The sequence below is a fragment of the Rufibacter radiotolerans genome, assembly GCF_001078055.1.
Classification (GTDB): domain Bacteria; phylum Bacteroidota; class Bacteroidia; order Cytophagales; family Hymenobacteraceae; genus Nibribacter; species Nibribacter radiotolerans.
On record NZ_CP010777.1, the window covers coordinates 2,592,918 to 2,650,588 of the forward strand.

The window sequence follows — 57,671 nt, forward strand, 5'->3', positions numbered from 1 at the left end:
CCCGTTCGTTAGCAGCCGCTTTTTAAGGAAGGATTAGGCACGAAAGAAAGGCCCTTTAAAAGGTCCCTTGGTTTCCTTCTCTCTTGCTATAAATAAAAGAAAGCCTTCCTGTTTTGGGGCCATTTTTCTAAAAACGGCCCCAAAACAGGAAGGCTTTCTTTTTCTATTCTCTAAAAGCGCACAAATGGCTTCCAGCTTTTAGTCAGATTACTTCTTTTTTGTCAATTATGGCAGGGTGTTGTTTTAAGCGTGTTTTCGCTAAAACTGCCTTTAAACTGCAAACCCCAACCCATTGAAGAGCTAGGCTCCTCAATGGGTTGGGGTTTGCAGTTTAAAGGCTTTTCTTACCATGAGGCAGCCAAAAGGCAGATGATGTTGCGACCTAAGTCTATACCTAATTCGTTTTCAACCTCTAGCCAGGTGCTTTTTTTTAGAATAGCTCGTTTACCACAGGCCGTTCAAATTGCTGGGGAGAAGTCTCTGGCTTGGGCAGCCCGAAGTAGAAGTACAAGGTGCGTTTAATGGGGCCTGTTACTTTGTTCATCTCTCCGGCTGGTCCAAGATTTCGAGTGTTGGCACTGATGTTCAGGGCCAGTTTGGTGCCCAACGGCGGGATGTTGTCCAGGAAGGACAGGTTACCGATGGGAAGCTCTGGGTGCGGTTTGATACCAGACAGACCGTAGAAGTCAAAGCGGCGCACAAACAAGCCTTCCTGCGGCGTGGCCACAATGAATTTACCTTCCACGGTGTTAAACTCCATCCAGGTAACGTCTGCAAAATACCCTTTGAACTCTGGGTACTGCCAGGGGGCGCTGCCGGTCTGAACGTCATTGTAGTAATTCTCCCACACGTTGTATTCCACCCCTTGCGGACGGTTTTTCCAGACCCGGTAGGGGCCTTTGCCCAACCACTTGGCGCCAATGATAAAGTTCTCTGGGTAGGTAAAGGTGATGCCCGTAAACGGATAATCTCCAGCCAGGCTGTACTCATAATCCAGACTAACCCAACCGCTGCCGTGCATCTTCCATTTGGCGTATTTCATATCACCACTGTAGTTCACTTCCACCACGTGCCCGTCGCCGTCTGCGTAGTGCTTCACGCTGGCTACTTTCGCGTTACCGGCCACCATGAAGGGCCCATCGCCAAAATTCAGGTTCTTAGAGGTGCTGTTCAATACCTCAGTCAAGGTGCCTTTTTTCTTGTTCAGCTTCACTGAAACCTCCCCACCTTTTAGCATGATGGTAGAATCCGTTTCGGTTACCTCCACTTTCCAGTCAGACTGGTTGTTTCTCTTTTGGCTGGTGGTGTCTGCTTTGCTCTTGGCCTGCGCCTGCTCTTTGGTTAACAGCACCAGGCCGTCCAGCATTTGACCGTGGGTTTTGATGTTCCAGGTCCAGGTGTAGAGCTGGTCTTTGTTTGGGTCATAGGCCGTGAGCGAGAGCACGTCATAGTTTTTCCAGTCAGCGGGGAGGTTCAGCTTCAGGTTCCCTTTGGCGGTAGGAGCGATAGATGGGCCGGCCCCGGTTCCTTTTTTGCGGACCATGGAGCCGGTGAAGCTGTCGCCGGGCTTGCGGTAATCGGCTAGTTCCCACTGGAAGGTGCATTGGTTGAGATTGGTAAAATGGAACCGGTTCTCTACCGGAATGGTACCCTCAAAGGAGGCCGGCAGTTTATCCATTTTGATGTGCACCGGCGAGTAAATTTCCTTGATGGCAAAGAAGCTTCCCTCCTTCTCGCGGTGCGGGCCCATTAAGCCGTCTGGGGCGTTCACCCGGTTCACGTCAATGGTGTTGTTGAGGTCGGTGCGCACAATGCCTTCATCGGTTAGGTCCCAGAGGAAGCCGCCGGCCCCAAGTTTACTGTTCCAGTGAAGTTCCCAAAAGTCCGCCAGAGAGGTTCCGCCGCCGCCGTCATCCTGGGCGTGCAGAAACTCGGTGGGCATATAGATGTTGGGGCCCTCTAATATCTTTTTGGTGCTGTAGTAATCTTCATAGTGGTTACAGTCTATGCCGTTAAACGCGTTGCCCGGACGGTGATGCGCATGGATTACGGGCCGTTTAGACAGGTCATATTGGCCATAGTCATCGTCCAGTTCCTTGTTGTGGCCACCTTCGTTGCCGTTGCTCCAGATGATGATAGACGGGTGGTTGGCATCTCTGATAACCATTTCTTTGACCAACTTTGAGCCGGCCTTAGTGCTGTAGGCTTTCTGCCAGCCAGCCAGTTCATCCAGCACGTAAAGACCCAATGAGTCACAGAGTTGCAGGAAGCTTTTGTCTGGCGGATAATGCGAGCACCGTACCGCGTTCATGTTCATCTCCTTCATCAGTTTCACGTCCATGAGGTCAATGTCGCGATTCACCGTACGGCCGGTCTCGGGCCAGAACACGTGGCGGTTTACGCCTTTCATCTTGATCTTGGTGCCGTTCAGGTAAATACCGTCGCCTTCGCGCACCTCAATGGTCCTAAACCCGAATTTCTCAGAAGTCTGGTACAGGTTTTTCCTGCCAGATCTAATGTAGGTGTTCACAGTGTAGAGCGCGGGGGTCTCGGCGGTCCACTGCCGCGGGCTGGCCACGTTGGTTTTGATGCTCACCATCGTATCTTTAGCGATAGTCGCCTTGCCGGTGCCTACCACTTTGCCTGCGGCGTCTACAATTTCTGCCACTACCTCATTTCCCGCCTGGGGGTTCACCAAATGCACGTTCATGGAGAAAGCGCCGTCGGCCTTGGCGTCAATGGCGGTGTAGGCCACGTGCTGGGTTGGGAACGCCTCTAAGTAGACCGGCCGGAAAATACCCCCGAAAATCCAGTAATCGGCTAACCGCTCCGCATTGTTCACAGACGCATCTGCCGACATTTTGCTAACCGTTACCTCCAGCAGGTTTTCCTTCCCGTACTCTACCTTGTCCTTGACATTGTACTTAAACTGATAGAAGGCGCCCTGGTGCACAGGTCCGGCAGACTTACCGTTGATCTTAACCTCGGTATCGGTCATGGCCCCTTCAAAAACGATGTAAATGTCTTTGCCTTTCCAGCCTTTGGGCACCTGGAACTTGTGCTTGTAGAGGCCTTTCTCATCCGCGAAGCGGAAGTTCTTGCCGTAGGTCACATAGTCGCGGCCGTAGTTGTAGGTTCCAAAGCCCTGTTGCTCCCAGTGCGAAGGCACCTGAATGGTGGTCCATTTCCCGCTTTGCCGTCCGCCGGTCACCATAAAGTCCCAGGCCACGGTGTTTTTATTATCAGTACCAGACAGGTATTTCACCTCCCGCTTGGCCGGCGACTTGGAGAAGGCTTCTGCTGCCAGAAGCAGCAACACAAAGAGGAACGATAGCTTTTTTGTGAACATGCGTTTGTAACTTGGGGTAAGCATTTGGTGTCAGCCTAAAAGTAATTTACAACTCTGGCAAAGGTATCCTGTTCTATCCGGCTCCCTGGTTTAAATTTTGGGACATTTATTTTAGAAATACTGCGAAACTTCTAATGCATAGAAAAGGGGAAACCGGATATTGCTCCGGTTTCCCCTTCTTCATACCGTCACGTTAATCTTTATAATCCAGATTTAGTGTGATGGACGTTCGTCTGAATCCAATTTCCTGCTTTTACCATTCAGGCTCCAATAGAAGACGTTTATTCTTTGATCACCAGTTTATCCAGGGAGACAAAATAGCCCGTGCTACCATAGTTGGATTTCCGTTTATCTGACCAATTGCCGCGTTCGCCCATCACCGTTACGGTTAAGGTATAAGTTTCCTTAGGGAGCACCGGGCTTTGGAACCTGAGCCCGGGGGAAGGATATTTACTGTACATATCCACGATGGAAGCCAGGATGGTTTTCCCTTTGCGGTCACGCACCATTACCCGGGCATAGCCGCCGTCTGGGCGCGAAAGGCCGTAAAAGCTTATCTGGGAGCCTTTAAAGGTTGCGGTAAAAGAGGCGTCTTTTACATCAGAGCTACTCTCGGTTAAGGTTTCAGAAGTCGATTGCTGCCATTTTCCGGTGTAGGTAATTCTTTGCTCGTCTGTGTTCTCTATGGTCTTTACTTTGTTCACCAAAGGTGAAGCGACGCCCGTTGAAAGATTGATTTGCCAGGCTTCTTGGTACTTAGGAATGGACAGGGAAAAGCCCGAAACAGTGAACGGTTGCCACACATAGGTAGCCGCCGAGGCCTGCTTGGGGAAAGACCACCGGTCACCCATGAACAGGAAGGTGGTCTCTTTGGAACCTGTGGTAGGCAGCACAAAAGAGGTTTGGGAGTTCCAGGTAAGGGTACCCTCTGGGGCAAAAAGCCCACGTTTGGTCCAGGGCCCTTTCAACGAAGTAGAGGTGTAGTAATCGTTGTCGTTGCGTTCCCAGCTGGTGAGATGCGAGCCCAGGAAGTAATAGATGCTGTCCTTCCTAAACAGGGCCGGCGACTCAAACCCAGACCCGAAGGCATTGTTCACGAGTTCGCTGATACTTTTGAAATCATCGCTTAGCTTATAGATAAACCCGCCGTGACTCAGGACATACCCAGAACCGTCCTGGTCCTGGAAAGTACCCATATCCCATCGTTTAATCGGTTTCCCGTTAAACAGCAAGGGGCCCTTAAAGGTGTAAGGTCCGGCAACGGTCTTGGCCGTGGCATAGCCAATGAATTGGTCTTTGTACCCGAGCGTATCTACGTGCATGAACATGACATATTCCCCGGTTTTGGGGCTTTTCATCACCTTGGGCCGTTCCCCTACTCGGTTGGGTCCTAGTTTGCCGCTTTTCTGGACCGGCAGCGCCACGCTTTCAAACTTCCAGTTATAGAGGTCTGCAGAAGAATAGCAGTTGAAACCCGCGAACGCGTTGCTGGTGTCAGTATGCGCTTCGCCAAACAGGTAAAACCGGCCTTTGTCTTTGATAATATTGGCACCGTGCGCACTAACCACCTTTCCCCGGTCATCAAACCAGGGGACTCCTGAATAGACAGCGCTATAGGTTCCAAGTTTTTGCCCCATTGCTGCCCGTTGGAAAATGACCAATAGAATTAGTACCAACAGTACCGGAGAGATTTTTCTAATCATCTTAATTAGTTGCTTTGGGCCGGCAAAGCCACAGTGGATTTTACAGAAGCACTATAAGGTGTAATGGTTACAGGCCCTAACAAACCAGACGGCATGGGTTTCCAAACAGAAGCATCAAAAGGCTTGTAGTTGATATTCACGAAGTTAATCTCGTGGTAATTGCGCCACTGAATCTTATTCTGGTCCATGTACCTTATGCGGTTGGCCATCAGGTTGGCCACCTCTATTTTCATCGTGTTTTTGCCTGGCTTCAGGTATTGGCCCACGCGCGCCTGGAAAGGGATGCTGTTAAGGTAACCTACCTCCTGGCCGTTGATCCATACCTTTGCGGTTTCGCTCACTTTTCCCAAATCCAGCACATATTCCTCGGCCTTTTTGGAGGGCATGGTAAAGGTGATGGTGTATTCCCCGGTGCCCGAGAAGGCTTCTGCTTTCTTGTCGGCCAGTTCGGTCCAGGATTTCAGTTGGGTCAGTTTCTGGGCAGGAGGCAATTCAGGGCCGCCTTGGGTAAAGCGTAAATCCCAGGTCCCTTTTACTTCTTGGGGAGTGCCGGCATTATCCAGGTACTGCCAGGCCATTGCATCCTTAGGCTGGGCGGTGGTGGCCCGCAGGATCAATGCCTCCCCGGGTTTCATTTGTACCCGTACCTCTGTTTTCCCGTTGGCCACCGAGGAAGTCACCTGGCCGGCAGCACCACTTTGCGGGTCCAGCATGACCACGGACTGGGCATTCAGGTTCAAAGGAATGGTAGTATCTATGGCTTTGGCGGTATGGTTCACCAGGTAGTAGTACTTCCCATCTGGCAGGGCCCGGCGAATGAATTTCAAACCGGTATCGGTGAGGGCTTCCCGTTGAATGCTTTTGGAGGCCAGGGCCTTTTGGAGGTCTTTGGAAAGAAGGATCTCCCCTTTCTCGGTCTTCATTTGTTTGATTCCGTTGCCGGCATCTGTGAAGGAAAGCGACTGGATCAGTTGTTTTAGCTTTTGTCTTCTTCCTTCCAAATCCTGTAGGCCGGGCACGTCGGTGGGTAATTCCTCTATGATCACGGTGGCGCCTTTCTGGGCCAGTTGTAACGCCCTTTCAAAGGTTTCCAGTGCCATATACTTGCTCTGGGGCAGCACTAGCACTTTATGTGTGGGGGCAGCGGCAGCCGTCACAATCTGCTGGTCTTTCACGCTGGCTTCCCGCAGCATTTTATCAGAAACGAAGTCAAGCGAGTAGCCGGCCTCCATCAGTTGCTTAGATTGCTTGTAGAATTGTGTAGGGTGCAACCAATGATCCACTTCATGCACGCCAATCATCATTTCCATTTTCTCTGGTTTGCCCCATACCTCATGGATAGGCCAGTACACCAATATTTCATTGTCTGCTTTGCCAGACTGCAGCACAGATTGCACCCGGGTTATGTATTGGTTAAACCCGTTGAACTGGGGCCAAAGGCTATTGGCAGGCGTCATGTTCAAAGAGGCGTAAAAAAGCCATCCCGGCCATGCTACTTCTTCTGGTGAGTACGTGACCCCATGGTAAAACACGTGGTTTACCCCAGAAAGGAACACCTGCTCCACCTCTGGCTTCATCTGCGAAAAAGAGGTTTTAAAATGCTCTCCCAACCACGTAAAGGTCTCGCTGGACACCAGATTCTTACCGGCCACATGCGCCGCCGAAGACGCGAACTTCAACATGATTGGGTCTGGGTCCACGTTGCGTACGTCGGCACTGTCACGGCGCAAACCGGGAATAGGGAAATAGCTGGATCCAAAGGTCTCGCACTCAGGTATGTCCACGGCAGCGTAAAGGTCCAGCAGATTGCCCGGGGAGCCGTGCGACTGGTTTTTGGTGAGGCTTTTGTTTTTATGCGCCCAGTCATTCCAGGGGAGGTAGAAATTATCATAGAGCATCTCGCCCATGGTCTCGCGGTAATCAGATTTCAAGCGAGTGATGTGCTCAGATGTCTCCTTGCTCACCAGTTCTCGAAGGTACGGACGCAGGTCATAACCTCTCCGCCTCTGGAACTCCTCTAAAAAACCATCCGACCAATCTGCGTTGTAGACTTCATAGCTGTCATTGTAAAAGGCCCGCACGCCATGATTGCTGCCGTTAAAAGCCTGGCTGAACCGCTGCAGGTAGGCTTGGGTGGCGTCCTTGGAAAGGTGGTTTAAAGTATAGCCTACTCCGCCCGGGGCAGCCCTTTTCACCATCTGGCGGGTCCTTCCGTTGAAGGCGGCATAAATCTCCCAGGTACCGGCAGGCGCTTTCCAAATAAGTTTTCCCTCGGGGTTCACTTTATCGGTTAGGTTTAGGATTGCTCCTTTGTCACTGTAAGCCATCACCGCCTGCAGCACCACGCCCATGTCCCGTTGCTTGGGGTCAGTTACCTCCAGCGTTTCCTTTAGGGTCTGGCCCCCTTTTAGGGCATATTTTTGCAAAATCAGCCTGGAAGCAGCGTGCTCCGGAGTAACCTGCGGCCCCCCAAATGGCCACCCGGTTCCTTGGGTCATGTCTACGCCCATGTTCAGGCTGTTCGCTTTCTTTACCGTGAAATCCAGCATGCCCATCCATTGCGGAGACAGGAATTCAAGATACTTGCTCTCATGGCCTTTGGCCCCGTAAATGGGCGCAATCTCTACCCCGCCAATACCTGCTTGAGAATACTCAGTGAGCAACCGGTCAATGTTTTTTTCATCCACGGCATTTCCCATCCACCACCAGCGGGTCCAGGGGCGGTTTTCCTTTTTCACTTCCGGCCATAGGGCCTCTTGGGTTTGCTTGGCAGCAATAGCGGCGGCCCCCATAGTGGATACCTGAGGCTGCCGACAATGAAGTAAAAGGCTGCAGCAAAAGGCAAGGGAAGCGATGAGTTTATATTTATGGGTCATGCGTGGGAATGTAAGAGATAAAGCAACCGAAGGCCAATATCAGGCCTAAGCACTTTAGTTTGAACTTGCTCTAAAGCTATACAATCTGGGTTGTTCCATTATCCTGCTGTAACCTGCATTTTAAATACCGTCCATTTGTGTGCGGTTCATCCCTTTTCTCTTCCATCAAATGACCTAACAAGGTAATCCTTGCTTTTTGCAAGGACTGCTGTCTAACGGAGCCATTTACCATAAAAAAAGCGCACCCTACGGTGCGCTTTTTTTATGTATTTTATCCTTCTTTACAAAAGGTGTAATTCATTTATAGAGAGCTCCTCCTGATCAAAGTAAACGGGTTATGGATTTTCTCCCGGAGCTTATGCTTTACCATATAGCCCGCCGTTTCACCCATTAACTCATGGTCTGTGGACACCACAGTAATCCCGTCATCCAAAATCCGCTTTAATGGGGTATCATTGTAAGAGATCAGGCCAACGTCGGTACCCAGCACCAGGTTGCGGGCGCGCGTTTCTGTGATAAGGTTTGCCAAGTCAGACTCCTCCAAGACCAGGTAGGCGGTACCTGGGGAAACCGGTTCGTCCTCAATGAAATCTTTTACTTCATGGGCCATAGATACCTCTCTGCAGAATTGCCGGAAACCTTTCACAATCTCCATAGGATAGGAAATTTCCCGGGGGTACACCAACACAAATTTGCGGTATTTACTTAACAGGTCCAGGCCAGAGTGTAAGGCCACGCGAATGTCCCGTTCAAAGTCCTGGTAAACGGCGGCGCAATTTCCTTTGTAGTCTTTGGTGTCTTTATCTAACAAAACTAAGCTTTCTTCCGGAATCTGCTTCATGGCCAGCGTGAATGCCTCCATGTTAGAAGAAATATGGGGCATGATCACAAAGTAATCATACTTGTCCAGATTTTCCTGGATCAGGCTAGCGCATATATTGCCGTCATAATGATGGATATGCAGGTCAACGATGGCGTCATCGCCAACGGCTTTCAGGAAGGAATAGTAAATGGCTTTTTTATAGGCGCTGAGCTTATTGAACAGTAACAGCACGCGGGTTTTATTGCCGGAGAAGCTTTTGCTTATGTAGCAGCCTTTCCCTTTCACGGAGCTGATCACCCCTTTTTGGCGAAGCACCTTGTACGCTTTCTCTATGGTGTCCCGGGAAAGGTAGTACATCTCACTGGTCTCGTTGATAGAAGGGACACGCTCTCCCAGCTTTAATTTTCCGGATTCTATGTCTTTGATCACTGCATTTACCACCTGTAAGTATTTAGGGGTGGCAGATGTGGCGTCAATTTTATCCAGCAGTTCCATGAGGTAAGTTAAATAAATAAGTAAAAGGCAGACTTTATAAAGACGACTTCCACAGCCTGGCAAGAGTTAGGTATGTAATGTTATCTTTTACCTATACTCTTGGCCCTTATGGCAAAACGGTCATCTATGCTACTAGTAAAGAGTGCTTAAGGATTATTCAATTAATTGGCTTTCAATTGAAATTTAAGAAATTCTTCCCCATTTAACCTCCTTTTTATAAAAGTTTTACAATTAAATTCTTTAAAATGGATGTGACTCCATCTTAAAAACAGGCTCTATTAGCTCAGATTCAATAATTATTGTCTGTTTTACATTAAAATTTTTTTTCCCAGGAGGAATCACTAAAAAAGCCTCCTTCAACTGATTTCCGGACAGGGAACCCTCGTGCAGCCACCGCTTCCCATTCTGACCCCGGCCTTTTGCAGGATTATTCTTTGTCCTATTTTTATATGCCAGGTAGTTACCGAAAAGTCTACCTACAATTTCCCTCTCTATTTAGAAGGCGATATTTTTTGTGTCTAGGCAAGACAACTATAATGTCTTGGTTTAAAGGTGACTTTTCGTTTTGAGCCTGTTTTAGCCAAAACGGCTCCAAAACGTACCGGCGTCACTTGTAACGGCCGTAGCCCTTACGTAGAGGACTCCTTTCTGATTTACATACCCCCTAAAAACAAAGGCCTGTTTGGTGTACATCACCACACAGGCCTTTGTAAAATGTATCTTCTTTTTTTACCTCACCTCCGCCAGCAACTGGCAGCATTGGTTGGCAATTTCCAGTTCCTCATTGGTAGGGATCACCAGCACTTTGGCAGGAGATTCTGGCGTATTGATCTCCCGGAGGCTTCCGTTTCTTACGGCATTTCTGGTTTGGTCCAGGTGAACCCCCAGGTACTCCATGTTCTGGCATACCAGCTCGCGGGTAAGGGCGTCATTCTCACCCACGCCAGCGGTAAAGACCAGGGCGTCTACCCCGTTTAAGGCTGCGGCATAGGAGCCAATGTATTTCTGGATGCGGTAGGCATACATCTCGTAGGCCAGGATAGCATCCGGGTCACCCGCCGCGCGGGCTTTTTGCACCTCGCGCATGTCGCTGGAACCGGTTAGGCCCAGCATGCCGCTTTTCTTGTTCAGTAGGTTATCTATCTGCTCCATAGGCATACCCAATTTAGAAGCCAGGTAAAATACCACTGAGGCGTCAATGGCCCCGGACCGGGTACCCATGATCAAGCCATCTAACGGGGTAAAGCCCATGCTGGTGTCAATGCACTTCCCTGCTTTGACCGCGGCCATGCTGCAGCCGTTGCCCAGGTGAATGGTAATGACTTTGGCCTCGGGGTTGTCCAGGTATTCACCGACTTTGGCTGCCACGTACTTGTGGCTGGTTCCGTGAAATCCGTACACCCTCACCCCGTCCTGGGTATAGAAACTGGCCGGAATTGCGTACCGGTACGCTTTCTCGGGCATGGTCTGGTGGAAGGCAGTGTCAAACACCGCTACCTGGGTAGCTTTATGGAAGAGGTTCTCAGCTACCTCAATGCCCTGGAAGTTGCCGGGGTTATGCAAAGGCGCCAGGTGGAACAGCATCTTGATCTGCTCCTTCACGGCTGGGGTAATGACTGTGGTATCTGAGAAGCGCTCGCCGCCGTGCACCACCCGGTGGCCCACGACGTCAATCTCGCCAGGGTCCTGGATCACGCCGGTGCCGGCTTCTGTGAGCAGTTTCACCACTTCCTGCAGCGCCGCCTGGTGGTCTGGCAAGTCCAGTTCTTCGCGCACGGTTTTCTCCTGGCCTCCGGTGAACACCTTGTGGTTGATGATAGAGCCTGATAAGCCAATCCGTTCAATCAAGCCCACGCAAATAGGCTGCTCGGCAGGCATTTTAAACAGCTGGTACTTTAAAGAACTGCTTCCGGCGTTGATAACAAATATATTCATGGGTGGTATGCTTAATTGGTCTGGCCACCTTCCTGGCTCTGGATGGCCGTGATGATGACCGTATTGAAAATATCATCTACCGTACAGCCGCGGCTCAGGTCATTGACTGGTTTGTTCAGGCCTTGCAGCATGGGCCCGATGGCCAGGGCGCCGGTTTCGCGCTGGACGGCTTTATAGGTGTTGTTCCCGGTGTTCAGGTCTGGGAAAATCAGCACGCTGGCCCTTCCGGCTACTTCTGAATTTGGCATTTTCTGTTTCCCTACTTCCGGATCAACGGCTGCATCATACTGGATAGGTCCCTCCACTTTCAGGTCGGGCCGAAGCTCTTTGACCAGTTGGGTGGCCTGCCGCACTTTCTCCACCTCTTCCCCTACCCCAGACGTACCGGAGGAATAGGAAAGCATGGCCACTCGTGGTTCTATGCCGAACTTCATGCTGGTATCTGCCGAAGAGATGGCAATCTCAGCGAGTTGGGTAGCCGTTGGGTTCGGGTTCACCGCACAGTCTCCAAACACAGATACCCTATCTTCCAGGCACATGAAGAAAACCGAGGAAACCGTGGAAATACCCGGCTTGGTTTTTATGATCTGCAGAGCGGGCCGTATGGTGTGCTGCGTGGTGTGGATGGCCCCGGACACCATGCCATCGGCATCGCCTTTGTAGACCATCATGGTGCCAAAGTAAGACACGTCGGTCATCAGGTCGCGGGCCATTTCCAGGGTTACCTGCTTGGTCTTGCGCAGCTCATAGAGGGTCTCCACGTAGTTGTCAAACTGAGGTGCGTGGGCTGGGTCCAGAATAGTGATCTTGGTGAGATCTATGTCCAGGCCCAGTCGCTTGAAAGACGCAATGATCTCTGATGGGTTGCCTAGCAACGTAAGCTTGATAATGTCCTGGGCCACCAGGCGGGCCGTGGCCCGAAGTATGCGGTCGTCGTTGCCTTCGGGCAGCACAATGTGCTTGCGTTGCCGTCTGGCCCATTGCCCCAACTGGTACTGGAACATGTGCGGTGTAATGGTCTCTGAATGGTAAGCGGCCATACGGGCGTTCAAAGCCCCGGTGTTCACGTTCCGGTTGAAGGTGTCAATGGCCAGCTGTATTTTCTTGGTGTTGTCCTGGGTGATGCGGGCCTTGACGGCGGCAATCTGGGTAATGGTCTCAAAGGTGCCCGTTTTCACGCACATAATGGGCACCACGTTCTGCAGACCGTTGATGAGCCTGATGATAGGTTCCTCGGGCTCTGAGCCGGCGGTGAGCACAATACCGGCAATGCGCGGGTAGCTGGAGGAAAGGTTGGCTTGCAGCGAGCAGATAATAATATCGCCGCGGTCACCGGGCGTGACAATGAGCACGTTCTCCTTTAAGTAGTTCAGGAAGTTAGGCACCTGCATGGCCCCCGTCACAAAGTTGTCTACCTGGTTGGAGAGTTGGTCGGCCCCAAAAATCAGCTTGCCGCCCAAGCTTTGGAAAATATCCTTGACGGTGGGATTTTGCAGCCCTTTGTCCAGGGGAATCACCGATAGGATAATATCTGCAGGCAACTGCTTGCTGATGAGCAGGTGTACCTCCTCCAGGTCTGTGGGGTTAACCTTGTTGGCCACAATGCCCAGCACCTGAATGTCACGGGCCTCAAAATTATGTAGAAAACTCAAGGTGGCCTGCGCTACCTGGGCGGGCGTTTTGTTTTCACCGGACACTACCAGAATGGCCGGCGTGCCCAGGTTTTTGGCGATGAGTACGTTCAGGTCAAACTCAAAGGCGGTGCCTTCGCCCACAAAGTCACTGCCCTCCAGAACGGTGAAGTCACACTGGGCCTCCAGCTTCTTGAACTTGCTGATGATGGTGTCAATCATAAGGCCCTGGCTCTCGTTCTCAAAGTGGCGCATGACCTCGGCCCCGGTAAAGGCATAGGCGTCTTCATAGGCAATGGGCAGCCCAAAATGGTGAAGCAGCGTCTGGATGTGCACATCCTTGCTGTCTGACAGGTCTGTGTTGATCACCGGTTTAAAATAGCCAACCTTCTGCGCCCTGCCCAGCAACATATTCACCAGGCCCAGGGCAATGATAGATTTCCCGCTGTAGGGCTCAGCGGACGCTATAAATATGGTATTGGTCATGTTGGAATAAGGCGTTTTAAACCCGTAATAACAAGTATCTAATTTTATTTTAGTGAGTGCTGTATTCGTTTTTTCCTTCTTTAGAAAGCAAAAATACCTGGGTTCTTAAGGCTCCCAGATTCCACTTCACCAGGGCCAGTTCAGCGGCCAACGCTGCGTGGGTTTCCACCAGCGTAATGTCCAATTGCTGATCAGAATCTGTTATATACGTTTCTACCCGCTGGAGATACAATCCTATTTCCTTTTTCAGGCCCTCCTGCCTTTTAGCGGTTTTGAGGGCCAAAAGTTGGATATCAGAGACCCGGGCCAGAGTGTCACGCTGTACCAGCGGTAACAGGGCCGTGGTGAGCAGCTTTTTCAGGAACTCATATTCCCTTTCCAGAAACTCCAGTTCTGACACCCATACTTTGGCGGCCAGGTACAGCTCCTGCAATTCATTATTCAATTCGGCGTAGGCGATTGTAGTTTTCATGGCGTTGGGTTTTTGTTGTCACAAAGCTAGGCCCGGCCGCTTTCTCAGGCAGCAACGGCGGTCAAGCCCGGAAGTGATTCTCATCATTATTTTACCATGCCCTTGACGCGCGCTCACAGGTGGCCACTGCCGAAAAAACGCAGCCCCGTTTCAGGGCCGTTTTTGAAAAAACGGCCCTGAAACGGGGCTGCAGTAAAACCCTCCATTAGCGTAGTTGCCGCTACTTGTTCAGGTACTGTTCAAACCAGGAGGTGGCAATGCGGGCGGCTTCTTCCAGGGTGCCTTTCTCCTCAAACAGGTGGGTGGCCCCCGGAATGATGAATAGTTCCTTCTCGGCTTTTTTGAGGGCGCGGTAGGCCTGTTCGTTCATAACGATGACGGCCTCGTCTTTTTCGCCCACAATGAGTAAAGTAGGGGCCAGCACCTGCGGCAGCACCGGCAGCACCAGGTCTGGCCTTCCGCCCCTGGATACCACGGCCTTGATCTTGTCGCCTAGTTTAGCTGCCGCGCCCAGCGCCGAGGCCGCGCCCGTGCTGGCACCAAAATAGCCCACCGGCAACCCTCTTAACTGCGGAAGGCCCGCCAGCCATTCAGTCACGGTGACCAGTCGCTCAGTGAGCAGGGGAATGTCAAAGCGGTTCTGGTACGTCTGGTCTTCCTCCTCGGTGAGCAGGTCAAAGAGCAGCGTGCCAAAGTTGGCGTCTTCCAGCACCTTGGCCACGTAGCGGTTACGGGAACTGTGCCGGCTGCTGCCGCTGCCGTGGGAGAAAACCACCAACCCAGAGGCCGGTGACGGTAAATTCAAATTCCCGATCAGTTTCTTATCCCCCACCGGGATCTCAATTTCTGTGTGAATGAGGTATTGTTGTATCATAAGCAAAGGGTAATAAGTAGAACTAACGTCTCCAGAAACAGGTGTCACCGCGGGGCGATGGAGGGAAGGGGCATTTTGCGTTTTGAGGCCGTTTTCCTGAAAACAGGCCTAAAACGCCGTTTAAGCCTTTGCCAGGTAAGCCACAGACGGGGCATCTGCGGACCGGCGCCTGGCCCGGAACTTCTACTTTCCTGGGCGCAAAGGCTACGGGTTCTTTCTACTTACTATGTACGGTAAGCCACAAAAACGGCTCAACGGCGGGCCAACTTTAAGATTTAGGTGAATCTGGCAGAGGCAGGAAAAGTGGCCCTTTCACCATCCCGCCCAGGGAAAGGAATTTTGATATAGAAGAAAGTGGCCATGCTGGCTTAGAGAAGCCGTTACGTTAGGCAAACACAGATTGCTGCCAGAAAAGTAATTGGGCCAAAAAACAAAGGTTTTTCTATTTTGGGCCTGTTTTCCGGAAAACAGGCCCAAAACGGTTCCGGCGCTTTCCTGCCTATTTTATAGTGGCCACGATTTCAGTTTATTTTAGCCAGAACACGTATACCTTAAACACTACGAACTATATCCTACTGTTATGAAAATCAGAACGTTACTCTTTACCTTAGTGGCAGGCTTCTTCTGCTTTTTCGCGCTCCCGTCTTTTGCCCAGGTTACCCATAATGAAGTGGAGATGAAACTGGAAAAGGCATCTGTGGAGGAAAAAGAAAAAGCGGATAAACAACGCCTAGAAGCCGCCAAAGACCTGAAGAAATCTACCAGCGAAGAGGCCAAAGTAGCCAAGGAGAACGCCAAGGCCGCCGGCCGTATCCAGGACGATGCCGAGAACGCAGCAAAGCAAGCCAAAGAAGCCAGCCGGTTAGAGGCCAAAGCCCAACGGACCAGAAGCAACGCCGATAAACAAGCCAAGAAAGCAGCTAAGGCTAAATCTTCTAAGTAAACAATGCCTTTGCATTTGAAAGCCCCTCCCCTACAAGGAGGGGCTTTCTGTTTTAAAGGCGTTTTGGTGAAAACAGGCCCAAAACAGGAAAGCTTGCTACCAGCCAGTTTAAATTTTCTCCTCGGCCCTTGGCGCTAGGGTCCGTTGGGATTTAAAGGAATGATTGGTTCCTTCTTTTCCCTTGTCCCTCTCTCTTTGTCATCCTGGAAGGATCTTGGTAGCGAACGGTAATGTCATGGATGACACGCTACTGCCGTTCGCCCACAAGGTCCTTTCAGGATGACAAAAATATTATAAGGAGCAGGTAGAGAAATAATCAGCCATGCGTGCGGCCCCCAGCAGACACTTGCGACAAAGCACAGTTTATTAAAGACCTATCTGAAACTCTAAACAGGTTTTACCCAAGACCTTACCCCCACCCTTTACTCTTTTGATTTCCAGAACAGGAATAGCGGTATTAATATCGTTTACTTTCCTCCCGCCAGGGTTAACAGGAAAACAGATTCCTTTACGGCCAGAACGCTGTGCGGAATGCCGGCATGCAGCGTCAGTACCTGCCCTTGGGTGAGCCGGGAGGTTTGCTGCTCGGTAGCGAAGTCCAGTTCTCCTTCCAGCACGTGCACACTTATTATTCCCGGGGCAGTATGGGTTTTCATGAAGGCGCCTTCGTGCAAGGCAATGAGCACCAAACGCATGCCCTCGGTTTTAAAGATGGTGATGGCGTTGCGGTCGCTGTTGTGCCAGGGCTTCTCCTGCTTGATCTGCGCCAAAAGCGATGGCAGGTCCATGACTACCTGGGCGGCATCCAGCAAGCGGTCGCCTAGAGGGCGTTGGGGCGTGGCTTCGTTTGATTTTTCTTCCATGGGTGTGCTAGGTATAGGGCGTTTCAGGAGGTTTACGCAGGGGCGCCCGTTCCGGATAAATTCTGTATTTGTTTCCCTTAGGCCTAAGAGAAAAGTAAAGCCAAAGTGGTTTGGCCTCCGGGGCTTCTTCTTGGAAACTGGGAAAAAGAGGGCAAAATCATGGGTACTTGCAGATTAAGCGAGGTTAGTGATAAAGGAGTTGCCTTCTTTGAGTTCCAGGGCCAGCTGCCGGACGGTGGTGTTCTCAAAAACCTCTTTGAGGGTATCGCGGGCTACCTTGAAGCGGTCATGCATGGGGCAGGGGTGTACTTCTGAGCACTGCTTAAGCCCCAGGCCACACTCCCTGAAAATAGACATGCCGTCTATGGCCTCCACAATCTGGATGATAGGTTGCTCCAACTGGTATTCTTCCAGGTAAAAGCCTCCGTACGGACCTTTTAATGAAGTGATGATACGGTGCTTGTTCAGCATCTGCAGGATCTTGGCGGTAAAGGCCTCTGGCGCGTCTACTTCCCTGGAGATTTCCTTCACGTTTACTTTCTGCCCTTCTTCGGCTTTGGAAGCCACAAAGACCACGGCTCTAATCCCGTACTTACAAGCTTTTGAAATCATCCTGCTTTCCTATGTTTTCTTCTGGTTGGTTTTTCTAGCCTTAGACCAGGGTGACAGTGTCAGCTCCTTTCATGCCCTCAATGCGTCTTTCAAAGTTAGTGGCCATGATAAAGCCGCGCGCTTTGGCCTCTTCGGCCACAGGCCCTTCAAAATACGTATCAATGGTGGTGTTGAACAAGGAAAGCCAGCGCTTGAAATGCTCGCTGTCTACGGGCATAGTGGCGTGCTTGGCAAAAGGGTTGCCGGTGTAGCCCCTCTGGCCAAACAAGGCGGCATTCCAGAAGGTGTACATTTTCTCCAGGTGCGGCTCCCAGTACGTGTTCAAACGGTACAGGAAAATAGGGGCCAACAACTCATCCTGGCGCACCAGGCCGTAGAACTCATCTACCATTACTTTAATATCCTCTATTCCGGTAATGTCTTTTTTTGGTGCCATGCTACTATTGAATTGGGTGAACGGTACTAAAAGGTGCAGTGTAAAGAACTGGCCTTACGGGTGCAAAGGTACCAACAAATTTCAAAAAGGATAAGTTTATCTTAAATAGAAATGATTCCAACCGCTTTATCAGAAGGTAATAAATAAAGCATCAGATGTACGTTCTTTTACTCATGGCTTTCCCGTTAGGCTTCTGCTAACCCCACAGGGGTAAACCTTTACTAAAAAAGCCGGTTAAAAGTATTGGACCAACCCTTTCACCTACCTGGGCCTGAAGCTTTTCGCCCTGATGTTAGTAAACCCCTCACTCCTCTACCCATAAAACTATGCATGTACCAAAATTATCTTTCCTCTCCCTAGCCTTGCTGGCTTTCCTGGCCGCAGGCTGCAATAACAAGTCCATGAACCAGGATGATACCATTGCCCAGACACCCACTACCCAGAACAACTGTACCCCGCTGGAAACCCGCGAAGCCAACTCGCCTGACCAAAAACCGGCCTTTGCTGGCCAGACCCGGGGCTGCGGCATTAAATCTACTTCCGCCTATAAAGTAGAGGTGCTGGCTAAAGGCCTAGAGAAACCCTGGGCGGTAGAACCGCTGCCCGACGGCAACCTGCTGGTCACCGAAAAACCGGGCCGGCTCCGGATCATCTCGGCGGCAGGCCAAGTGGGCGAACCCATCACGGGTCTGCCTAAGGTAGACTCCCGCGGGCAAGGTGGCCTACTGGATGTAGCCCTTAGCCCCACTTATGTTTCTGACCGCACCCTTTTCTGGAGCTTTTCAGAACCCCGCCAAGGCGGAAATGCCACCAGCGTAGCCCGGGGCGTTCTCTCTGAAGACCGAAAGAGCCTGGAGCAGGTGCGGTTGATTTTCAGGGCCATGCCTACTTATGACGGCGACAAACACTTCGGGTCCAGGCTGGCCTTTGGGCCGGACGGCATGCTGTACATGACCCTGGGCGAGCGCTCAGACCTGGAGATTCGGCCGCAGGCCCAGCAGATGAACAGCCACATGGGTAAAATCCTGCGCCTTACCCCAGATGGTGCCGCCGCGCCGGGCAACCCATTTGCCGGACAGGCCGGCGCCCTCCCCGAGATCTGGACCGTGGGGCACCGCAACGTGCAGTCGGCGGCTTTTGACGCAGACGGCAAGCTATGGGTGGTGGAAATGGGCCCGCAGGGCGGTGATGAACTGAACCTGATTGAGAAAGGCAAAAATTACGGCTGGCCGCTGGTTACCTACGGCGAGGAATATTCTGGCCAACCCATCCCCAACGCCGTTACCGCCAAGGCCGGCTTTGAGCAGCCCGTTTATTACTGGGATCCTGTCATTGCCCCGTCTGGCGCGCAGTTCTACACCGGCACCGCTTTTCCAGAATGGAAAGGCAACCTGTTTGTGGGCGGCATGAAAGACAAACTGCTGGTACGCCTGAGAATTGAGAACGGAAAAGTAACCGGCGAAGAGCACCTGCTCAAAGACCGCGGCCAGCGCGTGCGGGACGTGCGCCAGGGACCAGACGGCGCCCTGTATCTGGTCACAGACCAAACCAACGGAGAGCTCTGGAAAATCTCACCGGGCCAGTAACAACCCTTGGTTTGCCTCTTAGCGCGTTGGCCTGCCTGAATTAATTCCAACAAAGCAAGGTGTTTCATCACTAAAAAAGGGGCCTCCGTTTTAAGCCTGTTTTCCGGAAAACAGGCTTAAAAGGGAGGCCGCACTATTAAGCACTACACTCACCTTCTCTTTGGTTATCAAAAGGGTTTCACCATTTCTTCTGTTCCTTTACCCCAAATACCCTGGAAATATTGAACCCGAAATAAATGTCCCCATTGCTCCAGGTACCCCCATTTTGCGGGATGAAAAACTTCTCAATCATGCCTTGGGCGTTGGTGGCCATCAGCTGGAAAACGTGCCCCCCGGTTTCAATATCAACGCCCAAGGACAAGGTATTCCTGAACGCATCGGCGGTTTCGCCGGGCAGCAGATAGAAATATTCGGCGTTAAAGGAAGTGCGCTTGGTTACCTTAAACCGCCCGCCGGCCCCTACCGCCAGCACATTGGTTTCGCCGGTGGGGGTCTCCACCAGGTTCCTGTGCACCATCGAGGGGGAAACCTGCAGAGAAAGCCGGTCAGAAAACTTGCGGGCAATCAATACCTGGTAGGTGTAGGTAAGGCGGTGGGCAAAGTCATAGTTGTTTTCAGCGTTCAGCCAATTCTGAGATTTAAGGGCGGTGCTGGCAAAGGCGGTCACGGAAACCGGCAGGCCGGCGGGTTTCTGGTAAGCCACCCGGTATTTCAGGAAACCATCATACGTTTTCTCCAGGGAACTTCGGCCCATGCCCAAGGTAAGCCGGTCGTTCAGCCCGTATTCCAGCCCTAGCCGGATGGTGGCCTGGTCCAAGCCCCAGAAGGTGTACGCGCCGCTGTTGAGGGCCCCAAACCTGTGGGAGATAAGGAACAGCAAAGCGCCTGCGCCGTTGGTTTCCACGGTATGCCCATTCACCAGCCGGGTGCCTTTGAAGGTGGCCTGCATGGGTCCTTCGCGCGTGCTGTCCTGGGCCTCGGCCAGTTTGAGCAGGTCCTCCTGGGCAGCGGCTGTATGGCTCGTGCAAAAGGCCACCATGGCCGCTAAGAAGGCATATTTGAACAGCTTCATAGGTTTTTGGTTACATAAGGAACATACAGCATGTCTACCGTGATATCAATCTGCCTGGCAATGTGCTCTTTCACTAAGGATGGTATCTGGATGTTAAATTCCTGGGGCGTCACCGAAAAGGTAGACTTGCCCTGCACCTGCCTGCCTTTTACCTGCAGGGTGGCATTGGTGCGAATAAGCTTGTCTACCCCATGAATGGTTAACACCCCTTCCACTACCACCTTGTACAGGTTATCCAGGGCCAGATTCACCTGCTGGATCTCCAAGACTTTTCCTTTAAAGGTAGCTTTGGGGTAGCGGTCAGACTCCACGTAGTTCTCATTGAAATGCTCTTGCATTAAGGATTTCTTAAAGGCAAAGGCTTTCATGGGCACGCTGAACACCAGGTCGCCGGTCTTGAAATCAAGAAAAGAAACCACCTGCCGGTTATGGGCCTCAATGTCTTCTAAGGGAGCTTTAGAGAAAAAAGAGATATACCCGGTTTTGGTGTAGAAACGGTCCTGGCCTTTGGCGGGAGGGCTCCCCCACCCCAGCGTCACTCCCAAAAAGAGCAGTAGAAGTACCTGATTTTTCATGGCAGGTTAATTATTGGGCGCACCGGCGTCTACCCATTTCTTGATCTTGGCAATGTTGCAGTCAGATAGCTTGGCGCCTCCCTGGGGCATAGGCGGAAAACCGGGGGCATGGTTGATCACGCCCATGAGCTTGCCATTGTCTGCATATTGCTTCAGGCGCGCATGGTTGTCTAAGACCACCCCATTGGTGGCCACCGCCGTGCTGTGGCAGGAATTACAGTTAGCGGCAATGATGCCGGCCACCGTGCCCGAGTAGGTGACATTGTTGGTGTCACACTGCTGGGGCTGCTGATTGGTAGGCGTGGGCGTCACGTCTTCTTCCTTGTCACTTGAACAGGCGATAACCGCCGCCAGGAGAATTAAAAGGGGCAAGCATGAAGGGATTTTCATAGAAGTCAGGAATAAAGTTGAGGTAAGATTAAGAGCTTGATTCTGCGGTTATTGCTTTACTACCTGGGTCCTGATCTCGCCGCCCGGGAACTGGGAGCTATGGACATTCACATACCACATGCCAGCCATCAGGTCGGTTTCCTGGTCTGCAGTGAGGGCCGGGGTCTGACCTACCAGAGGGCTGGTGTAGGGACCGTTAATGGGAATGACCACCGGCCCGCTTTTGCCTACCGCCTCTTTATGGAAGTGCATGGCGGTGGGTGTTATGCCCGAGAAGGTAATGGTATAGGAAAGGATTTTGGTGTCTTTATTAAAAGTGCCCTTGAACGTACCCGTAGCCTGAGAGGCATTGACAGGCACCTCCTGCGCGCCGTTTAGGGTGGCTTCTTTAAAGGCTACCTCATTTGAAGGAACCTCATCGTCATCATCCTCGCAGCTTACCATTATAAAGGAGCAAGCCAGAAAAAGAAGGGGGAAAATCCGGAAGAAAAATGCTTTTGTTTTCATGACGTTGGTTTTTGGTTAAAAATGGAACATGGATTACATTACACTGCACACTTGAATTAAAATCCATTGACTTACAATTACTTACCCTTCTTTCTTCTCTACGATTCCTTCAAAATTCAAGGCAAAGAAGTACTGTCTGCACAATTTTGGGTTGTGCCTTTCTGAAGCCTGTAAATAGAAAGGGTTAGGGTTTTAGGTTGAAGGTATAGCCTGCCGTAAAAAACACGCCGGCGCTGGTGAGTTTCACTTTACCGGCCCCAATTCCCTGCAGTGGAATTTTGACGAAGGGTTCCGCTCCCAGGGCTATGCCAGAAGGAAAGGTTCTGGTATAGTTCAGGGAGATATTCTGCACGCCAAACCAGTGGCGGTTCTGGTTGTCTACTTCCCAGTTATAGGTTCTGGCCCCGTACCCGAAGCCTGCCGGAGAGCTGGAATAGTATTCCTCATTCAGCATGAGGTAGCTGGAAAGCCCCGCTGCTACGCCCAAGCTGCTCTGCCCCTTTTCCCAAAACCGGTATTGGAGGTTCACTGGTATATCCAGCACTTGACAGGTGGCCTCTACTTTCCCGTACTCTATATGGGCGTAGGCAGCGGGCCAGCTGTATTCTTCCGGCGGAGACGTGTATTTCTTGTTGGCATAGACGGCCCCGGTCACCAGGCTTACTCTTTTGGTAAGCGGCACCGCCACCAGAACGCCCCCGTTCATACTCACGGCCTCTGCGTCTTTAAATTTAACAGTGGTAAAATCTGGCGCTACGGCCACCATAAAGGAAATTGATTTCAGGAAAGGTGATTCTTTGTCAGCCGGAAGTTCCTCCTCGGCCACTGCTGCGCTATCTGGCAAACCCACTTCTCCAGCGTTTTGCTGCAGTGCCGGCGAAACAGGAACTTCAGCCGCCAACGCGTTGCCTTGGCTGGAAACACTGTCCCGGAGGCTAGGGGAAAACGAGGGTTTTGCCTCCGGGAGAATGTTATTCCGTTCGTTTTTCTCTTCCGTTAGGGTCACCTTAACGGGCACGCCAGCTTTAGTTTTTCTACCTATCCCCAAGGGCACCCGGTACCCGTTACTACCCCTGCGGCTTGCTGGCGCTGACCGTTGTCTGGTGGCCTTTTCCTCTTTGGTACCTGTATAAGCTGTTTGCCCGGCTGTCTCTGGTTTAATTGCTGTTTCCTGCTGCTGGTCTTTATTTATGATGGTTGTTTCTTCAATAGGGCTGCTCTTTAGTTTAGCTGGTTCAGTAGCAGCTTGCAATACTGTATTTTGTTGCGCGGCAGGTGAAGTGGTTGCGGGCTGGGGAGTGCGGTTCAGGTAAAAAAACGGCACCAGGCTTATGCCCAGAAACAATAACAACAGCAGGTAGCGGGACTTTTCCCGGAACCAGCCAGCCCCCTGGCCCTGGGCGGCATCCAGCTTTTGGTCCATAGCCGTCCAGGCCTCCGGGTCAAAGGCAGGAGTATACCGCTCAGCTGATTCCCTGAACAGGTGATCAAGTTCCTGGTCAGACATATTGTTCAAATTCATCTACCTTGTTCTTTTTAAGCACTTCGCGCAAATTGGCCCTGGCCTTGGAGAGGTTTGACTTAGAGGTTCCCGAGGAAATGCCTAGTATCTCGCCTATCTCTTCATGGGTGTAGCCATCAATCACATACAAATTGAAAACGGTGCGGTAGGCCGGGGACAGTTGCTGGATCAGCCCGATCAGGTATTCATAGTTGAGGCTACTGATGGTGTCTGCCCCGTCTGCCACCGGGGCCGCCGCTTCTATGTCTGCGGCATGGTAATACTTGAGGTTATGCCGGTAATTGTCCAGGGCGGTGTTGATCATGATGCGCCGCAACCAGCCTTTAAAAGGCTTGTCACGGTGGTATTGCGTCAGTCTGGTGAACACCTTCATAAACCCGTCGTTTAGAACTTCCCTGGCCTCTTCAGCATCTTTAGAGTACCGTACACAAATGCTCATAGCATAGCCGTAGAAATGCTGGTATAGCTTTCTTTGGGCATCGCGGCTGTTGGTCAAACAACCCCGAAGCAGCTCTACAACTTCCTGGCTTTCCGTGTGGCTCACTGTTTCCTTATTTGCGTCCCCATCACGGACTAATTTCGCGAATGGTTGCCTGCTTAAATAAAAAAAAGTAAAAAATTTTCAGGTATCGCCCTATGGCGAAGGCCTTGAAAAGTAGCAGCCATTATAAACTGTATCTTCCGCGCACCGGATTCTTCTAAGAAAATGAGGGTGCGGGCGTTTTGGGCCTGTTTTGGCCAAAACAGGCCCAAAACGCAAAAAGAGGCGCCTGGCCTCCTTCTGGGTTAATTGGGTAAATGAATTTCTATTTGGAGTTCTTGATCCAGACCTTGAAGGTGGAGCCTTTGTCCGGGGCGCTTTCCACGGTCACGTACCCACCCAACGCCTCGGCCTGGGTCTTAACCAGGTAAAGACCCAAGCCTCTGCCTGAAACGTGGAAGTGGAACCGCTTGTACAGCCCGAACAGGTTTTTGCCCTGTTTTTCCAGATCTATGCCTAACCCGTTGTCTGATACGGAGAGGCAGAGAAGCTCACCTTGCTGCTGTAGTTCTGCGGTGATGGAAAGCTGCAAGGTGCGGTCCGGGGACTTATACTTAACGGCGTTGGTCAAGAGGTTAGACAAAATACTGCTCACGTAACTTCTGATGGAGCCAATCTCCTGCACCCCGTTCAGGTTTGTGTGCACCTTGCCGTAACATTCGCCGGGCAGTACCTGCAGGACCTGGTCCACCACTTCGGGCAGGGAGAACTTCTCGCGCTCTTCCAACACGCCCGCCTGCAAACTCAGGAGCTCGTTGAGGTCTCTGATGATGTTGTCCAGGTTCTGGGCGGTTTGCTTCAGGCGCACGGTAATGCCTTCCTGCAGGTTGGGGTTCTCTGCGGAGTTTAGCAAGGAGGTTAGCCCCATGATGTTAGCCACCGGAGACCGAAGGTTATGGGACACAATGTAGGTGAACTGCTCCAAGTGGCGGTTGCGGCGCAGCAGTTCCTCAGTGAGCTGGGCCCGCTCCTCCTCAGCTTTTTTCTGCTCGGTGATCACCGTTTCAATCACAATGAATTTCTTTCCCCCGCCACTCTGCTCATCAATAATGGGGGTTACGTCCAGCTTGGACCAGTACACCTCGCCGGCCTTGTTCTTGTTCTGCACTTCCTGTACAAAAGGCTTATCAAAGACCAGCTTCTCCCTAATGGTGGAGATGCGCGAGGCATTGGTATCTGGGCCGGCCAGCAGATCACCGGGTTTGCGGCCCAGCACTTCGTCCAGGGTATAGCCGGTAATGCGTGTAAATCCTTCGTTGACCCATTCCACGTGTCCCTGTTCATCTGTAATGTAGACCGAGTTCACTGTTTTGCTGGCCACCAAAGAGAGTTTCTTTAATTCCTCCTCGGCCTTTTTACGGTCATTGATCTCCCTGAAATACACGGTCATACCGTCTTCAGACGGGTAGGCACTCACGTCCAGCCACAGGTTGGTGGGCACCGAGAATTCCTCAAAATGGACCGGCTTGCCAGAGTCAAAGGCCTGCTGGTACCACCCAAAGAAACCAGCGTTCTCGTGGTCTTTATACATCTCCCGGATGTTCTTGCCCATGATGTCTTCGCGGCGTACTTGCATTACCTGCTCAAACTCTTTGTTCACGTAAGTAAATCGCCACTCATGATCAATGGTAAAAAAGGCGTCTTTAATACTTTCCAGGGTGGAGTCAAGGCGTTTGGCCGTAGTCTCCAGCAATAGCTGCTGGTTTTTAGACTCAGTGATATCCTTGGCAATCCCGTGGGCCCCTACTACCACGCCATTGATCACGATGGGCATGACTGTGAACGTGAAATAGCAGATTCCCCGGCCGGGCAAAAACATGGGGGTTTCAGTAGTGACGGGCTCGCCCCGCATCACCTTCTCAAAATTGAGGTTGTCTGTGGCCAGCGCCTCTGGCGTAGACAAGTCCCTGAAACTCATTTTCAGTAACGTTTCCCGGGGTATTTGCAGCATCTTTACCGTGGTATCATTCACAGAAGTGAACTTGCCTGCCGTATCAAGGGAATATACGGGATCTGGGTTATAATCAAACAGGGCTTTGTACCGTTGCTCACTCTCCTGCAGCAAAATCTCCTGCCGGCGGCGCTGAGTCACATCACGGCTGTTCACCACAATGCCTTTTATGCTGGGCACCTCAAGGCAGTTGGTGACATGAGACTCCAACCACCGCCACTCTCCTTGTCCGCTCTTAAACCTGAATGGCTTGGTATCTACCACTTCTCCCTTAAAGACACTTTCCAGACAATCCATCACCTCAGTGTGGTCGTCTGGATGAATCAAATTAAAAGGGTTTTTGCCTATAAATTCTTCTTTGGGTATCCCTAGTACTCTTTCTGTATTAGCACTTGCAAAGGTATAAGTGCCTTCTGGCGAAAGAATGGCAATCATGTCTGTCCCTTTGAGCATAAGTGCCTGCAAGAACTCTTCGCTTTCCTGCATTTTAATCTCATTCTGGCGTATTTGGGTAATATCACGCCCCATTGAGTAACCTATCCCAGATTCTGGTGAGAAAGTAGACACCCAGGAAATATACACCACAGATCCGTTTTTATGGAGGTACCGGTTATTAAACTGCGTAGTCATCCGGTCTAGCTTTATCAGGCGAGTGTCTTCTTCAGTAGCCGGAATATCCTCCGGTAAAATAAATTCACGGTAGTTGCGGCCTACCATTTCTTCAGGGGAATACCCTAACACAGAAAGTGAGGCCCTATTCATGTAGATGATAGTCCCGTCTAGCCGGAAGGTACCAATCAAATCAGCTGAATGGTTTAAGATCAACTGGAAATCAATGATGTCTTTCTCCAGGGTCTGGTGCTTCTGGGCCATAAGGGCTTGCACCTCTTTCTCTTTCCGGAGGTCCCGCACATTCACGCTGGTGTATACTTTTCCGGCCGTGCTGAATTCCCTAGATTCCAGCTCTACCGGAATTTTTTCCCCGTTGCGGTGCACCAGGTTCAGTTCGCCCTTAAAGTAGCCATTTTTTTGCCTGTCTAGCAGAGAGGCAGTCCAGCGCTCATCTGTTTTATCTATACACCCCCCCCCTGCCCACTATAATTAAATGCTCTTTGGTCTGGCCTAAAAGGTCACAAAAAGCTTGGTTCACCAGCAAGATCCGTCCGTTTTCTTCAGACAGCAGCATAGGCTGGGAACTGTACTCCACTAAAGCTTCCAGGATTTCAAGATTGAACTCCGGCGCTAATGCTTCCTTTTCCTCCCTTTTGTCGCTTTTTGCTTCTTTCATTTATTAAATCACGTATCCTGTTGTTTTAGGGGATACAAAAATAGGTTAAATAATAGGAATTTTACTATTCACCAACCTAGTAATAAATTATAAATCAAGCTCTTGCCCCTAATAATACCTAATAGCTTCTGGTATTGCCGGCGTTTAGGTTTATCATCTAAAAGATCCTGATTATTATGCTATCTGTTGGCGTGACCACCACTCCATTTGTGCTACTTGATCTGGGGACTAACGCTATTCCCTTATTCTGTTTTAGGGCCGTTTTATAGAAAACGGCCCTAAAACAGAAATGCCCCTCACCTGAGGGGCATTTCTGTTTTATAAACCGACCGGGGTTATTTGCCCTGTTCGTATTTGTTGTTGAATTTCTGGTACAGGTACTGCTGCTTGTCTGTGAGGTTGAGTTTGCGGCCCTGGATAAACGCGTGGCTTATCTTGTTGGTGCGCATGTCCAGAATGTCTCCCTCAGAGACCACAATGCTGGCGTCTTTGCCTACCTCCACAGAACCTACCTGCTTGTCTACCCCCAGAATTTTGGCAGCGTTCAAGGTCACCGAAGACAAAGCCAGCTCCTTAGGTAAGCCAAAGGCCACCGCCGTACCAGCGATGAACGGCAGGTTACGGGAGCCATGCAGGCTGGCGTCATAGTCCAGGCAGAACAGGAGCCCGGCTTGCTGGAGCAGACCCGGCATCTTGTAGGGCAGGTACACGTCATCACCCGCACGGGCCGGTAAGGCGTGCACGCCGGAGTAGATCACAGGGATGTTGTTCTCTTTTAGGAAATCAGCTACCAGGAGGGCATCACCGCCGCCCACAATCACCATTTCCTTCACCCCGGCTTTCTGCGCGAACCGCACCGCTTCCACTATCTCCTTGCCGTAATCGGCGTGGATGAACAGTTTCTTGGAACCGTCAAACAAACCGGTCAGGGACGCCAGCTTCAGATTTTCGCGGTCTTTCTTCTGGTTTTTGTACTCCTTGGCCTCAGCCAGCAGAGACTCCATTTCCTGGAGACCGGTTTGGCGGGCCTGGCGGCGCTGGGCTACCTGCGGCGAATTGTCTGAAGAAGGCGCTACCATGGCGGGCCAGCGCAGGTGCACCCCGCCATCGGCTTTCACCAGGGCATCTTCCCAGTTCCAGGCATCCAGCTGCACCACCGAAGAGGAGCCGGAGATCATTCCGCCCACGGGCGTGATCTGGGCCATGAGTACCCCATTGGACCGAAGCGTTGGCGTGATGTCTGAATCTGTGTTGTACGCCACCACGGACCGTACGTTCGGGTTGAACAACCCCACCTCCTGCTGGTCCAGCGTAGCCCGCACAGATCCAATCTCCGTAAGGCCAATCTGGCTGTTAGGCAGAATCATACCCGGGTAAATGTGCTTCCCGGCTACGTTCACCGTCTCATAGGTGGCGCCTTCTGGCTTGAACCCCGCGGCCGGACCGGCGTAGGTGATCTTTCCCCCACTGAACGCCACGGCGGCGCCTTCTACCACCTGGCCGTTCCCTACGTGCAGGGTACCGCCGGTGAGTACCGTTGGGTTGGTTTGCTTGTTGGCCGGCACCGGTACCTGGGCCCAGGCCACAGAAGTACCCAGCAGCAAGGCTGCTGCCAGCGTCAATCGCTTTTGCATGTTGGTTGCAGTAAAGGTTACCGCTGTTTTCTTTAACGTTATCATAGCGCGGTCTCCTTATTTTTGATGATGATACTCAGATTCCTGTAACTGCTCCTGGGCTCCGTTCTCCACGTCCTCACAGTGCAGCACCTGGGCGCCACGGCGCGAAACCGGTGCCGCCTGGGTTTTCTCCCCGCGGGCCTTGGCAGCCATCATCTTGTTGATGAGGCGCAAACGCTCCTTCTCCTGCTCCAGTTGCAACTGCTTGTCCTGCTCCAGGTCAAAGTAAGGGATGCCGTCTACAAAGGTTTTCTCAGGGCGGGCATAGATAGACAGCGGATGCTCATTCCAGATCACCACGTCTGCGTCTTTCCCAGCCTTCAGGCTACCAATGCGGTTGTCTAAGTGCAGCAATTTGGCAGGGTTCAGGGTCACCATTTTAAGCGCGTCTTCTTCAGACACGCCGCCATATTTAATGGTTTTGGCAGCTTCCTGGTTCAAGCGGCGGGCCATTTCAGCGTCATCTGAGTTAATGGCCGTAGTCACGCCCACGTTGTGCATAATAGCGGCGTTGTACGGGATAGCGTCTTTCACCTCCACTTTGTAAGCCCACCAGTCAGAGAAGGTAGACGCGCCAATTTTACGCTCCTTCATCTTATCCGCTACTTTATAGCCCTCCAGAATGTGGGTAAAGGTGTTCACCCTGAAGCCCATCTGGTCGGCCACTTTCATGAGCATGTTGATTTCAGACTGCACATAGGAGTGGCAGGTGATAAAGCGCTTGTCGTTCAGGATTTCCACCAGGGCATCCAGTTCCAGGTCGCGGCGCGGGGCGGCGGTCTTTTTCTGGGCAGATTTGGAAAGCTTGTTGTAGGAGGTCCAGGATTTCTCGTATTCCTTGGCACGCTGGAACGCATCTACCATCACCTGCTCCACGCCCATACGGGTCTGCGGGAAGCGCACGTTGTACTGCGGTGAGCGGTTAGACTGCTTCACGTTCTCGCCTAAGGCGAATTTAATGTATTGGTCAGCGCCCTCCAGCATCAGCTTCTCCGGGGCCTGTCCCCAGCGAAGCTTGATAATGGCAGATTGTCCGCCAATTGGGTTAGCGGAGCCATGCAGCAACTGGGAGGTAGTCACGCCACCGGCCAGTTGGCGGTAGATGTTCACCTGCTCATGGTTCACCACGTCAGACATGCGCACCTCGGCGGTCACCGCCTGGCTGCCTTCGTTCACGCCGTCCAGGGCAATGTGCGAGTGCTCGTCAATGATACCCGGGGTCACGTGTTTGCCGGTTCCGTCAATTACCCTGGCCCCGTCGGCCGACAGGTTTTTGCCAACCTGGGCGATTTTTCCGTTTTTGAGCAATACATCTGCGTTCTCCAGTTTGCCTTCTTTCTCATTGGTCCAGACGGTGGCGTTTTTGATGAGCACGGTCTCTCCCTTCGGTAACTCCGTCCGGCCAAAGGCAGCGAACGGATAGGAAACCTTGCCCAGGTTCAGCGCCTCATTGGAGCGGGAACGGGCAGAGTCACGTCTGGCCTGCTGGGTGGCGGCCTGAGAAAGCACGGCGGTCCATTTTACACTCTGGGCATCAGGCAACTGCGCCTCGCCCTGGAATCCTTTGCCGGTGTACCAGCCACTCAACCTGATGCTTTCCTTGCCAGATTTGGTAGGGGCAAACATCATGGTGAGCATTTCGCCGGTGAAAGAAAGGGTGCCTTTAATGGTATCGGTGGTCACAACCTTCAGTTCTGGTTTCTCCGGGGTGCCACTAATAAGCATGCGGCGCTCAGGTTGGGAACCCACTTTAAGAGAATACACTCCCCGGAAATCGGCGGGCGTCTCGCTGGTTTTGAAACCCTGGCCCTGTACCCAGTTTTCCAGCAGGATGGTGGTTGGGTCAAACAGGTTACCAGACGCCACTAAAAAGTTCGCCTGCATTCCTTCGCGCAGGCTGCCCACGTATTTCTCGGCTTTCAATAGTTTGGCCGGGGTATAGGTAAGGGCTTTAAGGGCCTCCTGCTCTGGCAACCCGTACAGGGTAGCCTTGCGCAGGTTGGGCAGGAACTTGCTTTTGTCTTTAAGGTCTGCGGTGGTAAAGGCAATGGTCACACCTTCTTTCGCCAGCATGGCGGGGTTGGCGGGCGCCATTTCCCAGTGCTTCATGTCCTCAATGCCAATGCGGCGGGCCTCATAGGGGTCTTCCACGCTATAAGGGTCCGGGAAGTTCACGTTCAGGATATAAGCAGCTTTGGTTTCCTTGATCTGGGGAAGCATCTGGTACTCATCGCCCTGACCTTTGAAAATGTACTGGTGGCCAAACTCATCCCCTACTTTATCGGCGCGCACAGCGTTCAGCTTGTTGCTTACCTCAAAGATCTGCGGCAGGCGGTTGGCTTCAGTGAAGGCTTTCAGGGAGATGTTCTGCTCTTTGTCTGGGTTCTGGGTGTTCCACTTGGCATCCAGGTAGGTTTGGCGCAGCAAGGCAATGGAGCCCATTAAGGAGTTAGGGTATTCCTGGGTAGAAGAACCTTTGTCCAGGGACAGGCCGGCAGCGGCCCTATCCATTAAAATCACCTGGTTCTCGCGTTTGCTGGCCAGCGTCACCAAAGAAGCCGTACCGCGGGCTATGCCGTCCTGGTGCACGGACAACACCGCGCCGTAACCCAGTTTGCGCAATTCCTCGGCGGCCTTGGCGTCTACCTTGAACAGCTCCACCGCGTGGGTTTCGGGCCGGATGGCCTGGTTCCAGTTGAAGGCGCCCTCTTTCTTAGTGTCTGGCTGAGGCACGCTGCTGAAGCTGAAGGCCCGGGCCGGCGGGGCGGGAACCCCGTAGCTGGTGAAGGGATCCACAAAGCCCGGGTAAACGGTCTTGCCTTTCAGGTCGGTGACCATGGCGCCCTTGGGTACAGAAACCTTGGTGCCTACGGCCACTACCTTGCCGTCTTTGATGACCAGCGTGGCGTTCTCTAGTTTGGTTTGGTAGTCCACGAAAATGGTGGCGTTGGTGAAGGCCCGCAGACCGGACCGTTCATCATAGACCCCATTACGCGGGTACGTCTCCTGCGCCCGGCTCTGCAGCGACAACGCCGCCACGGCCAACACGGAGAGGATTACTTTTTTCATGTGCGTATAAAAGTGGTTGTTGTTTGTAGGAATGGATTTGACTTGAAAAGTACAAAATTCCTCTCCTTTATAAAAACATCAAGTGTGGAATCTACGTTTTAAGCCCGTTTTCCTGAAAACAGGCCTAAAACGCCCAATTCCAGAAAACAAAAAACCCGCTCTGTTGAGAGCGGGCTTTCCGTGAAGTGTCTGTATTTAAAGCGCTTACAGGTTGTTTTCTTTCCTGATCACGCTGTGTTTCTTGCCATAGGCGAAGTAGATCACGATACCAATGGCCATCCAGCCCAGTAACCGGTACCAGGTCTCAGCGGGAAGGCCCGCCATCATACCCAGACATACCAGAATACCTAGGATGGGCACCAACGGCACCAACGGCGTTTTGAACGGACGCGGACGGTCTGGCTCTTTCACGCGCAGATACCAAACCCCGGCGCACACAATCACAAATGCCAGCAAGGTACCAATAGACACCAAGTGACCCAACTCATCTACAGAGAAAGCACCTGCTACCAACGCACAAATAACACCGGTTAAGATAGTACTCACGTGCGGGGTTCTGAATTTAGGGTGCAGACGACCGAAGACAGGAGGCAGCAGACCGTCATTGGCCATGGTGTAGAAAATACGCGGCTGAGACATCAACATCACCAGCATTACAGAAGAAAGACCGGCAATAGCGCCAATCTTGATCAGGTCACGCAGGAAGGTGTAACCGGTTTTCTCAATACCCACGGCAATCGGTTCAGCTACGTTCAGTTGGCTGTAGTGCACCATGGCGGTCAAGATTCCAGATACCAGAATATACAGGATAGTACAGATCACCAAAGAACCCAGGATACCGATAGGCATGTCTTTCTGCGGATTTTTGGCTTCTTGGGCAGTGGTAGAAACGGCGTCAAACCCGATGTAGGCAAAGAAGATTACCCCAGCAGCTCTGATTACCCCGCTCCAGCCGTACTCGCCAAAACCGCCTTTGTTCTCAGGCAGGAAAGGAGTCCAGTTGGCGGCAGCTTCTTCCTGGTGGCCAAACAAATAGTTAGCACCGGCCAGAATAAAGAGAATCACCACCCCTACTTTAATGATAACGGCGATGTTGTTGAATTTAGCTGACTCGCTCATACCGCGCACCAACAGAATGGTTACCAAGGCGATAGCAATGGCGGCCACTAAATTGAAAACACCGGTAGCATGTGGCAAAGTTGTGATGTCAATTCCATCAGTCGCCAATGAAGCGCCTAATTGCTCGGTTACGCGCACCCAAGAGCTGGTGCCGGGCAACTGTACCAATTCCACGCCAGAGGCGTTGCTCCACTCCGGTGGCACGTTCACACCCAGGTCGCGCAGGAAAGAAACCACGTACCCAGACCAACCCACGGCCACGGTAGCAGCCCCAAAAAGGTATTCCAGAATTAAGTCCCAGCCAATGATCCAGGCCACAAATTCACCCAGGGTGGCGTACCCGTAGGTGTAAGCAGAACCGGCAATGGGAATCATAGAAGCGAACTCGGCGTAGCAAAGACCCGCGAACGCGCAGCCTAGACCGGCCAGAATAAAAGCCAACACAATTGCTGGGCCCGTGTACTGAGCGGCCGCACTACCCGTGAGCACGAAAATACCGGTACCAATGATGGCCCCTACCCCCAGGGCTACCAGGTTGACCGGCCCTAAGGTTCGTTTCAGGTTGTGCGCCCCCTCACTAAAGGCGTCTGCGCTAAGCTTGTCAATTGACTTCCTAGCGAAAAGTTGGTTTGCCATAAATGCGTAAAAGTTAGGGAATAGTTTGTTTGTAGTTCGTTTGTAAAAGGCTTGAAGGGGCTAATATAAGTACTTTTCGGTATATGTTATGCGGTAAATATTATATAAGCAGGAAATTCATGTGGGATTTCCCTTTTGCGCCCTAGCCCGTTTTAAGGCTGTTTTCCGGAAATCGGGCTTAAAACGGCTTGCTCCTTTCTTATTTATTAAGGGAGCGGAAGTTTTTTTACCAAGTGCCGTACATGCCTCCTGAGACGAGGCCATGCACACCAAACCCACCTTCTAAATAGACCCCAACTTGCTTGCCAACTCTCAGGCCCAACAAGTTAAGGTGCCCCAAGTAAGCTGCTTTTGACCGGTGCCGGGTCGTGTTTTCTGCATAGGACCTTTCCTCTACTTTGGTTACCAAAAGCCCCAGGGAAACGCCCGAATAAAGCTGCACGATTTCAGACCTTGCCCAAGTGTGTTCCACTGTTGGCATGAGGGTGTATACTTTCAACCTTTCCTCCCCACTCCTTGTTTTAACCGCCTCTCCCTGCTCGTCAGTGTGATGAAAAGAAATGGATTTGAGGTAGGTATAAGAGGAGATGGCGCCTACCTTCCACTTGGGGTCTACCTCCCGGAGATAGCCTACCTGTAAGGGCCCCACCGCCCGCTCCACCCTCCTGCTTACCGGAAAAAATAAGGTAAAGCTGTTACCCAGCCTTGTAGCTAACTCCTGCAAAGACGCAACCCCAGCCCCCACCAGTAGGTAATTCTTATTCTTTTCCTCTATCTCCTGGGCCTGGCCCGGTAAGGAAAGGAGTACGAGCAAGAAACTGCCAAACAACAGGGCAATTATTCTTAAAAGACGCATGGAAAAGGGGCAGTTTTAGGGCCAAGCTACTCAAAATCCCTTAAAACAAGCTTAAATAATTTGATCTCCCGGCCAGGGCAATGAAACCATTCCGTTTCGTATCTTCGTCACCTGAGAGTTTTCTAGAAAGAGTAGCAAGAAGGGCATGATACGGGTACTACACACAGCAGACTGGCATTTAGGGCAACGTTTGGCCAACTTTGAGCGCACCGAGGAGCACCGCGCCTTCCTCACCTGGCTGCGCCAAACCATCTGCGACCATAAGATTGATCTGCTCCTCATCGCCGGCGATGTCTTTGACACCGGTTTCCCCTCCAACACCGCCCTTAAGCTGTACTATGATTTCCTGCGCGAGGTAAAGGAAACCTGCTGCCGCGATCTGATTATTATAGGCGGTAACCATGACTCGGTGTCTACCCTCAACGCTCCCGCGGAGTTGCTCAGGCACTTTAACGTGCACGTGGTGGGCGGCGCCCCGGCCAACCCGCAGGACCAGGTGATCGTGCTCACCGATGAGCAGGAACAACCCAAGGCGGTGGTCTGCGCCGTTCCTTTCCTGCGCGACAAAGACGTGCGTCTCTCGGTGCCCGGCGAGACCGGCGAAGAGCGCGAGGCACGCCTTAAGCAAGGCATTTGCGACCATTACACCCAGCTGGTGCCGCTCATCCAGGAATTCAAGCAGCAGGGGGTGCCTGTGCTGGCCACCGGGCATTTATTCGCAGGCGGCGGAAGCGCCTCAGACAGCGAGAAGGAAATCCACGTGGGCAACCTGGGCCAGATCTGCGGCGACCAGTTCCCGGCAGAGTTTGACTATGTGGCCCTGGGTCACCTGCACCGTCCGCAGGTGGTACATAAATTAGAACACATCCGGTACAGCGGCTCCCCTATTCCGTTAAGCTTCTCTGAGATCACAGACCAGAAGCAGATTGTAGTGCTGGACTTCGCCGAAGGCCAATTAGTGAACATACAGGAGGTGCCGGTGCCGTGCTGGCGCAAGCTGGTCCGGTTTAAAGGTACCATTGACCAGGTCTTCACCAAGGTGATTGCCTATGACAACGGCGAAATGGCGTTCCCGGCCTGGGCCGAGGTACAGCTACAATACGAGCACAACCTGCACGACCACACCCAGCGCCTGCACGAGGCCTTCGCGCTTCAACCAAATTTGCAACTGCTTATCCACCGGCCGCTGCGCACAATAGACACCCAGAGCCTGGACCAGCAGGTGACCCCGGAACAGGACCTCGCGGACCTCAAGCCCAAGGACGTGTTCCTGAAGAAATGCGAAGAAGCCTTAACCGATGACTTGTACCAAGACCTGCTTTCCACCTTTGACGAACTGCTGGAACTGATGCCACAGCAGGAAGACGCACTTCTGTTCAAGGAAGAAGCCGTGGCCAGGCAGTAGCCAGCCCTCCCCCAGATTTCACCAGCTTCTTAAGGCCGTTCTACTAGGGATCAGCCGCTTCATTCGCCTTTTCCTGTTTTGGGGCTGTTTTTAATAAAACGGCCCCAAAACAGGAAAAGGCCTGTACTTGTATGCTTCTCGGCTTTTTTATTGTTCTCACCAACAAACAAAATACCCTTGCTTTATTCTGTTTGCTGTAGAAAACACGCAGGAAGGGCGAGTTTCTTACGTGACCTTTTCTGAAGGAATCAGGCCTTTCCTAAATTACCCACTCTAAACCTCACTTGTTTTCCTTATTGACCCTGAACAAAATCCACCTTCCAGGTTATTACCTCTCTCTATAAGCAAATAGATATTATCAATTTGATCTATAGCAACCAAGAAAGCACCTTTGAGTATAAGATGTAAGGTAGAATTGGGTATCACTTTTCCTTTATTTACCCCTCTCCTATTCCCGTGAAGTTTTACTAGTATCTGGAACACTTTCATTCATCCTCTAAACCAAAGCATGTATGGTGAACGACAATCAAGAAAAACCAGGCCACAATGGTCAGGGAAAAGGCGCGGCATCTAATCTGACTACCCGTCAGGGGCATCCGGTAACGGACAACCAGAACATCAGAACCATAGGCAACCGGGGTCCGGCTACCATGGAGAACTACCACTTCATTGAGAAGATCAGCCACTTTGACCGTGAGCGTATTCCGGAACGGGTGGTGCATGCCAGAGGAGCCGGGGCGCACGGCGTGTTTGAGGCCTACGGGAAAGTGGGGAATGAACCCATTGCCAAATACACCCGCGCGAAGCTGTTCCAGGAAAAAGGCAAGCAGACCCCGGTGTTTGTGCGTTTCTCTACCGTAGGCCACGGCGGCCACTCTCCCGAGACTCTGCGCGACCCCCGCGGCTTTGCGGTGAAGTTCTATACCGAAGACGGCAACTGGGACCTGGTGGGCAACAACCTGAAGATTTTCTTCATCAGGGATGCCATGAAGTTTCCGGACCTGATCCACTCCCAGAAACCAGACCCAGTCACCAACATCCAAAGCGGCGAGCGAATTTTTGATTTCATTGCCAACACCCCAGAGTCTACCCACATGGCCACGTTCCTGTTCTCGCCCTGGGGCATTCCGGCCAACTACCGGCAAATGCAGGGATCGGGCGTGAATACCTATAAATGGGTGAACGCAGACGGTGAGGCCGTGCTGGTGAAATACCACTGGGAACCGCTGCAGGGCATTAGAAACTTGACCCAGGCCGAGGCCGAAAGCATTCAGGCCAAGAACTTCAACCACGCCACCCAGGACCTATACGAGGCCATCAAAGACGGCAACTTCCCCGAATGGGAGCTGTGCGTCCAGATCATGAGCGATGACGAGCACCCCGAACTGGACTTTGACCCGCTGGATGACACCAAGCTGTGGCCCATGGACCAGTTCCCGTTCCTGCCCGTAGGCAAGATGACCCTCAATCAAAACCCTATAGATTACTTCAATGAAGTAGAGCAAGTGGCCTTCGGGACGGGGGTATTGGTAGACGGCCTTGACTTCTCTGATGACAAAATGCTGCAGGGCCGTACCTTCTCCTACTCAGATACCCAGCGCTACCGCGTAGGGCCCAACTACCTGCAACTGCCCATCAACGCCCCCCAAAACCAGGTGGCAACCAACCAGAGAGGCGGCCAGATGTCTTACGTCACTGACTTCGGCAAGGGCCAAAACCCGCACATCAACTATGAGCCTTCTTCTTTGGGCGGGCTCAAAGAGGCGCCTAAAGCCGGCAAAGACTATACGCCGCGCTATGAGGCCAACCTGGTCCGCCAGAAGATTGACCGCACCAATGACTTCAAGCAGGCCGGTGACACCTACCGCAACTTTGAGGACTGGGAGCGCGATGAACTGATCAACAATCTGGTGAACACCCTGGCTACCGCCGATAAAGTGATCCAGGACAAAATGATTGAGCACTTCACGCTGGCAGACAAGGACTACGGCCGCAGAGTGGCCGAAGGCCTGGCCAAGACATCCAAAGCCCGGGAAGACAAAGGCCCTATTGGCGCGACCTCCCCCGAAGCCGGGGTGCAGGAAGCCATCAAGACCTCCCATTCGGCCAAGCCTTACTAAGGAGTTGTAAGACTCATGATGAAAAGCCACCTCTCTGGAGGTGGCTTTTTTATTAACTGCCTTTGTGATTAGGTCCTCTATGGTAAGTAGGGGCTATCCCTGGTGGTGGTCATTTACGGTTGCTCCCGTGTTAGGGCAACCACTTGGGATTGCCCCTACTTATTTTCAATTCACTTCGCCTGGGATTTTGGCATTTTTACTTCCTTTGCAGGTAGCCAATTTAGCCAACACCATGCAAAAAGAAGACCTGCTCCAGACCCACACCAGAATTGCCCCTTACATTCACCGCACCCCGGTCCTTACCTCCAGGCTATTGAATGAAATAGCGGGCGCCAACCTGTACTTTAAATGTGAGAACTTCCAACGCATGGGGGCCTTTAAGATGCGGGGCGCCATGTACGCGGTGCTGCAGCTGTCTGAGGAGCAGAAAAGCAAAGGGGTGGTGACCCATTCCTCGGGCAATTTTGCGCAGGCCCTGGCGCTAGCGGCGCAGAGCGTGGGCGTGAAAGCCTATATTGTCATGCCTGAGAACGCGCCGCAGGTCAAGAAAGAAGCCGTGAAAGGCTACGGCGGCCAGATAATTGAGTGCGCCTCTACCCCCATAGCGCGTGAAGAGGTGGCTGCCCAGATGGAACGTGAGACCGGCGCTTTCTTCATTCACCCGTCTAATGACCTTAACGTCATTCTGGGACAGGGAACCGCCGCGCTGGAGCTCCTGGAAGACCAACCTGACCTGCACTATATCTTCTCACCCGTAGGCGGCGGCGGCCTAATTGCCGGAACAGCTTTGGCGGCGCACTTTATAGGCCAGAATTGCCAGGTGATTGGGGGAGAACCCTTTGGGGCAGATGATGCCTACCGGTCCCTGCAAAGTGGCCAGATAGAGTCTAATGAAACTACCCAAACCATAGCCGATGGCCTGAGAACTCAGCTAGGCGATATCAACTTCCCTATTATAAAGGAGCACGTGGAGAAAATAATCAGGGTAGAGGAAGCGGAGATTATCGCCGCCATGAAGCTGGTCTGGGAAAGGATGAAAATTATTATTGAGCCTTCCAGCGCGGTGGCCCTGGCGGCCCTGTTGCGGGAAAAAGACGCATACGCCGGCCAGAAAATAGGGATTATCCTTTCCGGCGGTAATGTGGACGTGCAGCACCTCCCATTTTAGAGCCGTTTTCTGTAAAACAGGGGCAAAACAAAAAAGGGGATCGTCGGTTTCTCAGGTGGGGAAGAAATGCCTGGGAATAGCGCTGGAGCAGCAATAGGTATCCTACAGGGAAGCATGTCTTTGCCTCTACCACACATCTCCAGCCCGTTCTTCCCGTATCCTTCTTACAAGATGTTATTACCATTTAAGAGAAAACTATGATTGCTACTAAAGGATATGCCGCTTTTGACCCTAATTCGCCTCTGGCACCTTTCAATTTTGAAAGACGTGAGGTAGGGCCGCATGATGTCATGATTGAGATTCAGTTCTGTGGCGTGTGCCATTCAGATTTACATACCGCCAAAGGCGAATGGCCCGGGGTGATGTACCCGGTGGTGCCCGGCCATGAGATTGTGGGCCGTGTGGTCCGCGTAGGCGACCACGTCTCCCGGTTCAAGAAAGACGACTTGGCCGGGGTAGGCTGTATGGTCAACTCCTGCCGTACGTGCCCCAGCTGCCAGGAAGGCCTGGAGCAATATTGTGAGAACGGAAACATTGGCACTTACAATAGCCCAGAGGCCGGCATGGACTCCCCTACTTTTGGCGGATACTCCAACCAGATTGTGGTCAATGAAGACTTCGTCCTGAAGATTCGGGAAGACCAGGACCTGGCCCGCGTGGCGCCGTTGCTGTGCGCCGGAATTACCACTTATTCGCCGCTACGCCAGTGGAACATTGGCCAGGGCCACCGGGTAGCCGTAGTAGGTCTGGGCGGACTTGGCCACATGGCCGTGAAAATTGCCGCCGCCATGGGCGCCGATGTGACCGTACTCAGCACCTCGGCCAACAAAGAAGCCGATGCCAGAGCTTTAGGGGCCCACAACTTTGTGGTGACCAAAGACCCGGAGGCCTTCAAGGCCGCCCGCAACTCTTTTGACTTTATCCTTAACACCGTATCTGCCAAAATGAACCTGGACGAATACGTGAACCTGCTGAAACTAGACGGCACCATGATTCTGTTGGGCGTTCCGCCGGAAGCGCTGGCCCTGCACCCTGGTTCCCTGATCTTCAAGCGCCGCCGCATTGCGGGCTCCCTGATTGGCGGCATAGCCGAAACCCAGGAGATGCTGGACTTCTGCGCGCACCACAGAATTCTTTCAGACATTGAGATCATCAACATTGCCCAAATTAACACCGCCTATGACCGCATGCTGGCCGGCGACGTGAAATACCGGTTCGTGATTGATATGGCTACCTTGGAAGACACCAGCGCTTAATCCATCTATCATAAAGCAAAAGAGCCAGCCCCGTATAAGGGCTGGCTCTTCTGTTTTGGGGCTGTTTTCATAAAAACGCCCTTTAAACGCCTTTTACATAAAAGACATCAATTGAATGGCCTTGGCGAATTTAGGCGCGAGCACCACGTTCTTGTCATCTTTGGAGATAGAGGCCCGGGCCGCCGCGTCACCTTTTGCCACTGAGGTTTCAGTGCCGTTATCCAAATCTAAAACCTTAAAGTTGGCGATGCCCGCCGAAGACTGGTACAGCAGTTTGTTGCTGTTATGGAAAAACGCCATTCCAGTGGCTTTGTCGCCGGCGCCGTTCCGGGCAATGGATTTCACCACCTTCATGTCTGGCAGGCTGTAAATCCGGACAATTTCCTCTGCCTGGCCAAACCCTACCGCCAACAGTTTATCATCGGCACTGATGGCCAGATCTGTAGGCGTGGCGTAGTTGGTGTTGAACATGTTGATCGGCTCGCCGTCTTTGGCAGACAGTTCATAAATACGGCTGGCAAACCACACATAGAAGCGGTCTCCCTTGTTATTAAACAGAATTCTTGACTCGCGGGCCGCGTACTTGGGCTTACTGATAAACTCCCAGGTGTCTGTGTTATAGATCCTGATCTCATTGTTCATGAGCAGAGCCACCAAGCGGTTCCCGGCCATGGCCACTTCTTTCACTGAACTGGGTAACCCGGTAATGGTTTTATAAGGGCTCAACCCCATCACCTTGGTAATGACTATGGTTTTATCCATGCCACCCGTGATAATGTACCTACCGTCCTTAGAGTAGGCACAGGCTTGGGCACTGCCTTTGTGCAAAGATTTAAAACTAACGGGGTACGTTTTGTTTACGTCCCAGAGGTACAGAGATCCCGTGTTGTCTACAGAGATCAATCTGCTCCCGTCGGGAGAGAAATTCGCCCCCTGGAAGATGAGGTCTTCCCGATGCTTAAGTAAAGCGGTAGTCTTCAGTTTTGACTGGCTAAAGCAAAGCCCAGAATATAAAGCAAAGAATATCAGCAGAATAACGCCTCTAGCCTGTCCCATATGACCGATTATATAATTTTTTTAACTATACAAAGTTCAGATATAATTTTAATTCCCGCAATACTTACAAATGATTATTAACATAATGTCACTGCTGGAACTGCCAAAGCTAGGTGCAAGCCCTTCACCTTATTTTATTTAGCGCTGGGCCGTGCCTATTTAGTCAGGCAAAAAGGGTAAACCCTACACGCGGCCCTTCCTATTAGTACCTGTCGGCGGTAAAAGAACAATGGCTACCCCCTGGAAAAATACGGTTTTTGGGTTGGTTACCTGCTGTATTTACCTTTAAGTCGGGTCTTTGGCTAACCTGTGGCCTAACTCGCCGTACCCATACCAGCATTTAAAAACACTATGAAAAAAACGATACTCCTCCTGTACATAGGTTTCCTTCCGTTGGCCGCGCTGGCTCAGGAAACCAGTTCCACAGATCCTGAATTTGAAACAGACCGCGCCGACCGCACCGATGCCTCCAGCCTGGTACCCAGGGGCTATTTCCAGCTGGAGACCGGGTTCCAGTTCATGAGAAACAAACAAGAGGGTTTGGAAGACCGGCAATGGTTGTATCCGCAGGCCTTGTTCAGGACCGGCATTTTCAAGGCCGCCGAGTTCCGCCTGGAAGCCACTTACCGCACCGAAGAGTCACGGTTAGGGGAAGCGCTTCTGCGCCAGGACAAAGGCCTGAGCACCGTGCGGGTAGGTACTAAGGTGAAAGCCATTGGCAGCCAGGGCGCCCGGCCCGAGGTATCGGTGATGGCCATGCTGGAGTTACCCCTGGCCAAAGACGCCTTTGAACCTGAAAATGTAGCCCCTGAACTAAAACTCCTCTTTACCAACAGCCTCTCAGACAAGTGGAAACTCCAGTACAACGCGGGTTTCCGGCGGGAGCCCGAAGACGGGGAAATGGAGAACAAGGTATTGTTTTCTGCCTCCTTGGGCGGGAAGCTCAGTGAGAAACTTTCGCTCTTCGCGGAATTTGCCGGGGAGAAACCAAAGGACGGTTCAGTAAAGAATGTGGTGGACACCGGGTTTCAGTATCTGTTGTTGCCTAATCTTCAGCTAGACGCTATAGTGGGCAAAGGAGTGTCGTCGCAGGCCCCCGATCTTTTTGTGGGCGGAGGCTTGAGCGTCCGGTTACCACGGTAAAGTCAGCATTTAAAAAGGCGATCATTTCTTTGAAAAGCTGTTTTAGGCCTGTTTTACCATAAACAGGCCTAAAACGGCTTTTGGGTTTTAAGAAGCGGAAAAGGATTTTATATGGAAAAACAACTTTGACCTAGAATGCACCTTACAAAACGTTAGCTATTGAAAAGCTTCCTTCGCTCTTCATTAAAAGGCATTAAGGCTTTGCTTTCAACGTGATCAACACTACCGCCAGTACCAGCAGCACCGCCGCGATAATGGTTTGGCCGGTAATCACTTCATGGGCAAAGGCCCAGCCCAACAGCACCGCAATGACAGGGTTCACATAGGCATAGGTAGACACCTGGGCCGGCGGCGCCACCCGGGTGAGCCAACTGTAGGCGGAAAACGCCACCAGAGATCCAAAGAGGGTAAGGTAGCCAAGGGCCAGCCAGGAGCGTTGGCTTACCTGGTCCCAGTGCGTGGTCTGCCATTCGCCGGCCAGGGTGCCTGCCAGCAGTAACAAGCCGCCGCCGCAAAGCATCTGCATGCCCGTGGTAAGAATAGGCGAAGACGGCAAGGTGGCCCTGGAGGCAAACAACGAGCCCCAGGCCCAGGCGCCCGCCGATAGAAAGATGGCCATACTGCCCAGCAAGTCTACGCCGCCTTCCAGTTTCCAGGGGTTCACCAGCACCATCATGCCAATGACACCTAAGAGAAAGCCCAGGGCCACGCCTTTAGAAGGCCGTTGCCGCGCAGGACCCAGCCATTGCAGCACCACTACCCAAAGCGGCTCGGTAGTGACCAACAAAGCCGCCACCCCGGAGGCTACTCGTTGCTCGGCCCAGACCACGGTTCCGTTGCCTATCAACAGCAGGGCGCCCCCAATTATGGCGGTATTGCGCCAGTGGAAAAGGGACGGGGCCGGTGCTCCTCGCCAACGCGCCCAGCCATAGAGCAGCAAGCCCGCAGTCAAAAACCGCAACCCGGCCATTAAAAAAGGCGGCAGGGTTTCAATGGCGAAGACAATAGCCAGATAGGTAGAACCCCATATAACGTAAATCGCGGCAAAGGCCGCGATTTTAAGCCAACCGGCAGCCGGAGCCCCGGAAGAAACAGAAGTATTCATACAGGATTACAGGGCGTCTTCGTGCAGCACCAGCAGCGGCAGTTTGGTTTGGTACGTCATTTTTTCGGCCAGGCTCATGCCAAACAGGTCTTTAAAGAAATTGCGGCGCTTTTTAAGAATGGCCAGCATGTTGCTGTTGGATCTGCTCAGGTAATCTTTTAGTCCCGTGTCTTCTTCCTCATGGATAATAGGCTGGAAACGCACCGGATACCCCCCTAACTCATTTCTGAGGTCTTCCATGAATGCCTGGGCTTTCTGGGCGTTTTCTTCCTTAGAGACATGCACCACCTCTACCTCCGCCTGGAAAAACGAGGCCAGCTCCAACACCTTGGCCAGCGCCCGGGCATCTTCGGCCATAAAATCTGAGGCATACACTATGCGGTGGATCTGAGGGAACGTAGCCCGGGCCGGAACAGCCAGCACGGGGCATTTCACTTGGGAGATCACGCTTTCGGTGTTGCTCCCTATCATGATTTCCTCCAGAGTATTGCCGCCGCCGGTGGTGCCCAGCACTACAAAATCAAAGCCTTCTTCTTTTACCAGCCGCTCCACGGCATCTGCCAGGAACGCCTCCTGCACCTTTGAGTCCATTACAAACGTGGCCCCACCTTCGCCAAAAAGGTTCTGCAGGTGCATACCCAAAGACTGCAGTTTATCGCCGGCCATGCGGCGCTGCTCGTCCAGCACCTGGCTGGCCATAAGCGCCGACTCCGTGGTATCCATCATGGGCAGGTGCAACACGTGCAGCAGCGTAAGGGACGCCCCCGTCTGCTGGGCTATATGGGCGGCGTATTCAGCGGCCTTGTTAGAAGTCTTTGAAAAATCTACGGGACAAAGAATCTTTTTCATAGTAGTGGAAGGCTAGTTCATGCTTACGGGTATGGCAAGCTTGTTCCTTACACAACGTGAATATTGCCTTTGGGTTATATTTCGGCGCGCGGCCTTTCCGGTAGTTTCCTAGGGTTGGGTGGGCAGGTCAGACAGCCAGGCCAGGGCATCCTCTGGGGAGTCAAAGATGTTTAATGGAATTTTGCTTTCCTTGGCCAGCTCAATGGCCATCTCGCTGCCCGGGTTATGGAGGGTGTGCACTTCGGCAATCTGGTCTACGCCGGCAGCCATGATCATGCGCTGCACGTTCAGGAATATTTCCTGCACCGCAGCAGAACACTCTCCCATTTCCCGCATATCACATAAAATGGAAAAGCCCGGGTGTAAGATGGCCAGGGCCTCTTTGATATGGCCCGCATAATGGCTTAGTTCCTGCTGAGTGTCCCAGGCCCCCTTGATAATAATATAGAGCCTGTTTTCCGTCTCCTCTACTCTTAGCTGATAAAACGGGTTGCGTGCAATTGTAACCATACCAGTATCTATGATTCTGAAGGTCACATTATCTGAGTTGAGGGAGCCAAAGGCAATGCGTAACCTATTTTAAAGTTAACCAGATAACGAAACTTATTGCTATACGGCGGCAAGTATCTATTGTACTTTTCCGGCAATCTGCTTAATTTCCTGCCAGGTCCACCGTTTTTTAGCCGAAACCCCTGAAAATGCACTATCCAAATACCCTACCACTAGCTTGATAAAAGCATCTGGTTCCAGAGAGGAAGGATAGATGGGCCGGTCTGTGGGGTTGCCATACCGCTGGGCCTTGCTTAGTTTCTGGTCCTGCAACCGAAGGATGGGACCCGTATCTGTGAGAACGTCCGCTACCCAATGCAAACCAGAGGCTTCGTGGGCATTCAGCCTCCGGGCCAGCGGCCGAAGGTCAGGCCGGGGCAACGTGGGCCTAGATTCCAGGTCTACCCAGGTGGTGTACTTACATTCCAGCTCATAGCGGTTTCCGGCGTAACAAGACAGCACCAGGTCATAGCCGGCAGTGGCACTAAACAAAGCATAATAATGGACCGGCTCCGGAGTTTGCACCACCACAAGACCCAGGCTATCATTTTGTACTATCTGGGTTTGCGGGCCATGTATCTGGGCATACCCCGCCAGTACCTGCTCGTACTCGGTCCGCCAGACGCTTTCAAACAAGGCCGGCTGGAGCAGCACGGGCGTAAAGGCCTCCAGGAAATAGGTGAACTTTGGAATAGAGGCCACTACTTCGTTTTCTTCCAGATCCCCGGCCCCGAAGGGCGGGTAAAAGCGGCTTTTCTCTTCCTGGTTGATCCAGCACACCAACTGCAAGGCCGTCTCTGCCGAAAGATGGCGTAGGTCCAGCTCCCTAAAGTCCCCGATGATGGCCATTTGCCGCAGGGTCTGCTCGTGTTCCAGGGCCAGCGCGGGGTTCAGGAGAGCCCAGATGCCTACCAGCGCGTCAATGTCAAAGTGGTTGGCAGTAACGCAGCGGTAAGACTTAAGGGAGGGCCATGGTTGCCGGAGGGCCTGCAGCACCATGCCGGCGCTCGTGTCTTCGCGCAGGGCAGGCGGCGTGGGGGCCTCGCGCCAGTGGGAAAGCACCAGGCCATTGGGGTGAAAGCTGTCTACCACCACCGCGGGCGTCTGCTTAATCTGAGGGAAAGGTAAATAGGTGAATTCCATGGGATGGCGTGCAAAGGGTGGATACCAAAAGGCCAAGCGCAGGCCCCTGTTTTCTTCCTGCCTTTCTATTTTAGGGCTATTCTCCAGAAAACAGGCCAGAAACGCAAACAACGGGCTATTTTCTTTTGCCCCGCCGGTTGGTGATCTTGTCTAACCGCTTGGTGCGGACCCAGTTGAGGTACTTCTGCAGGCCTTCCGCATTGCGGAGCGCCTGAATGGAATGGTAGAGGACCGCCAGTTCTTTGTTGCTGTAAGTGAGGTGCACGGTGCTATGGCAGGGCTGGCACAAGGGAACGGTGGGGCCATGCTTGCCGCCCTCTTCCCTGGGGATGAGATGGTGCAGGGAGGTAAAGCCCACTTCGCGCTCACAGAGGGAGCAGACCGGGTCTGCGCTTTCTATTTTCTTCCGTACCTTTTTTGCCATACACTTGCCAATGAGGAGTGGGCAGTTTCTGGCGGCATACCACTGCCAGGTTTTCTGCCGCAAACCCTTACCTTCGTCCCGAAAAGTTGTAACGGGCCAGGAACCAATGAGATTCGCCCACGTATTATTTTTTCACTTCCACGTTATTTACCTTCCGCTTTTACATGTCACTTTCTTCTTCTGTTTCCTCTCCCGCTCCGGCCCTACGGGAAAGCTGGCTGCTGTTTATTCTGGCGGCCATCCAGTTTACGCACATCATGGATTTTGTGATCATGATGCCCCTGGGCCCGCAGCTCATGCGCGTGTTCCAGATAAGCCCGAAGGAGTTTGGCCTGCTGGTGTCTGCCTACACCTTTAGTGCCGCGGCCTCCGGCCTGCTGAGCGCCTTTTTCATTGACCGGTTTGACCGCAAGAATGCCCTGCTGGGCCTATACCTGGGCTTTACGCTGGGCACCCTGGCCTGTGCCCTGGCCCCTACCTTCAGTTTTCTGTTAATTGCCCGCATTCTGGCCGGGGCCTTTGGCGGCGTGTTAGGCGCTCTGGTACTGGCCATTATAGGCGACTCTATCCCGGAGGAACGTCGGGGCGCGGCTACCGGTAAGGTGATGGCGGCTTTTTCCATTGCCTCCATTGGCGGTATTCCGGTGGGCTTGTACCTGGCCAGCCACGCCAGCTGGCACGCGCCGTTTTACCTGCTCACCGGGCTGAGCGTGTTAGTGCTGGGCCTGGCCTGGCGCATGCTGCCGTCCATGCGGCAACACCTGTTGCACCACGTGCCCCAGCACCCAGGCAAGGTGTTGCTCACCATTTTTTCCCAGTCCAACAGCCTCTGGGCCTTCGGGCTGATGGTGGTGCTGTCTATGGCAGGCTTTACGGTGGTGCCGTTCCTGAGCCCCTACATGGTGGCCAACGTGGGCTTTGAAGAGGCCGAGCTCAGCTACATCTATCTCTTTGGCGGTCTGGCCACGGTGGTAACCTCCCAGTGGGCCGGAAGGTTAGCCGATAAATATGGCAAGGGCAAAGTGTTCATGGTGGCGGCCCTACTGTCTATTATCCCTATTCTGCTGGTAACCCATTTGCCCCGGGTGGCGCACTGGCAGGCGTTTGTGGTGACCACGTTTTTCTTTATCTTCTTCGGGGCCCGTTTTGTGCCGGCCATGTCCTTGATCACCTCCAGCATTGAGCCCCGCTTGCGCGGTTCGTTTATGAGCGTGAACTCCTCGGTGCAGCAGCTGGCCTCGGGCCTGGCCGCCTTTTTCTCGGGCCTAATCATCACCACCGCTCCGGGCTCCCAGGAGTTACAAGGCTTTGGCACCGTGGGTATCATAGCTACTGTGTTCACGCTGCTGTCTATGTGGGTGGTCACCAAGCTCAGGCAGGTAAGTTGATGGCTGTTTTGGGCCTGTTTTCCTGAAAAACAGGCCCAAAACGGAAAGGCCCGGACTCTTGCGTAGAGTCCGGGCCTTTCCGTTTTAATACCTGTCCTAGTTCTGTTTTTTCAAGGACTCAATCCAGGGAATGAGATCCTTGATCATGGGCTCCAGGGTGCTGAAGTGGGTCCCGCCCGAAATAGAAACCAGCTTCAGGTCTGGGGCCCCGGCCGCTTTCATGGCTTCATAGGTCACCTTTGAGTTTTCATAGGGCACCATGGTATCGGCGGTGCCGTGGTACAGTCTGGCTGCTCCTTTGGGCACCCAGTTTTTGAGGCTGTTGCGCTTCAAGGCCGCCTTCAGGGCCAGTTCCCCGTCGCCGCGCAGGCCTGCCAGAAAGGTAGGGTTGAACAGTTCCGCCGGATTTTTGGCCAGGGCGCTGTTGATGGAACTGCTGGTGCGGGTGCCGTCTATCAGTTCCTGAATACGGGTGGCGTAAGGTTCCTGGAAGAAATCTGTGAGCGGACGGTTCCAGCTGTAGGTACGGTTGTAGGCTTGCAGGAGAAACGCCAGGTTAGCCGGGTAATCATAAGACCCGCCGGAGATAACGCGCGCCATCATGCCTTCCAGGTCATAGCCCCCGGCCCCGGCGCCAGAGGCCGTTACCGTAAGCCCGTGCCCGGGGTTCTCCTCTATTTCCTTTTTGGCCGCCAGGGTCACGTAACCGCCTTCAGAATAGCCGGCCAGAAACAACTGCCCAGACGTCTTTATGTTGTTTTTCTTGAAGAAGTCTTGGCCCGCCTTGATCATGTCCAATACCACCGTGCCGGAGTGCTTGGCATCATAGTACGGGTGCAGAATCTGCTTGGACTCGCCGTAGCCCAGGAAATCTGGCACCAGGGTCAGGTAGCCGGCGGCGCCGAAGGCCTCAAAACCGGTGAAGGAGCTGAGCTGGAAATTGCTGGGTGCATATTTCTGGTCAAAGGTGGTGCCGTGGTGGGCACTGAGGATAGGCGCCGGGCCAGGCAGTTTCAAGGGTACTACCATCAGGCCCGAGGCCCTTACTTCCTTGCCGTTGTACTGCGTGAGGTAGATCATGCGGTATACCTCCACGTCATACTTCACCAGCGCGGCCAGGTCTCCCTGCCCGTTGGAAACGGCAATTTCTTTGAGTCCTGCAGCCGGGATAGTGGTCAGTTTCTCGGCGGAAACCAGGGTTTCCTTGGGTGCTTGCTGTACTTGCTGGTCTTCCAGCACTTGGGTGTCATTGCACGCAGAGCACCAGGTGGTAAAGGCCAGCAGAAGGGTATATAAGATTGTTTTCAAGGCGGTAACGTTTATTAGAGGATGTATAAATAGAATAGGTTATGGGCGCCGAAAGTTCCAGTCCAGGACCTGGTTTTGGCTTATTTTTCAGAAAACAGGCCTAAAACAGAATCCCCTCGCTAGGGTCATGGGTACATCTGGAATCTCCTTTCTGCGTATACCCTTTCTGTAACCTTACAAGGAAAAACCATGCCTAAGAAATCTTTCCAGGAACTCATCAACAGCCCGGGCATGCCGGTGCTCGTGGACTTTTACGCCGACTGGTGCGGCCCCTGCAAAACCATGTCTCCTATTTTAAAGCAGGTGGCCGAGCAGTTTGAAGGGAAACTGAAGGTGATCAAGATAGACGTTGACAAGAACCAGGCGGTGGCGCAGCAGTACAGGGTGCAGGGCATTCCCACGCTCCTGCTCTTTCACCAAGGCAAACAGCTCTGGCGACAGTCTGGCGTGGTACCGGCCAACCAGCTAAGCCAGGTAGTTCAGCAACATTTGCCTTAAAGGCGTTTTGGGCCTGTTTTTAGGAAAACAGGCCCAAAACGGAAATGTTTTTTTCTGCTGCACCGTTTTGACAGGCCGGGCGCCAGAAGACCTAAGATACTATAAGGCTGCGCTTTAAGCTCACACTGCCTCTCTCCAGGTGCTTCATTGATTGGTTTTATGCCCGCCTCACGTGGTTGCCAAAGGCATAACCACTCCCCCAAAAAGGGCGCTTTCTTTAAATGTTTCTATTAGCTGTCGCTCAAGAGTTTCCCCCTTTCTCTTCTTCTTGATGTAATTTTTCGGCCTCCCTCCCGACAAACAAGGCAGTGAGGGCCTGTACCTGAATTGGGCAGGGGAAGGATTCTCCCTTGAGTAAGTACCTAAACCCGATAACTTTCGTTTTATTAGCATTCTCAGATATTAAAAGACACTATGCTTAAAAGATCCCTGGCGGCCTTGGCTTTTGCCGCTCTCCTGCATTCCCCCCTGCTGGCCCAAGACAATGCCTCCGCTTCTTACCGGTTCTCCCTGGACCTGAACCAGGTAAAGGATGATAAGCTCAAGGTGTCTTTGGTGACCCCGGCGATGAAGGAGGATGAGGCCATCTACCATATGCCTAAAATGGTACCGGGCACCTATGCCGTCTATGATTTCGGGAAGTTCGTCTCAGACTTCAGCGCCTTTGACAAGAAGGGTAAAAAACTGAAGGTGGAGCGCCTGGACCAGAACAGCTGGAAGATCAGCAAGGCCAAAAAGCTTGCCCTCATCACTTACATGGTAGATGATACCTGGGACACTCCGCGCAAGGATGATATTGTGTTTGAACCGGCCGCCACGGACATTGAGGAAGGCAAGGTGTTTTTGATCAACACGCACGGCTTCTTCGGGTATTTTGCCAACCGTTCCAAAGAGCCTTACCAGATCACCATCTTCAAGCCCCAGGACTTTTACGGCGCCACCCCTTTGCGGGCCAGCACCACCACCCCTACCTCAGACGTGTACCAGCTGCACAACTACAATGACCTGGTAGACGCGCCTATGCTCTATAGCAAGCCAGACACGGCCATGCTCAAGGTGGGCAACGCCGATGTGCTTATTGCCACTTACGCTGCCGGTGGCGGCCAGCGGTCAAAAGACCTGGCCCAGAACGTGAAAACCATTCTGGAGGCGCAGAAAAACTACCTGGGCGGCACCCTGCCCGTAGACAAATACGCCTTCCTGATCTACATTGACAACAAGCAGAACCGCACCGGGGCCTATGGCGCGCTGGAGCACTCCTACTCGTCTGTGTACTATTTCCCTGAGATGCCACCGCCCATGCTCGCTGACCAGGTGCGCAACATCTCGGCGCACGAGTTCTTCCACATCGTCACCCCGCTCAACATCCACTCAGAGGAGATTGGAAACTTTGATTTCAGTCACCCCAAGATGTCTAAGCACCTGTGGCTGTATGAAGGGGTAACCGAATATTTTGCCCACCACGTGCAGATAAACCAGAAATTGATTGAGTTGCCGGCCTTTTTGGAAGAGATGCGCTCTAAGATCATCGCCTCGCAGCAGCAGTACAATGACGGCCTGGCCTTTACGGAGCTCAGCCTGGGCGCCCTGGACAAATACGAGAAGGAATACGGCAACGTGTACCAGAAAGGCGCCCTCATTGGCATGGCCTTGGACATCCGCCTGCGGGAGCTTTCAGGAGGCAAATACGGCATCCGGAACCTGATGAAAGACCTGAGCCAGACCTACGGCAAAGACAAAAGCTTTAAGGACGAAGAACTGTTTGACAAGATCACGGCCCTCACCTACCCAGAGATCCGGGATTTTTTCAGGCAGTACGTAGAAGGCACCCAGAAAATACCCTATGCCGATATTTTCAGGAAAGTAGGCATCACCTACCAACCGGCCGGGGTGCAGAAACGCATCTCGCTGGGCAGGCCTACTATTGGGTATGACCAGGCCTCGGGCCACCTGGTGATTGCCAGCGTGGAGAACCTGACCTCCTTTGGCAAGCAGATGGGCTACAAGGCCGGCGACCAGTTGTGGCAGATCAACGGCGAGGACCTCACCCTCCGGAACGCGCAGGACCTGATCAACAAACACGTGGTAAACGGAAAAGAAGGCAGCCACCTAACCATTGTGGTAGGCCGCAAAGACGCCAACGGCACGGTGAAGCCAGTAGAACTAAAAGCCAAACTGGTTCCCTCAGAGGAAAACGTGTCTCATTTGCTCACCCTAGACCCCAATGCCACTGAGGCCCAGAAGGCCTTACGCCAGGCCTGGCTGTATTCAACCCTCTAAGCCACTACCCTTTAGCCCTTTCTATTTCAGGCCTGTTTTCATGAAAACAGGCCTGAAATAGAAAGGGCTTTTTTAGATATCTTTACTCCATGAACGCAGACATTCGCCAACATCTACTGGCCCACATAGACAAAACCCACTCTGCCGTAGAAGCTTCTTATCCTACGGCGCCCGTTTACCCCGGCACCCCGGAATACCTGGAGAAACGCCGACTGCTGCTGGCAGACCTTTCCCTGCACCTGGCGCAGGATGCGCTGGCAGGAGATTTCCCGAAACCGTCTAAGGTACGTCAGCATTTATTTGCTATTACCCGGCTGTATGCAGAGCTTTTCCCAACGGAGGGGTTTGACGCCGTGGCGCAATTGCTCTCCCCTGAAGCAGTTGAAAACATATCAGCGGGTTAGGCGTTATCTTTTGGATGACTGCCCGTACGTGACACGCAGGTCTTGTAAGCCCCTACCCTATTCTATGTCTTTTGCCTTGCGCCTTGTGCTCAGTATTCTAGTGCTTCTTTGCCTGGGTTCCGCTCTTAGGGCTCAGGACCGAGTGACCCTGAGCGGTACGCTAAGATCTGGGGCTACCGGCGAGACCCTGATTGGGGCAGCCGTCACCATTGAAGGCACCACCACGGGGGTAGAGACCAACGTGAACGGCAACTATGCCCTTTCAGTGCTTCCGGGCACCTACAGAATACAATTCTCTTACCTGGGCTTCCAGACCCAAACCCGTGAACTTACCTTAAGCAGTAATACCCGCCTGGATATTGAGCTGTTGGAATCATCTACCACCATCTCAGAGGTAGTGGTGGAGTCAGAGCGCAACTCATTTCAGGAGCGGCTCTCCACGCCTCAGATGAGCATGGAAACCCTCTCCAGCCGAGAGGCCAAATTGTTGCCGGCCCTGTTTGGCGAGGTAGACATCATTAAGACCCTGCAGCTGAAACCCGGTATCCAGAGCGGTGGCGAGGGCAGCAGCGGCCTCTTTGTGCGCGGCGGTAGCTCTGACCAGAACCTGGTGCTCCTGGATGATGCCCTGGTCTACAACCCCAGCCACTTGTTTGGGTTTTTCAGTGTCTTCAACCCAGACGCGGTGCGGGGCGTGGAACTGTACAAAGGCGGTTTCCCGGCGCAGTTCGGGGGCAGGCTTTCCAGCGTGCTGGACGTGAAGCTGCGCGAGGGCAACCGCAAGGAATACGACGTCTCTGGGGGTATAGGCTTGATTGCCTCCCGCCTGACGGTGGAAGGCCCTATCAAAAAAGACAAATCCTCTTTCCTGGTCTCGGGCCGCCGCACCTACGTGGATGTTTTCACCCGCATGATCAACAAGGCCAAGGAGGATGACCCTGATTTTAGCCCCATCCCGGACTATTACTTCTATGATTTCAACGCCAAGGCCACCTTTGAACTGGGTCCTAATGACCGCATTTTCTTGAGCGGCTACTACGGGCGTGACTTCTTCACGTTTGCTGACGAGAACTTCAATTTCAACTTCAACTGGGGCAACCGGGTAGGGTCGGCGCGCTGGGCGCACCAATTTTCACCCAGGTTCTTCGTGAACACCACCTTCTCGGCCTCTAACTATGAGTATGAGATCAAAAACGAGCTGGACATTTTCCGGTTCAGCCTCACCTCCAACATCTCAGACCTCAGCCTCAAGTCAGATTTTGAATACATCACTTCAGAGAAGCATCACCTGCGGTTTGGCGTTGCCTTTACCGACCATTCTTTCACAGTAGGCCGCCTGGAGGCCAACAGCCAGGACGGCTCTGTGAACGTGAATGCTGGTAACAATTACCGGGGTCAGGAATACGGCGTGTATGTGTCAGATGACTGGACGTTTAACCCCTCCCTCACTGCCAGTTATGGCCTCAGGCTTTCGGGGTTTTTAAATGACGGGAAGAACTTCCTGGGGCTGGAGCCCAGGGCCGCCCTGAGTTACCGGTTCAATGAGACCCTTACGTTGAAAGGCAGCTACACCCGCATGTTCCAGTACGTGCATCTGGTTTCTAACTCGGGTGCCTCTCTGCCAACGGATATCTGGTACCCTTCCAGCCCGGGCGTGAAGCCGCAGCGGTCTGACCAGGTAGCGCTGGGCCTTACCAAACTCTACAAAGACACGTACCTTTTCAGCACCGAGGCCTACTACAAGAAAATGAACCGGCAGCTGGACCTGCGAGACGGGGCCGAGATCTTCGGGAACAATGAACTGGAGCAGGAGTTTGTGTTTGGGAGCGGCGAGAGTTACGGCCAGGAATTTTACGTGGAGAAGAAAGAGGGCAAAACCACCGGCTGGGTAGGCTACACCCTTTCCTGGACCAACCGCACCTTCCCGGATATCAACGAAGGCCGCACCTTCCCTACCCGGTTTGACCGCCGCCATGACCTCTCGGTAGTAGCCATACATGAATGGAGCAAGCGCATAAGCGCCACCGCCACGTTTGTGTACGGGACCGGCAATGCCTACTCCCTGCCCGTGCAGCGCTTTGTGTACCAAGACGTGCCCGGCGAGGATTACACCATCATTCCCGTGTACCCAGACCGCAACTCCTTCCGGCTCGCCGATTACCACCGCCTGGACCTTGGGGTAGTTTATAAACTGCGGCCAAAGCGCGGTAGCTCAGACCTTACCTTTAGCGTGTATAATGTGTACAATCGCCGTAACCCGTACTTTGTCTACTTTGAAACCCTTAAAGATGATGAGTCTGAGCAGATCACGGGGTTTGTGGCTAAGCAGGTTTCCCTGTTCCCGGTTATTCCGTCCATTACCTATAATTTCAAGTTCTGATGGGTGCTAAACTTTTCTCCTGGCCAAAAGTACTGTTCCTGCTGCTGATGGGCACAGTTTCCTCCTGCGACATGGAACAGGAGATTGAGGTCAAACTGCCGGTGCTGCCTGCCCAGATGGTGGTGGAGTGTTACCTGGAGAACGGCCAGCCCATGCGCCTGGCTTTGTCTGAATCTGCCGGGTATTTTGACCAGCCCCAGGCCGTTCGGGTAGCCGGGGCCACGGTAACCATCACCAAAAACAATGAACCACCCGTTATGCTGCGGGACACCCTGTGGGTAGATGAGGCCAACCAAAAAGTGTACACCCACCACAACCGCAGAATTGTGACGGCCGTCCCCGGCGATGTGTTCACCCTGCTCATCACCGACCTAAAGGGACGGCGCCTAACCGGCAAAACCACCGTGCTCGCCCCTGTGCCCTTTGACAGCATTGGCTATAAGTTCAATGACAAGCCGGACCAAAGCAAGGAGGCCTACCTGTTGGTGCGCTGGAAAGATGACGGGGCCACCAAGGACTTTTACCGCCTGCTGGCCCACAAGAAAGACAGCACCGGCGTAGACAGCCAACTGGACGCCGAACTCAATGACCGCCTGCGCAATGGCATGAAAATCACCTACACCACCACTTACTGGTTTGAACCCAATGACACGCTCACCATCAAGCTTTTCCATGTAGAGGAGCCGTACTACAATTTTATCAGTAGCGTGGAAGATGCCCGCCGGGCCAACGGGAATCCGTTTGCCCAGCCGGTCACCATCAAGTCCACCGTGGCAGGCGGCTTTGGGGTATTCACCCATTTGAATTACCAGGCCCGGCAGATTATCCTGAAATAGACTTTGCAAGGCCGAGGTTAGAAAAACCAAAAGCCTATAAAAAAGCCGGGGCACCTTTTGTAGGTGCCCCGGCTTTTTTATAGGTAACTTCAACAACCTGTAACCTTAGTTCTGCCGCTTGATCAGTTCAGTGATTAACAAGGTCATTTTAGGTTCAGCCTTGGCGGCGGCCTCCAGAATGTCTTTCAAGACCACACGCTGGATTTTGTCTTGCGAGCAAAGGTCAGTGATGATAGAGACGGCAAAGCAGGGCAAGCCCATGTGCACGCAGGCAATTACTTCGGGGATGGTACTCATGCCCACGGCATCAGCGCCAATGTTATTGATGTACTTGTATTCTGCCCGGGTCTCCAGGGTGGGGCCGGTCACGCTGGCATACACGCCGGTCTTGGCATTGAGGCCGTGCTCCTCTGATATTTCCAGGGCTTGCGCTACCAGACCAAGGTCATAGGGTTCGCTCATGTCTGGGAAACGCGGCCCTAGGTCGTCTATATTCTTACCAATAAGCGGGTTAGGCAACAGGTTGATATGGTCTGTGATCACCATTAGGTCAGACAACTCAAAATCTTCCTTAAACCCGCCGGCCGCGTTGGAGATAAAGAGTTTCTGAATACCCAGCAGTTTCATGACCCGCACCGGGAACACTACCTGCTCCATGGTGTAGCCTTCATAGTAGTGGAAACGGCCTTGCATGACCACCACCCGGCGGCCACCCAGTTCCCCGAAGATCAGCTTACCGGAATGGCTCTCTACGGTAGAAACCGGGAAATGCGGAATGTCTGCGTAGTCCAGGCTGTAGGTAATCTCAATGTCTTTTACCAGGGCGCCCAGACCGGTCCCCAGAATGATCCCGAAATCGGGCAGGAAAAGGTTGGTTTGCTGACGGATAAAATCGGTGGCTTCTTGTAGGGTTTGTAGGGTATTACTCATGTTTAGCTAAAAAATATTTTTCTGTTTTAGGGCCGATTTTCTGAAAACGGCCTTAAAACAACGTGAACGAGGGACGGCGCAAGGTCGGAAAAAAAAAGCCAAAAAAAAGAGAGATATGTCATTTTACGTCGCAAAAAAGGCTACCCGTGGGCAGCCTTTTTTGCGACGTAAAATGACGGGGAACAGGCTTACTGGATGTTCAATTCAAACGGCATACGGGCCTGCACGCTCTGCATATGCATAACCCGCTGGTATTGTTGGTAGTATGGCAACAGCGGCCCCAGCTCCTTCTGCAAAGAATAGACTCTTACCTGCGACTCAGTGTCTGAGAACAGGTTTTCCATGAAGGTTTTCTGGGCTGGCAGAGTGCGTAAGCGGTACTCGCCTTCTTTTAATTTTGCTTTGCGGGCGGCAATGGCAATGGCTTGGTCTATCCCGCCCAACACATCTACCAGACCGTTCTGCTTGGCCTCAATCCCGGACCAGACGCGGCCCGAAGCCAGCTTCTTGAGTTGGGCCAGTGGCATCTTTCTTGACTGCGCGGCTTTGGTGGTGAAGTCTTCATAGATGCGGTCTACCTCGCGCTGGATGTGCATTTTCTCATATGGCGTCATGGCCCTGGTGATGGTAGGCACATCTGAGAATTTACCCGTGTTTACGCGGTCTGTGGTAATGCCCAGCTTGTTTTTGAGGAAGTTCTCTGAGTTGACCAGAATCCCGAACACGCCAATGCTGCCGGTAATGGTGGTAGGGTGCGCCACAATGGTGTCACAGGCCATGGCGATGTAATATCCGCCGGAGGCGGCCACGTCTGACATGGAGGCGATGATGGGTTTTACTTTTTTGGTAAGCATCACCTCGCGCCAGATAACGTCTGAGGCCAGGGAGCTTCCGCCCGGCGAGTTTATACGCAAGACCACCGCTTTCACGTTCTTGTCCAGGCGCGCTTTTCTGATGGCTTCAGACATGCCTTTGCCGCCAATGGTGTTGTCATCTCCCTTGCCGCCCACAATATCGCCGGAGGCGTAGATCACGGCAATTCTGTTCCGTGAGGACCCGCTTTTCTTCTCTGGGTCAGCTACTTTTTTGTACGTGCCCAGGTTCACCATCTCCAGGTCTTTGTCTTTTTTGACGCCGGTTCTG

Annotated in this window: 45 protein-coding genes (1 of these 45 only partly in view); 13 read left to right on the top strand and 32 right to left on the bottom strand. The window is 52.6% G+C overall.

Features of this window, described 5'->3' with window-relative positions; genetic code table 11:
- Nucleotides 1-430: 430 nt before the first annotated feature.
- From TH63_RS10775 to TH63_RS10810, 8 genes are all read right to left on the bottom strand, one after another.
- Nucleotides 431-3,349 (bottom strand): glycoside hydrolase family 2 protein, encoded by a 2,919-nt coding sequence (locus tag TH63_RS10775; RefSeq protein ID WP_048922757.1) that lies wholly within the window; start codon nt 3,347-3,349, stop codon nt 431-433.
- A 281-nt stretch (nt 3,350-3,630) separates the two neighbouring features.
- Complete coding sequence (locus TH63_RS10780; protein WP_048920948.1) at nt 3,631-4,986, bottom strand: family 43 glycosylhydrolase; 1,356 nt, start codon at nt 4,984-4,986, stop codon at nt 3,631-3,633.
- A gap of 71 nt (nt 4,987-5,057) precedes the next feature.
- Nucleotides 5,058-7,928: a glycosyl hydrolase gene (locus TH63_RS10785; protein WP_197088544.1), complete on the bottom strand. Its 2,871-nt coding sequence runs from the start codon at nt 7,926-7,928 to the stop codon at nt 5,058-5,060.
- A gap of 301 nt (nt 7,929-8,229) precedes the next feature.
- Entirely contained in the window at nt 8,230-9,246 is a 1,017-nt protein-coding gene (locus TH63_RS10790; protein WP_048920950.1) for a GntR family transcriptional regulator, read from the bottom strand.
- A 729-nt stretch (nt 9,247-9,975) separates the two neighbouring features.
- Nucleotides 9,976-11,181: an acetate/propionate family kinase gene (locus TH63_RS10795; RefSeq protein ID WP_048920951.1), complete on the bottom strand. Its 1,206-nt coding sequence runs from the start codon at nt 11,179-11,181 to the stop codon at nt 9,976-9,978.
- 11 nt (nt 11,182-11,192) lie between these two features.
- A complete protein-coding gene (gene pta / locus TH63_RS10800) occupies nt 11,193-13,298 on the bottom strand; it encodes a phosphate acetyltransferase (RefSeq protein ID WP_048920952.1) in 2,106 nt (701 codons plus the stop codon).
- A gap of 49 nt (nt 13,299-13,347) precedes the next feature.
- Nucleotides 13,348-13,770, bottom strand: a complete 423-nt coding sequence (locus TH63_RS10805) for a hypothetical protein (protein ID WP_048920953.1) — start codon at nt 13,768-13,770, stop codon at nt 13,348-13,350.
- A 220-nt stretch (nt 13,771-13,990) separates the two neighbouring features.
- On the bottom strand, nt 13,991-14,644 hold the full coding sequence (locus tag TH63_RS10810) for a dienelactone hydrolase family protein (RefSeq protein WP_048920954.1): 654 nt from the start codon (nt 14,642-14,644) through the stop codon (nt 13,991-13,993).
- Nucleotides 14,645-15,224: 580 nt separating this feature from the next.
- On the opposite strand from TH63_RS10810, the gene TH63_RS10815 reads away from it, so the two are divergent.
- On the top strand, nt 15,225-15,587 hold the full coding sequence (locus TH63_RS10815; RefSeq protein WP_048920955.1) for a hypothetical protein: 363 nt from the start codon (nt 15,225-15,227) through the stop codon (nt 15,585-15,587).
- Between the two features lie 467 nt (nt 15,588-16,054).
- On the opposite strand, the gene TH63_RS10820 is transcribed toward TH63_RS10815, so the two are convergent.
- The 3 genes from TH63_RS10820 to TH63_RS10835 form a co-directional block, all read right to left on the bottom strand.
- Nucleotides 16,055-16,450 carry a cupin domain-containing protein gene (locus TH63_RS10820; protein ID WP_048920956.1) on the bottom strand — a complete coding sequence of 132 codons (396 nt, stop codon included), beginning with the start codon at nt 16,448-16,450 and terminating at the stop codon, nt 16,055-16,057.
- Between the two features lie 174 nt (nt 16,451-16,624).
- Nucleotides 16,625-17,062 carry an RrF2 family transcriptional regulator gene (locus TH63_RS10830; RefSeq protein WP_048920958.1) on the bottom strand — a complete coding sequence of 146 codons (438 nt, stop codon included), beginning with the start codon at nt 17,060-17,062 and terminating at the stop codon, nt 16,625-16,627.
- 40 nt (nt 17,063-17,102) lie between these two features.
- Nucleotides 17,103-17,498, bottom strand: a complete 396-nt coding sequence (locus TH63_RS10835) for a group III truncated hemoglobin (RefSeq protein ID WP_048920959.1) — start codon at nt 17,496-17,498, stop codon at nt 17,103-17,105.
- Between the two features lie 326 nt (nt 17,499-17,824).
- On the opposite strand from TH63_RS10835, the gene TH63_RS10840 reads away from it, so the two are divergent.
- Nucleotides 17,825-19,084, top strand: a complete 1,260-nt coding sequence (locus TH63_RS10840) for a PQQ-dependent sugar dehydrogenase (RefSeq protein ID WP_053093786.1) — start codon at nt 17,825-17,827, stop codon at nt 19,082-19,084.
- Between the two features lie 178 nt (nt 19,085-19,262).
- Here the strand turns inward: TH63_RS10840 and TH63_RS10845 are convergent, their stop codons facing one another.
- The 12 genes from TH63_RS10845 to TH63_RS10900 all read right to left on the bottom strand — a co-directional run bounded on the left by TH63_RS10845 (nt 19,263) and on the right by TH63_RS10900 (nt 34,286).
- Complete coding sequence (locus TH63_RS10845; protein WP_231583462.1) at nt 19,263-20,156, bottom strand: DUF5777 family beta-barrel protein; 894 nt, start codon at nt 20,154-20,156, stop codon at nt 19,263-19,265.
- The gene (locus TH63_RS10850) at nt 20,153-20,731 is read right to left on the bottom strand and encodes a YceI family protein (RefSeq protein ID WP_048920960.1); all 579 of its coding nucleotides are present in this window, start codon (nt 20,729-20,731) and stop codon (nt 20,153-20,155) included. Before TH63_RS10850 ends, TH63_RS10845 begins: the two co-directional genes overlap by 4 nt.
- Before the next feature lie 6 nt (nt 20,732-20,737).
- Entirely contained in the window at nt 20,738-21,121 is a 384-nt protein-coding gene (locus tag TH63_RS10855; protein ID WP_197088545.1) for a hypothetical protein, read from the bottom strand.
- 48 nt (nt 21,122-21,169) lie between these two features.
- Nucleotides 21,170-21,628, bottom strand: coding sequence for a CHRD domain-containing protein (locus tag TH63_RS10860; RefSeq protein WP_076606466.1), 459 nt, complete (start codon nt 21,626-21,628; stop codon nt 21,170-21,172).
- A gap of 184 nt (nt 21,629-21,812) precedes the next feature.
- Nucleotides 21,813-23,150, bottom strand: coding sequence for a porin family protein (locus tag TH63_RS10865; RefSeq protein WP_156180541.1), 1,338 nt, complete (start codon nt 23,148-23,150; stop codon nt 21,813-21,815).
- Nucleotides 23,128-23,694 (bottom strand): RNA polymerase sigma factor, encoded by a 567-nt coding sequence (locus TH63_RS10870; protein ID WP_048920964.1) that lies wholly within the window; start codon nt 23,692-23,694, stop codon nt 23,128-23,130. The genes TH63_RS10865 and TH63_RS10870 overlap by 23 nt, the downstream gene beginning before the upstream one ends.
- 262 nt (nt 23,695-23,956) lie before the next feature.
- On the bottom strand, nt 23,957-26,638 hold the full coding sequence (locus TH63_RS10875; RefSeq protein WP_048920965.1) for a PAS domain-containing sensor histidine kinase: 2,682 nt from the start codon (nt 26,636-26,638) through the stop codon (nt 23,957-23,959).
- Between the two features lie 73 nt (nt 26,639-26,711).
- Entirely contained in the window at nt 26,712-26,930 is a 219-nt protein-coding gene (locus TH63_RS10880; protein ID WP_048920966.1) for a PAS domain-containing protein, read from the bottom strand.
- A 335-nt stretch (nt 26,931-27,265) separates the two neighbouring features.
- A complete protein-coding gene (locus tag TH63_RS10885) occupies nt 27,266-28,564 on the bottom strand; it encodes an amidohydrolase family protein (RefSeq protein WP_048920967.1) in 1,299 nt (432 codons plus the stop codon).
- Between the two features lie 57 nt (nt 28,565-28,621).
- Complete coding sequence (locus TH63_RS10890; RefSeq protein WP_048920968.1) at nt 28,622-31,675, bottom strand: amidohydrolase family protein; 3,054 nt, start codon at nt 31,673-31,675, stop codon at nt 28,622-28,624.
- A gap of 204 nt (nt 31,676-31,879) precedes the next feature.
- Nucleotides 31,880-33,430, bottom strand: coding sequence for an amino acid permease (locus TH63_RS10895; RefSeq protein WP_048920969.1), 1,551 nt, complete (start codon nt 33,428-33,430; stop codon nt 31,880-31,882).
- A 226-nt stretch (nt 33,431-33,656) separates the two neighbouring features.
- Complete coding sequence (locus TH63_RS10900) at nt 33,657-34,286, bottom strand: hypothetical protein (RefSeq protein ID WP_048920970.1); 630 nt, start codon at nt 34,284-34,286, stop codon at nt 33,657-33,659.
- Between the two features lie 145 nt (nt 34,287-34,431).
- Between TH63_RS10900 and TH63_RS10905 the strand changes: the two genes are divergently transcribed.
- From TH63_RS10905 to TH63_RS10925, 4 genes are all read left to right on the top strand, one after another.
- Nucleotides 34,432-35,691, top strand: a complete 1,260-nt coding sequence (locus tag TH63_RS10905; RefSeq protein ID WP_231583463.1) for an exonuclease SbcCD subunit D C-terminal domain-containing protein — start codon at nt 34,432-34,434, stop codon at nt 35,689-35,691.
- 512 nt (nt 35,692-36,203) lie between these two features.
- On the top strand, nt 36,204-37,811 hold the full coding sequence (locus TH63_RS10915) for a catalase (protein ID WP_082161642.1): 1,608 nt from the start codon (nt 36,204-36,206) through the stop codon (nt 37,809-37,811).
- Between the two features lie 232 nt (nt 37,812-38,043).
- Entirely contained in the window at nt 38,044-38,979 is a 936-nt protein-coding gene (locus TH63_RS10920; RefSeq protein WP_048922762.1) for a pyridoxal-phosphate dependent enzyme, read from the top strand.
- Nucleotides 38,980-39,176: 197 nt separating this feature from the next.
- Nucleotides 39,177-40,235 carry an NAD(P)-dependent alcohol dehydrogenase gene (locus tag TH63_RS10925; protein ID WP_048920972.1) on the top strand — a complete coding sequence of 353 codons (1,059 nt, stop codon included), beginning with the start codon at nt 39,177-39,179 and terminating at the stop codon, nt 40,233-40,235.
- Nucleotides 40,236-40,328: 93 nt separating this feature from the next.
- Here the strand turns inward: TH63_RS10925 and TH63_RS10930 are convergent, their stop codons facing one another.
- On the bottom strand, nt 40,329-41,291 hold the full coding sequence (locus TH63_RS10930) for a WD40 repeat domain-containing protein (RefSeq protein WP_156180543.1): 963 nt from the start codon (nt 41,289-41,291) through the stop codon (nt 40,329-40,331).
- A 351-nt stretch (nt 41,292-41,642) separates the two neighbouring features.
- On the opposite strand from TH63_RS10930, the gene TH63_RS10935 reads away from it, so the two are divergent.
- Nucleotides 41,643-42,434: a transporter gene (locus TH63_RS10935; protein WP_048920974.1), complete on the top strand. Its 792-nt coding sequence runs from the start codon at nt 41,643-41,645 to the stop codon at nt 42,432-42,434.
- 193 nt (nt 42,435-42,627) lie between these two features.
- On the opposite strand, the gene TH63_RS10940 is transcribed toward TH63_RS10935, so the two are convergent.
- The 5 genes from TH63_RS10940 to TH63_RS10960 form a co-directional block, all read right to left on the bottom strand.
- Nucleotides 42,628-43,539, bottom strand: coding sequence for an EamA family transporter (locus TH63_RS10940; protein WP_048920975.1), 912 nt, complete (start codon nt 43,537-43,539; stop codon nt 42,628-42,630).
- Nucleotides 43,540-43,545: 6 nt separating this feature from the next.
- Entirely contained in the window at nt 43,546-44,388 is an 843-nt protein-coding gene (locus tag TH63_RS10945; RefSeq protein WP_048920976.1) for a universal stress protein, read from the bottom strand.
- A gap of 108 nt (nt 44,389-44,496) precedes the next feature.
- Nucleotides 44,497-44,898, bottom strand: coding sequence for a hypothetical protein (locus TH63_RS10950; protein WP_156180545.1), 402 nt, complete (start codon nt 44,896-44,898; stop codon nt 44,497-44,499).
- 117 nt (nt 44,899-45,015) lie between these two features.
- A complete protein-coding gene (locus TH63_RS10955) occupies nt 45,016-46,080 on the bottom strand; it encodes a DUF6687 family protein (protein WP_048920978.1) in 1,065 nt (354 codons plus the stop codon).
- 115 nt (nt 46,081-46,195) lie between these two features.
- Nucleotides 46,196-46,504, bottom strand: coding sequence for an HNH endonuclease (locus TH63_RS10960; protein ID WP_048922763.1), 309 nt, complete (start codon nt 46,502-46,504; stop codon nt 46,196-46,198).
- A gap of 164 nt (nt 46,505-46,668) precedes the next feature.
- On the opposite strand from TH63_RS10960, the gene TH63_RS10965 reads away from it, so the two are divergent.
- Complete coding sequence (locus TH63_RS10965) at nt 46,669-47,892, top strand: MFS transporter (RefSeq protein WP_048920979.1); 1,224 nt, start codon at nt 46,669-46,671, stop codon at nt 47,890-47,892.
- A gap of 96 nt (nt 47,893-47,988) precedes the next feature.
- On the opposite strand, the gene TH63_RS10970 is transcribed toward TH63_RS10965, so the two are convergent.
- On the bottom strand, nt 47,989-49,200 hold the full coding sequence (locus TH63_RS10970) for an alpha/beta hydrolase family protein (RefSeq protein WP_048920980.1): 1,212 nt from the start codon (nt 49,198-49,200) through the stop codon (nt 47,989-47,991).
- 189 nt (nt 49,201-49,389) lie between these two features.
- Here TH63_RS10970 and trxA point away from each other — a divergent pair, with 189 nt between their 5' ends.
- The 5 genes from trxA to TH63_RS11000 all read left to right on the top strand — a co-directional run bounded on the left by trxA (nt 49,390) and on the right by TH63_RS11000 (nt 55,598).
- Nucleotides 49,390-49,698: a thioredoxin gene (gene trxA / locus TH63_RS10975; protein WP_048920981.1), complete on the top strand. Its 309-nt coding sequence runs from the start codon at nt 49,390-49,392 to the stop codon at nt 49,696-49,698.
- A gap of 414 nt (nt 49,699-50,112) precedes the next feature.
- Complete coding sequence (locus TH63_RS10985; protein WP_197088546.1) at nt 50,113-51,978, top strand: M61 family metallopeptidase; 1,866 nt, start codon at nt 50,113-50,115, stop codon at nt 51,976-51,978.
- Between the two features lie 89 nt (nt 51,979-52,067).
- Complete coding sequence (locus tag TH63_RS10990) at nt 52,068-52,382, top strand: hypothetical protein (RefSeq protein ID WP_048920983.1); 315 nt, start codon at nt 52,068-52,070, stop codon at nt 52,380-52,382.
- Nucleotides 52,383-52,446: 64 nt separating this feature from the next.
- A complete protein-coding gene (locus TH63_RS10995; protein WP_048920984.1) occupies nt 52,447-54,762 on the top strand; it encodes a TonB-dependent receptor in 2,316 nt (771 codons plus the stop codon).
- Entirely contained in the window at nt 54,762-55,598 is an 837-nt protein-coding gene (locus tag TH63_RS11000; RefSeq protein ID WP_048920985.1) for a DUF4249 domain-containing protein, read from the top strand. Before TH63_RS10995 ends, TH63_RS11000 begins: the two co-directional genes overlap by 1 nt.
- Before the next feature lie 105 nt (nt 55,599-55,703).
- On the opposite strand, the gene TH63_RS11005 is transcribed toward TH63_RS11000, so the two are convergent.
- Together TH63_RS11005 and sppA are read right to left on the bottom strand one after the other, a co-directional pair.
- A complete protein-coding gene (locus tag TH63_RS11005; protein WP_048920986.1) occupies nt 55,704-56,528 on the bottom strand; it encodes a purine-nucleoside phosphorylase in 825 nt (274 codons plus the stop codon).
- A 188-nt stretch (nt 56,529-56,716) separates the two neighbouring features.
- On the bottom strand, nt 56,717-57,671 hold the 3' portion of the coding sequence (gene sppA, locus TH63_RS11010; RefSeq protein ID WP_048920987.1) for a signal peptide peptidase SppA. 812 nt of this gene lie beyond the right edge of the window; only the last 955 of its 1,767 coding nucleotides appear in the window; the start codon falls outside the window, past its right edge; the stop codon is at nt 56,717-56,719.

Coding starts and splice junctions, on each gene's coding strand:
- TH63_RS10915 (WP_082161642.1), top strand. CDS start 36,204: ATGGTGAACGACAATCAAGAAAAACCAGGCCACAATGGTCAGGGAAAA.
- TH63_RS10930 (WP_156180543.1), bottom strand. CDS start 41,291: ATGGGACAGGCTAGAGGCGTTATTCTGCTGATATTCTTTGCTTTATAT.
- TH63_RS10955 (WP_048920978.1), bottom strand. CDS start 46,080: ATGGAATTCACCTATTTACCTTTCCCTCAGATTAAGCAGACGCCCGCG.
- TH63_RS10790 (WP_048920950.1), bottom strand. CDS start 9,246: ATGGAACTGCTGGATAAAATTGACGCCACATCTGCCACCCCTAAATAC.
- TH63_RS10960 (WP_048922763.1), bottom strand. CDS start 46,504: ATGGCAAAAAAGGTACGGAAGAAAATAGAAAGCGCAGACCCGGTCTGC.
- TH63_RS10810 (WP_048920954.1), bottom strand. CDS start 14,644: ATGATACAACAATACCTCATTCACACAGAAATTGAGATCCCGGTGGGG.
- TH63_RS10920 (WP_048922762.1), top strand. CDS start 38,044: ATGCAAAAAGAAGACCTGCTCCAGACCCACACCAGAATTGCCCCTTAC.
- TH63_RS10885 (WP_048920967.1), bottom strand. CDS start 28,564: ATGCAAAAGCGATTGACGCTGGCAGCAGCCTTGCTGCTGGGTACTTCT.
- TH63_RS10900 (WP_048920970.1), bottom strand. CDS start 34,286: ATGCGTCTTTTAAGAATAATTGCCCTGTTGTTTGGCAGTTTCTTGCTC.
- trxA (WP_048920981.1), top strand. CDS start 49,390: ATGCCTAAGAAATCTTTCCAGGAACTCATCAACAGCCCGGGCATGCCG.
- TH63_RS11005 (WP_048920986.1), bottom strand. CDS start 56,528: ATGAGTAATACCCTACAAACCCTACAAGAAGCCACCGATTTTATCCGT.
- TH63_RS10935 (WP_048920974.1), top strand. CDS start 41,643: ATGAAAAAAACGATACTCCTCCTGTACATAGGTTTCCTTCCGTTGGCC.
- TH63_RS10985 (WP_197088546.1), top strand. CDS start 50,113: ATGCTTAAAAGATCCCTGGCGGCCTTGGCTTTTGCCGCTCTCCTGCAT.
- TH63_RS10805 (WP_048920953.1), bottom strand. CDS start 13,770: ATGAAAACTACAATCGCCTACGCCGAATTGAATAATGAATTGCAGGAG.
- TH63_RS10995 (WP_048920984.1), top strand. CDS start 52,447: ATGTCTTTTGCCTTGCGCCTTGTGCTCAGTATTCTAGTGCTTCTTTGC.
- TH63_RS10830 (WP_048920958.1), bottom strand. CDS start 17,062: ATGATTTCAAAAGCTTGTAAGTACGGGATTAGAGCCGTGGTCTTTGTG.
- TH63_RS10850 (WP_048920960.1), bottom strand. CDS start 20,731: ATGAAAAATCAGGTACTTCTACTGCTCTTTTTGGGAGTGACGCTGGGG.
- TH63_RS10785 (WP_197088544.1), bottom strand. CDS start 7,928: ATGACCCATAAATATAAACTCATCGCTTCCCTTGCCTTTTGCTGCAGC.
- TH63_RS10835 (WP_048920959.1), bottom strand. CDS start 17,498: ATGGCACCAAAAAAAGACATTACCGGAATAGAGGATATTAAAGTAATG.
- TH63_RS10865 (WP_156180541.1), bottom strand. CDS start 23,150: ATGAATTTGAACAATATGTCTGACCAGGAACTTGATCACCTGTTCAGG.
- TH63_RS10820 (WP_048920956.1), bottom strand. CDS start 16,450: ATGGAAGAAAAATCAAACGAAGCCACGCCCCAACGCCCTCTAGGCGAC.
- TH63_RS10925 (WP_048920972.1), top strand. CDS start 39,177: ATGATTGCTACTAAAGGATATGCCGCTTTTGACCCTAATTCGCCTCTG.
- TH63_RS10815 (WP_048920955.1), top strand. CDS start 15,225: ATGAAAATCAGAACGTTACTCTTTACCTTAGTGGCAGGCTTCTTCTGC.
- TH63_RS10990 (WP_048920983.1), top strand. CDS start 52,068: ATGAACGCAGACATTCGCCAACATCTACTGGCCCACATAGACAAAACC.
- TH63_RS10795 (WP_048920951.1), bottom strand. CDS start 11,181: ATGAATATATTTGTTATCAACGCCGGAAGCAGTTCTTTAAAGTACCAG.
- TH63_RS10780 (WP_048920948.1), bottom strand. CDS start 4,986: ATGGGGCAAAAACTTGGAACCTATAGCGCTGTCTATTCAGGAGTCCCC.
- TH63_RS10880 (WP_048920966.1), bottom strand. CDS start 26,930: ATGAAAGAAGCAAAAAGCGACAAAAGGGAGGAAAAGGAAGCATTAGCG.
- TH63_RS10860 (WP_076606466.1), bottom strand. CDS start 21,628: ATGAAAACAAAAGCATTTTTCTTCCGGATTTTCCCCCTTCTTTTTCTG.
- TH63_RS10890 (WP_048920968.1), bottom strand. CDS start 31,675: ATGAAAAAAGTAATCCTCTCCGTGTTGGCCGTGGCGGCGTTGTCGCTG.
- TH63_RS10855 (WP_197088545.1), bottom strand. CDS start 21,121: ATGAAAATCCCTTCATGCTTGCCCCTTTTAATTCTCCTGGCGGCGGTT.
- TH63_RS10940 (WP_048920975.1), bottom strand. CDS start 43,539: ATGAATACTTCTGTTTCTTCCGGGGCTCCGGCTGCCGGTTGGCTTAAA.
- TH63_RS10845 (WP_231583462.1), bottom strand. CDS start 20,156: ATGAAGCTGTTCAAATATGCCTTCTTAGCGGCCATGGTGGCCTTTTGC.
- TH63_RS10945 (WP_048920976.1), bottom strand. CDS start 44,388: ATGAAAAAGATTCTTTGTCCCGTAGATTTTTCAAAGACTTCTAACAAG.
- TH63_RS10905 (WP_231583463.1), top strand. CDS start 34,432: ATGATACGGGTACTACACACAGCAGACTGGCATTTAGGGCAACGTTTG.
- TH63_RS11000 (WP_048920985.1), top strand. CDS start 54,762: ATGGGTGCTAAACTTTTCTCCTGGCCAAAAGTACTGTTCCTGCTGCTG.
- TH63_RS10950 (WP_156180545.1), bottom strand. CDS start 44,898: ATGGTTACAATTGCACGCAACCCGTTTTATCAGCTAAGAGTAGAGGAG.
- TH63_RS10895 (WP_048920969.1), bottom strand. CDS start 33,430: ATGGCAAACCAACTTTTCGCTAGGAAGTCAATTGACAAGCTTAGCGCA.
- TH63_RS10775 (WP_048922757.1), bottom strand. CDS start 3,349: ATGTTCACAAAAAAGCTATCGTTCCTCTTTGTGTTGCTGCTTCTGGCA.
- TH63_RS10840 (WP_053093786.1), top strand. CDS start 17,825: ATGCATGTACCAAAATTATCTTTCCTCTCCCTAGCCTTGCTGGCTTTC.
- TH63_RS10965 (WP_048920979.1), top strand. CDS start 46,669: ATGTCACTTTCTTCTTCTGTTTCCTCTCCCGCTCCGGCCCTACGGGAA.
- pta (WP_048920952.1), bottom strand. CDS start 13,298: ATGACCAATACCATATTTATAGCGTCCGCTGAGCCCTACAGCGGGAAA.